Source organism: Novosphingobium gossypii, assembly GCF_050433305.1.
Lineage (GTDB): Bacteria > Pseudomonadota > Alphaproteobacteria > Sphingomonadales > Sphingomonadaceae > Novosphingobium > Novosphingobium gossypii.
In genome coordinates this window covers 166,739-224,409 of sequence record NZ_JBNPXM010000008.1, presented here as the reverse complement: position 1 = coordinate 224,409, position 57,671 = coordinate 166,739, and the positions used below count along the sequence as shown (strand labels likewise).

47 protein-coding genes (2 of these 47 running past the window's edge) are annotated in these 57,671 nt (G+C 64.7%); 17 read left to right on the top strand and 30 right to left on the bottom strand.

From position 1 onward, the window contains the following. Positions 1-341, bottom strand: partial view of a glycoside hydrolase family 3 N-terminal domain-containing protein gene (locus GGR40_RS15860; protein WP_429277211.1) — the start only. The gene continues 1,924 nt to the left of window position 1, outside the view; the window shows 341 of its 2,265 coding nt (coding positions 1-341); the start codon lies at positions 339-341; its stop codon lies off the left edge, out of view. A gap of 223 nt (positions 342-564) precedes the next feature. Between GGR40_RS15860 and GGR40_RS15855 the strand changes: the two genes are divergently transcribed. From GGR40_RS15855 to GGR40_RS15810, 10 genes are all read left to right on the top strand, one after another. Beyond that, a complete protein-coding gene (locus GGR40_RS15855; protein ID WP_429277210.1) occupies positions 565-999 on the top strand; it encodes a hypothetical protein in 435 nt (144 codons plus the stop codon). Between the two features lie 42 nt (positions 1,000-1,041). Further along, on the top strand, positions 1,042-1,911 hold the full coding sequence (locus GGR40_RS15850; RefSeq protein ID WP_429277209.1) for a ferredoxin--NADP reductase: 870 nt from the start codon (positions 1,042-1,044) through the stop codon (positions 1,909-1,911). Positions 1,912-2,481: 570 nt separating this feature from the next. Beyond that, positions 2,482-3,348: an OmpA family protein gene (locus GGR40_RS15845; protein ID WP_429277208.1), complete on the top strand. Its 867-nt coding sequence runs from the start codon at positions 2,482-2,484 to the stop codon at positions 3,346-3,348. Between the two features lie 242 nt (positions 3,349-3,590). After that, positions 3,591-5,648 carry a glycogen debranching protein GlgX gene (gene glgX / locus GGR40_RS15840; RefSeq protein WP_429277207.1) on the top strand — a complete coding sequence of 686 codons (2,058 nt, stop codon included), beginning with the start codon at positions 3,591-3,593 and terminating at the stop codon, positions 5,646-5,648. Then, positions 5,648-7,369 (top strand): malto-oligosyltrehalose trehalohydrolase, encoded by a 1,722-nt coding sequence (gene treZ / locus GGR40_RS15835; protein WP_429277206.1) that lies wholly within the window; start codon positions 5,648-5,650, stop codon positions 7,367-7,369. Before glgX ends, treZ begins: the two co-directional genes overlap by 1 nt. Positions 7,370-7,374: 5 nt before the next feature. Beyond that, on the top strand, positions 7,375-9,582 hold the full coding sequence (treY, locus tag GGR40_RS15830; RefSeq protein ID WP_429277205.1) for a malto-oligosyltrehalose synthase: 2,208 nt from the start codon (positions 7,375-7,377) through the stop codon (positions 9,580-9,582). Positions 9,583-9,723: 141 nt separating this feature from the next. Then, positions 9,724-10,029 carry a hypothetical protein gene (locus tag GGR40_RS15825; protein WP_429277204.1) on the top strand — a complete coding sequence of 102 codons (306 nt, stop codon included), beginning with the start codon at positions 9,724-9,726 and terminating at the stop codon, positions 10,027-10,029. Continuing rightward, positions 10,026-11,585: a PepSY-associated TM helix domain-containing protein gene (locus tag GGR40_RS15820; protein WP_429277203.1), complete on the top strand. Its 1,560-nt coding sequence runs from the start codon at positions 10,026-10,028 to the stop codon at positions 11,583-11,585. The genes GGR40_RS15825 and GGR40_RS15820 overlap by 4 nt, the downstream gene beginning before the upstream one ends. Further along, positions 11,582-11,860: a DUF3325 domain-containing protein gene (locus GGR40_RS15815; RefSeq protein WP_429277202.1), complete on the top strand. Its 279-nt coding sequence runs from the start codon at positions 11,582-11,584 to the stop codon at positions 11,858-11,860. The genes GGR40_RS15820 and GGR40_RS15815 overlap by 4 nt, the downstream gene beginning before the upstream one ends. Positions 11,861-11,934: 74 nt before the next feature. Next, a complete protein-coding gene (locus GGR40_RS15810; protein WP_429277201.1) occupies positions 11,935-13,773 on the top strand; it encodes a sensor domain-containing diguanylate cyclase in 1,839 nt (612 codons plus the stop codon). 5 nt (positions 13,774-13,778) lie between these two features. Here GGR40_RS15810 and GGR40_RS15805 read toward each other — a convergent pair whose 3' ends face one another. The 12 genes from GGR40_RS15805 to cpaB form a co-directional block, all read right to left on the bottom strand. After that, a complete protein-coding gene (locus GGR40_RS15805) occupies positions 13,779-14,720 on the bottom strand; it encodes a response regulator (RefSeq protein ID WP_429277200.1) in 942 nt (313 codons plus the stop codon). 135 nt (positions 14,721-14,855) lie between these two features. After that, complete coding sequence (locus GGR40_RS15800) at positions 14,856-15,317, bottom strand: hypothetical protein (RefSeq protein ID WP_429277199.1); 462 nt, start codon at positions 15,315-15,317, stop codon at positions 14,856-14,858. A 1-nt stretch (position 15,318) separates the two neighbouring features. After that, a complete protein-coding gene (locus GGR40_RS15795; protein ID WP_429277198.1) occupies positions 15,319-15,759 on the bottom strand; it encodes a TadE/TadG family type IV pilus assembly protein in 441 nt (146 codons plus the stop codon). Between the two features lie 15 nt (positions 15,760-15,774). Next, positions 15,775-15,954, bottom strand: a complete 180-nt coding sequence (locus GGR40_RS15790; RefSeq protein WP_429277197.1) for a Flp family type IVb pilin — start codon at positions 15,952-15,954, stop codon at positions 15,775-15,777. Between the two features lie 191 nt (positions 15,955-16,145). Then, positions 16,146-17,951, bottom strand: coding sequence for a pilus assembly protein TadG-related protein (locus GGR40_RS15785; RefSeq protein WP_429277196.1), 1,806 nt, complete (start codon positions 17,949-17,951; stop codon positions 16,146-16,148). Continuing rightward, the gene (locus tag GGR40_RS15780; protein ID WP_429277195.1) at positions 17,948-18,640 is read right to left on the bottom strand and encodes a tetratricopeptide repeat protein; all 693 of its coding nucleotides are present in this window, start codon (positions 18,638-18,640) and stop codon (positions 17,948-17,950) included. Before GGR40_RS15780 ends, GGR40_RS15785 begins: the two co-directional genes overlap by 4 nt. Next, positions 18,637-19,536 carry a type II secretion system F family protein gene (locus GGR40_RS15775; RefSeq protein WP_429277194.1) on the bottom strand — a complete coding sequence of 300 codons (900 nt, stop codon included), beginning with the start codon at positions 19,534-19,536 and terminating at the stop codon, positions 18,637-18,639. The genes GGR40_RS15780 and GGR40_RS15775 overlap by 4 nt, the downstream gene beginning before the upstream one ends. Continuing rightward, positions 19,536-20,438 (bottom strand): type II secretion system F family protein, encoded by a 903-nt coding sequence (locus tag GGR40_RS15770; protein ID WP_429277193.1) that lies wholly within the window; start codon positions 20,436-20,438, stop codon positions 19,536-19,538. The genes GGR40_RS15775 and GGR40_RS15770 overlap by 1 nt, the downstream gene beginning before the upstream one ends. Further along, positions 20,432-21,811: a CpaF family protein gene (locus GGR40_RS15765; RefSeq protein WP_429277192.1), complete on the bottom strand. Its 1,380-nt coding sequence runs from the start codon at positions 21,809-21,811 to the stop codon at positions 20,432-20,434. Before GGR40_RS15765 ends, GGR40_RS15770 begins: the two co-directional genes overlap by 7 nt. After that, entirely contained in the window at positions 21,808-22,974 is a 1,167-nt protein-coding gene (locus GGR40_RS15760) for an AAA family ATPase (protein WP_429277191.1), read from the bottom strand. Before GGR40_RS15760 ends, GGR40_RS15765 begins: the two co-directional genes overlap by 4 nt. Before the next feature lies 1 nt (position 22,975). Further along, entirely contained in the window at positions 22,976-24,166 is a 1,191-nt protein-coding gene (locus GGR40_RS15755) for a type II and III secretion system protein family protein (protein ID WP_429277190.1), read from the bottom strand. Next, positions 24,163-25,104: a Flp pilus assembly protein CpaB gene (cpaB, locus tag GGR40_RS15750; RefSeq protein WP_429277189.1), complete on the bottom strand. Its 942-nt coding sequence runs from the start codon at positions 25,102-25,104 to the stop codon at positions 24,163-24,165. Before cpaB ends, GGR40_RS15755 begins: the two co-directional genes overlap by 4 nt. A gap of 676 nt (positions 25,105-25,780) precedes the next feature. Here cpaB and GGR40_RS15745 point away from each other — a divergent pair. Continuing rightward, positions 25,781-26,905, top strand: coding sequence for a sensor histidine kinase (locus tag GGR40_RS15745; RefSeq protein WP_429277188.1), 1,125 nt, complete (start codon positions 25,781-25,783; stop codon positions 26,903-26,905). Positions 26,906-26,909: 4 nt separating this feature from the next. Here the strand turns inward: GGR40_RS15745 and GGR40_RS15740 are convergent, their stop codons facing one another. From GGR40_RS15740 to GGR40_RS15695, 10 genes are all read right to left on the bottom strand, one after another. Further along, positions 26,910-27,776, bottom strand: a complete 867-nt coding sequence (locus tag GGR40_RS15740; RefSeq protein ID WP_429277187.1) for a sensor histidine kinase — start codon at positions 27,774-27,776, stop codon at positions 26,910-26,912. After that, on the bottom strand, positions 27,773-28,180 hold the full coding sequence (locus GGR40_RS15735) for a response regulator (protein ID WP_429277186.1): 408 nt from the start codon (positions 28,178-28,180) through the stop codon (positions 27,773-27,775). The genes GGR40_RS15740 and GGR40_RS15735 overlap by 4 nt, the downstream gene beginning before the upstream one ends. Before the next feature lie 143 nt (positions 28,181-28,323). Further along, the gene (locus GGR40_RS15730; RefSeq protein ID WP_429277185.1) at positions 28,324-28,533 is read right to left on the bottom strand and encodes a hypothetical protein; all 210 of its coding nucleotides are present in this window, start codon (positions 28,531-28,533) and stop codon (positions 28,324-28,326) included. A gap of 158 nt (positions 28,534-28,691) precedes the next feature. Then, positions 28,692-29,927 (bottom strand): hypothetical protein, encoded by a 1,236-nt coding sequence (locus GGR40_RS15725; protein ID WP_429277222.1) that lies wholly within the window; start codon positions 29,925-29,927, stop codon positions 28,692-28,694. 955 nt (positions 29,928-30,882) lie between these two features. Beyond that, positions 30,883-31,917, bottom strand: coding sequence for a ParB/RepB/Spo0J family partition protein (locus tag GGR40_RS15720; protein WP_429277184.1), 1,035 nt, complete (start codon positions 31,915-31,917; stop codon positions 30,883-30,885). A 115-nt stretch (positions 31,918-32,032) separates the two neighbouring features. After that, positions 32,033-33,190: an autotransporter outer membrane beta-barrel domain-containing protein gene (locus tag GGR40_RS15715; RefSeq protein WP_429277183.1), complete on the bottom strand. Its 1,158-nt coding sequence runs from the start codon at positions 33,188-33,190 to the stop codon at positions 32,033-32,035. A 659-nt stretch (positions 33,191-33,849) separates the two neighbouring features. Further along, positions 33,850-34,410, bottom strand: coding sequence for a 2OG-Fe(II) oxygenase (locus tag GGR40_RS15710; protein WP_429277182.1), 561 nt, complete (start codon positions 34,408-34,410; stop codon positions 33,850-33,852). A gap of 42 nt (positions 34,411-34,452) precedes the next feature. Next, entirely contained in the window at positions 34,453-36,081 is a 1,629-nt protein-coding gene (locus GGR40_RS15705) for a ShlB/FhaC/HecB family hemolysin secretion/activation protein (protein ID WP_429277181.1), read from the bottom strand. A gap of 409 nt (positions 36,082-36,490) precedes the next feature. Then, entirely contained in the window at positions 36,491-37,330 is an 840-nt protein-coding gene (gene fghA / locus GGR40_RS15700; RefSeq protein WP_429277180.1) for an S-formylglutathione hydrolase, read from the bottom strand. Between the two features lie 15 nt (positions 37,331-37,345). Continuing rightward, complete coding sequence (locus GGR40_RS15695) at positions 37,346-38,458, bottom strand: S-(hydroxymethyl)glutathione dehydrogenase/class III alcohol dehydrogenase (protein ID WP_429277179.1); 1,113 nt, start codon at positions 38,456-38,458, stop codon at positions 37,346-37,348. 95 nt (positions 38,459-38,553) lie between these two features. Between GGR40_RS15695 and GGR40_RS15690 the strand changes: the two genes are divergently transcribed. Next, positions 38,554-39,441 (top strand): LysR family transcriptional regulator, encoded by an 888-nt coding sequence (locus GGR40_RS15690; RefSeq protein ID WP_429277221.1) that lies wholly within the window; start codon positions 38,554-38,556, stop codon positions 39,439-39,441. Between the two features lie 3 nt (positions 39,442-39,444). Here the strand turns inward: GGR40_RS15690 and GGR40_RS15685 are convergent, their stop codons facing one another. From GGR40_RS15685 to GGR40_RS15675, 3 genes are read right to left on the bottom strand one after another with little or no spacing between them, the layout of a single operon-like run. After that, positions 39,445-40,866 (bottom strand): efflux transporter outer membrane subunit, encoded by a 1,422-nt coding sequence (locus tag GGR40_RS15685; protein ID WP_429277178.1) that lies wholly within the window; start codon positions 40,864-40,866, stop codon positions 39,445-39,447. Continuing rightward, complete coding sequence (locus tag GGR40_RS15680; RefSeq protein ID WP_429277177.1) at positions 40,859-42,046, bottom strand: efflux RND transporter periplasmic adaptor subunit; 1,188 nt, start codon at positions 42,044-42,046, stop codon at positions 40,859-40,861. The genes GGR40_RS15685 and GGR40_RS15680 overlap by 8 nt, the downstream gene beginning before the upstream one ends. Beyond that, positions 42,039-45,239, bottom strand: a complete 3,201-nt coding sequence (locus GGR40_RS15675; protein WP_429277176.1) for an efflux RND transporter permease subunit — start codon at positions 45,237-45,239, stop codon at positions 42,039-42,041. Before GGR40_RS15675 ends, GGR40_RS15680 begins: the two co-directional genes overlap by 8 nt. Before the next feature lie 298 nt (positions 45,240-45,537). Between GGR40_RS15675 and GGR40_RS15670 the strand changes: the two genes are divergently transcribed. Beyond that, on the top strand, positions 45,538-46,428 hold the full coding sequence (locus tag GGR40_RS15670) for a LysR substrate-binding domain-containing protein (RefSeq protein WP_429277175.1): 891 nt from the start codon (positions 45,538-45,540) through the stop codon (positions 46,426-46,428). A gap of 31 nt (positions 46,429-46,459) precedes the next feature. Here GGR40_RS15670 and GGR40_RS15665 read toward each other — a convergent pair whose 3' ends face one another. After that, entirely contained in the window at positions 46,460-47,755 is a 1,296-nt protein-coding gene (locus GGR40_RS15665) for a replication protein RepA (RefSeq protein ID WP_429277174.1), read from the bottom strand. A gap of 553 nt (positions 47,756-48,308) precedes the next feature. Between GGR40_RS15665 and GGR40_RS15660 the strand changes: the two genes are divergently transcribed. Together GGR40_RS15660 and GGR40_RS15655 are read left to right on the top strand one after the other, a co-directional pair. Further along, positions 48,309-49,523: an AAA family ATPase gene (locus tag GGR40_RS15660; protein ID WP_429277220.1), complete on the top strand. Its 1,215-nt coding sequence runs from the start codon at positions 48,309-48,311 to the stop codon at positions 49,521-49,523. Positions 49,524-49,694: 171 nt separating this feature from the next. Further along, entirely contained in the window at positions 49,695-50,675 is a 981-nt protein-coding gene (locus tag GGR40_RS15655; protein WP_429277173.1) for a ParB/RepB/Spo0J family partition protein, read from the top strand. A gap of 239 nt (positions 50,676-50,914) precedes the next feature. On the opposite strand, the gene GGR40_RS15650 is transcribed toward GGR40_RS15655, so the two are convergent. Further along, entirely contained in the window at positions 50,915-51,982 is a 1,068-nt protein-coding gene (locus GGR40_RS15650; protein ID WP_429277172.1) for a hypothetical protein, read from the bottom strand. A 358-nt stretch (positions 51,983-52,340) separates the two neighbouring features. Here GGR40_RS15650 and GGR40_RS15645 point away from each other — a divergent pair, with 358 nt between their 5' ends. Together GGR40_RS15645 and GGR40_RS15640 are read left to right on the top strand one after the other, a co-directional pair. Next, positions 52,341-53,492, top strand: a complete 1,152-nt coding sequence (locus tag GGR40_RS15645; protein WP_429277171.1) for a mechanosensitive ion channel family protein — start codon at positions 52,341-52,343, stop codon at positions 53,490-53,492. 73 nt (positions 53,493-53,565) lie between these two features. Then, positions 53,566-55,704 (top strand): transglycosylase domain-containing protein, encoded by a 2,139-nt coding sequence (locus GGR40_RS15640; RefSeq protein WP_429277170.1) that lies wholly within the window; start codon positions 53,566-53,568, stop codon positions 55,702-55,704. Between the two features lie 2 nt (positions 55,705-55,706). Here GGR40_RS15640 and GGR40_RS15635 read toward each other — a convergent pair whose 3' ends face one another. Both GGR40_RS15635 and GGR40_RS15630 read right to left on the bottom strand, forming a co-directional pair. After that, positions 55,707-57,071, bottom strand: coding sequence for a sensor histidine kinase (locus tag GGR40_RS15635; protein ID WP_429277169.1), 1,365 nt, complete (start codon positions 57,069-57,071; stop codon positions 55,707-55,709). A 4-nt stretch (positions 57,072-57,075) separates the two neighbouring features. Beyond that, a protein-coding gene (locus tag GGR40_RS15630) for a winged helix-turn-helix domain-containing protein (RefSeq protein ID WP_429277168.1) crosses the window boundary here: on the bottom strand, positions 57,076-57,671 show its 3' portion. Its footprint extends 91 nt past the window's final position; the window shows 596 of its 687 coding nt (coding positions 92-687); its start codon lies off the right edge, out of view — the gene reads right to left on this strand; the stop codon is at positions 57,076-57,078.

The window sequence follows — 57,671 nt, the reverse complement described above, 5'->3', positions numbered from 1 at the left end:
AGCAGCGGGATGCCAAGGCGGCTCTGCCTGACGGCGATCTCCTGCGCCTTGCGCGCGCCCGCCACGCCGATGCCGTTGAACAGGCAGCCGACGCGCCCCTTGCGGATTTCCTCGGCCAGACGCTTCTCGTCCTGGATGCCGGCTGCCGGGTTGGGCGGGTTGAAGGGACGAAAACTGTCGGCAAGACAGGTCATCTGCCCGGCCTTCTCCTCGATCGTCATGCGCCTGATGAGATCGTCCACGCGCGCCACTTCTTCAGCGGCCAAGGCTCTGAGGGGCAGGCCCGATGCGATAGCGCTGGCGATGAGGCCGGAAAGAACGGTGCGGCGGTCTAGATCCATGAACTCGCAGATTGGCTGATGCGTCGACTTGTCTCGAAGAATGCGCGGTAAGGTATTTTGTTGCGGTGCGGCAAGGAAGTCGTGGTTCGGCCTGCCCTGACGGTCGGTCGGATCGTCGAGAGGACTGGTCGGGGGTTGACGCGGAGCCCTCCAAAGCGCAGATGGTTTATGCGACTAATTCGCAATAGCGGATTTCATTTGCCATTTTCGAGGGACAGGCGCGATGTACGATTTCCTGGACCGCCCGGTCACCGAACTCGACGGCGATGGGCGCTTTCTCCTGTGGGCCATGCGGGGATGGGCTCATGCCTCAGCGCAGGGCAACTGTCCGCCGCAGTCGCTTGGCCGCGCATTCGCGGGGCACAATGCCACCGCTGTGCTTCCCGACTTCCACCTTGCGATGGCGCTGATCGCCTGCCGCGCTGCAGAGCGGGTGATGCTGGCACCGATGGGCCACCCCCGCATCTGCGAGCACGAGGCCTTGCTCCTTGCACTTTGGCGCGATGTCGGTATAGGCCGCCGCGAAAACGTGCGCGCGACTCTGGCGCATGTCGTGCCATGCGATACGGTCGCCGCGGTCGCTCAGGCGATGAGCCGCGCCAGCGCCGCAATGACCATCGCGGGCTTCGGCATTGCACTGATAAACCCGCATGCGTGACCATTCGATGAACCCGACGCGATGAACCAAGGACTGACGTTGATGAGCGATAGCAAGGCAGAAGCCGCCACCCTGGACACTTCGGCGGTTGCCGGGGCGACTCCTGCGGCTGCTTCCGCGCCCGTCCTGGAACCCACCGGCGCGCTGAGCGTGGAGACGGTGCTTTCGGTCCAGCACTGGAACGAACACCTGTTCAGCTTCAAGATCACGCGCCCGGCATCGTTCCGCTTCCGCTCGGGCGAGTTCATCATGATCGGCCTTCAGGGTGACAACGGCAAGCCGCTGCTGCGCGCCTATTCCATCGCCAGTCCTTCGTGGGCCGAAGAGATCGAATTCCTGTCGATCAAGGTGGAGGACGGCCCGCTGACCTCCAAGCTGCAGCTGATCCAGCCGGGCGACCAGATCTATCTGGGCCGCAAGCCCACCGGCACACTCGTCACCGATGCTCTGACGCCGGGCAAGCGGTTGTTCCTGTTCGGATCGGGCACGGGCCTTGCGCCGTTCCTGTCGCTGATCCGCGACCCTGACGTCTACGAGATGTTCGAGCAGGTGATCGTGGTCCACTCGGTCCGCCGCGTCTCGGACCTGGCCTTCCGCGAAGAGCTGGAAAGCCAGCTGGCGGGCGATCCGCTGGTGGAGGATCAGGCGCTGGTGCAGCTGACCTACGTGCCGACCGTCACCCGCGAGGAATTCCACACCACCGGCCGCATCAACACCCTGATGGAGAACGGCCGCCTGTTCCAGGGCCTGAAGGGCGAGCCGCGCATGGATCCTGAGACGGACCGCGTCATGCTGTGCGGTTCGATGGCCATGAACAAGGACATCGCCGCGATCCTCGAAGGGATGGGCTTCACCGAAGGGTCGAACAACAAGCCTGCCGATTTCGTGATCGAACGCGCGTTTGTGGGATAATCGGCGTAGGGTGATCCACCTGCCCTGAATGCAACACGGCGCAAATGAAGAGCGGCCTGCCCAAAAGGGCGGGCCGTTTTCATTTGTGCGGTCTAAGCTGGAACCACCCGCGCCGGAAAGCTGTTCCTGCGGGGCTGCGCGAAAGCGCATGACAGGCAATCCGCAGGTGCCGTCCTGCCAACCGTATGCCCAAAATAGCCCGAGAACTCTTCCGGGCATGCTGCGAAAATATCGCCGCCAATAAAGATGACCGCCACTGAATCTCCGACGTCGGCAGGCGCGTGTTTGCCGTCGCGCAGTAGTGTGCGTACAGCTTCAACAATCGGTTCGCCGCACGATTTGCTCCTACCAACGGCACAACCACCTTTGCGACGAACCGTGTTCATGTGTCTGAAAGGTTACTCTGAACAGGCAGAAGGTCCATGGCGTTCAGGTGCAGTGTTCTGCTGCATGTCTTACGAAGCTGAATGGAGGGGTTCCGATATCCGAATGCGCCATTGCGCAGTCGGAAAACGGACGAGAAGCTGCGGCAACGCAGGCCCGATTGGTCGAGTTTGAAGGAGTAGCGCAATGACTGTCATTTCCAAAACCCCCCGCATTCTTCTCATGGCTGCCCTGATCGGCAGCACCGCGTCGGTCGCCGTGACCGCGCAAGCGCAGGGCGAAGACGGCCTGGCCGTACAGGTCACCGACGACCGTTCGCACATGGCCGAAGGGCCCGACGTCGAAGGCATCATCTCGGCCCGCAGCGGTGCCCGGATGCAAGTGACCAGCGCCGACGGCAACAAGTCCGTCGTCACCATCGACGATGCCACCAAGATCAAGGCCAGCAAGGGCCTGTTCGGACTGGGCAGCCAGAAGCTGATCCCGACCCAGCTGATCAACGGCATCCCCGTCAAGGTGAAGACGCTGCAGGCCGGCGGCGGCGAACTGCTGGCCAGCCAGATCACCATGACCGCCCGTGATGTGAAGACCGCGTCGATGATCCACAACGGCACCGACCAGCGCTTTGCCTCCAACGAAGCCGCGACCGAGGGCCTGAAGGCACGCATGGGCGACATCGACAAGTACAACATCAAGGGCACCACCAACGTCAACTTCGACACCGGCAAGTACGCGCTTTCGCCCGAAGCGAAGCAAAACCTGTGCCAGGCTGCGACGCAGGCCGAGGGTCAGGAAAATGCGCTGTTGCTGGTCGTCGGCTACACCGACTCGACCGGTTCGGAAGAAGTGAACCAGCGCCTCAGCGAAAAGCGCGCGAGCGCCGTGGTGAACTATCTGCAGCAGGCCTGCCACTGGAAGCCCTACCGCATGCTGACGCCGACCGGCATGGCCATGGCCGACCCGGTTGCCGACAACAGCACCGAGGAAGGCAAGGCGCAGAACCGCCGCGTGGCCGTGAACATCATGGTCAGCAAGGCCGTCGACGGCATCTGAGCCGCCGCGCTGCACAACGCAAAGGGGGCGGGCCTTGCCTGCCCCCTTTTTCGTGTCTGCGCCTCCTGCCTTGTCCCAGATGAGCCTGCGGGAACGCGCCGCCCATCCGCGTGTTAGCCGATGCAGCATCATGCAGGAGGCAGCAGACCGTGACGCAGGGGTCCATTCCGTCCGAACAGGGTATTTCGTCTCAGCAATCCGGCGACCATTCCGCCGACGTTTCCTTTTCCCGTCCCGAACGGATGATCCACGAACTCGGCGCCGAATATACCGGTGAAGGGACGCACTTCGGGGTCTTTTCCGAGAATGCCGAAGCGATCGAACTGTGCCTGTTCTCGGAGGACGGCAGCGAGGAGACGGCGCGCCTTGAACTGCCCTCGCGCGAAGGTTCGGTATTTTCCGGCTACCTCCCCGGCGTGAAGCCCGGCCAGCTTTACGGCCTGCGCGCCCACGGTCCCTACGACCCGGCGCAGGGGCACCGGTTCAACCCCAACAAGCTGCTGCTCGATCCCTATGCCCGCGAAGTGTCGGGCGCGATCACCTGGGACGATGCGCTGTGGGGTTATGACCTGACCACCGGCGACGACACCACCTTCGACACCCGCGATTCCGCGCCGTTCATGGTCAAAAGCGTGGTGCAGGATCCGGACTTCGACTGGGAGGGCGACAAGGCCCTGTCGCGCCCCTGGACCGAGACGGTGATCTACGAAGCGCACGTCCGCGGCCTGACCATGACGCATCCCGACGTGCCCGAAGCGCTTCGCGGCACTTACGAAGGCATGGCCAGCGAACCGATCCTGGACCACTTGCGCAAGCTGGGCGTCAGCGCCATCGAACTGCTGCCCAGCCAGTTCTTCCTCGACGACCGGATGCTGCTGGACAAGGGGCTGTCGAACTACTGGGGGTACCAGACGCTGGGCTTCTTCGCCCCCGAACCGCGCTTCCTGCGCGGCGGTGACGTTGCGCCCCGCGCCATCCGCCAGTTCAAGGACATGGTGAAGCGGTTCCACAAGGCCGGCATCGAAGTCATCATGGACGTGGTCTACAACCACACCGCCGAAGGGTCTGAAAAGGGCCCGACGCTCAGCTTCCGCGGCCTCGACAACGCGGCCTACTACATGCTGTCGCCGGAAAACCCGCGTTTCAGCTTCGACAACACCGGCACCGGCAACACGCTGGCGGTGGCGCATCCCATGGTGATGCGCATGGTGCTCGATTCGCTGCGGTACTGGGTGCAGGTGATGCACGTCGACGGGTTCCGCTTCGACCTTGCATCTACCCTGGGGCGAGAGGAAACCGGCTTCGACCGCGAAGGCGGCTTCTTCGACGCCATCCGGCAGGATCCGATCCTGGCGGGCGTCAAGCTGATCGCAGAGCCGTGGGACATCGGCATGGGCGGCTATCAGGTCGGCGGCTTCCCCCATCCTTTCCGCGAATGGAACGACAAGTTCCGCGACGACGTGCGCGCCTTCTGGCGCGGCGACGAGGGGCTGGTGGGCGACATGGCGCAGCGCCTGATCGGCTCTCCGGTGCAGTTCAACCATTCGGACCGGGGCGCGACCAGTTCGATCAACTTCCTTGCCGCGCATGACGGCTTCACGCTGATGGACACCGTCTCGTTCAACGACCGCCATAACGAAGCCAACGGCGAAGGCGGCGCGGACGGGCATGACAACAACATCTCGGACAACATGGGGGCCGAAGGGGCCACGGACGACGACGCCATCGTCGCCGCCCGCGCCCGCCGCCGCCGCGCCATGGTGGCGACGCTGATGGTCAGCCAGGGCGTGCCGATGCTGCTGTCCGGGGACGAGATCGGCAACAGCCAGCAGGGCAACAACAACGTCTATTGCCAGGACAACGAACTCAGCTGGCTGGACTGGCAGGCGAAGGACGACGATTTCCTCGATTTCTGCAGCCGGATGATCGCGCTGCGCCGCCAGTACCCGGTGCTGGCGCAGGAAAACTTCCTGCTGGGCGATACCGGCGACAACGAACGGGTGGAGATCGCGTGGTTCCAGCCCGACGGGCGCGCCATGGACGATGAACTGTGGAGTCAGCAGGGCCTGCGCGTGCTGGGCATGTTGCTGGACTATTCCACGCGTGAGGTGTTCCTGGACGGCGGGCGCCCGCTGTTCGCGGTCATCAACGCGGGTGACGGGCTGGACTTCGCGCTGCCTGAAGGGGACTGGGTGCGGATCCTCGACACCGCGCGGGACGATCCGTTCACCGAGGAAGCCGTTGCGCGCGAAGCGGCGGCGGTTTCCCCCGCCAGCCTCTGCCTGTTCCGTCCCGCCTGATGGCCACGCAATGGGGAGCCCGCCCGATCGGTGGCGGCCAGTGGCGCTTCGGCCTGTGGGCGCCCGACGCCGAAGAGACGCGGGTGGAGATCGGCGGCGTGGCGCTGCCCGCGCTTGCCGCCGGTGACGGCTGGTGGCTGTTCGAGGGGGAGGCGCAGGCCGGCGATGCCTATCGCTGGCTGCTGGAAGGCACGCCTTACCCGGACCCGGCGGCCCGCGCGCAGGTGGGCGACGTCCACGGTCCTTCCATGCTGGTCGATCCGGGCAGCTATGCCTGGCGCAGCGACTGGAAGGGGCGCCCGTGGCATGAAGCGGTGATCTACGAACTGCACGTCGGCACCTTTACCGACGCAGGCACGTTCGCCGCCGCCATCGAACGCCTGCCGGACATCGCGGCGCTGGGCGCGACGATGGTGGAGATCATGCCCGTCGCCCAGTTCGAAGGCGCACGCGGATGGGGCTACGACGGCGTCCTGCCTTACGCCCCGCACCCCGCCTACGGCAGCCCGGACGATCTGCGCGCGCTGGTCGATGCGGCACACGGGCTGGGTCTCGGCGTGATGATGGACGTGGTCTACAACCACTTCGGGCCATCGGGGAACTACCTTGGCGCGTGGTGTCCCTCGTTCTTCCACCCGGAACGCGCCTCTCCCTGGGGCGCAGGCATCGCGTTCGAGACGGCGGCGGTGCGCGAATACTTCATCGCCAATGCGCTCCACTGGCTGGACGAATACCGCCTCGACGGTCTTCGTTTCGATGCGGTGCACGCGATAGAGGACCACTCCGCAACGCACTTCCTCGACGAACTGGGCCAGCGCATCCGCGCCACCGACCGGGGCCGCCCGATCCACCTCGTCACCGAGGACGAACGCAACCTCGCCCGCTATTTCACCCCCGATGCGCCCTACGACGGCACATGGAACGACGACTGGCATCACGCCGCCCACTGCCTGCTGACCGGCGAGGACGAAAGCTACTACGCCCCCTTCGCGGTCGACCCCGTGGCCGACCTCGCCACCGCCCTCGCCGACGGCTACGTCGAACAGGGCCAGCCGCGCGCAAATGGCGACGAGCAGCCCCGGGGCGAACCTTCGGCAACCCTCCCCCGCACGTGTTTCATCAACTTCCTGGGCAATCACGACCAGGTCGGCAACCGAGCGCAAGGCGAACGCCTGCACCATCTCGCCACCGACCGCCACGCTTACCGCGTCCTTACCGCAATGACCCTGCTGGCCCCGTTCACGCCGATGCTGTTCATGGGCGACGAATTCCTGACCGACGCACCCTTCCAGTTCTTCGTCGATTTCGACGGCGAACTGGGCGAAGCCGTGCGCAAGGGCCGCGCAAAGGAATTCGCCCGCTTCAGCAGCTTCGGCGGCACGGTCCCCGATCCGGTGGCGCAGGCGACCTTCGACGTATCGAAGATCGGCTTCCCCGACCGGGCAGACCAGCGTGAACACGAACCCTTCGTCCGCGAACTGCTGGCTTTGCGACGCGATCATATCTGGCCGCTGCTTGCCCAGACCGCCCTTCCCCAGGCCGACGTCACGCGCGACGGAGCCCATATCACCGCCCGCTGGCGCTTCCCCATGGCCACTCTGGAGATGCAGGCGCAGCTGGGGCCGGCTGCCAGTACGTTCCGCCCCCACCCCGCCCCGATTTTCCAGCTGACCGACCGGGAAAGCCCCTTCGCCCTGTCGCTGACCATCATTCAGGAGTGACCTTCATGCCCGATACCACTCCGCCCCTGATCGCCACGTACCGGCTGCAACTGCGCGAGGGCACAGACCTTGCCGCAGCGCAGGCCCTGCTGCCCCGTCTGGTCGATCTGGGGATCAGCCACCTTTACCTCTCCCCCCCGTTCGAGGCCGCGCCCGGATCGACGCACGGGTACGACGTGACCGACCCCACCCGCATCGATCCTGCGCTGGGCGGCGACGCCGCGTTCGAAGCGCTGGCCGACGCCGCGCAGGAGGCCGGCATCGGCATCGTCGTCGATATCGTGCCCAACCACATGGCGTTCGTGCCCGAGAACCCCTTCCTTGCCGACGTCATGCGCCATGGCCGCGAAAGCGTTCATGCGCCCGTCTTCGACATCGACTGGGATGCCGGGCCGCTGCACTTCCCGGTGCTGGATGGAGAGCCGGACGACCTGCTGGCAGCGGGCCAGATCGCCATCGCGGGCAGCGCCGAAGACCCCTGCCTTTCAGTGTATGGCCGCAGGTATCCCCTGAGGCAGACCGAACTGTCCAGCGCCCTTGCGGACGGCGATAAGCCGCTGGACCGGGAAGCGCTGACGGCATTACTGGCCGAACAGCACTGGTCGCTGGGGCACTGGCAGTCCAGCGCAGACCGCATCGTCCACCGCCGCTTCTTCAACATCACCGACCTGATCGGCGTGCGGCAGGAAGACCCTGCGGTCTTCGCACTGACGCACGGCTGGATTCTGGCGCAAGTGGAGGCAGGCCGCATCCAGGGCCTGCGCGTCGATCATGTCGATGGACTGGCGCGGCCCGGCAGCTACCTCAACCGCCTGCGCGGCGCCGTGGGGGATACGCCAATCTGGGTGGAAAAGATCGTCAAGGCCGATGAGGCGCTCCCCGCCGCGTGGCCGGTGGAAGGCATGAGCGGCTACGAGTTCATGACCCCGGTGACGCGCCTCATGACTCATGAAGAAGGCCTTGCCGCATTGCGCGAAGCAGCGGAAGGCGCGGTGCCGCGCGACTATGCGCAGGAAGTGCGCAAAGTCCGCCGCGAACTGCTGGACCAGGTGTTCGTCCCCGAACTGCGCCGCGTCGCCAATGCGGCCATGGTCGCGCTGGCCGCGAAGGAAGAGGCACTTGGCGACGTGCACGAGGCGGTCTGCGTCATGGCCACCGCCTGGCCGGTCTACCGCAGCTACGCCGCCGACCTGCTGCCGCCCGCGACAGTGCCGACGCTGGGCGACACCCCCTATGTCTCGGACCTGCTCGCCCTGCTGCGCGCGCCGGACGATCCAGCCGCCCGCGCCTTTGCCGCCCGGTTCGAGCAGCTGACCGGCGCCCTCACCGCCAAGTCCGAAGAGGACACGGTGTTCTTCCGCAGCTTCGCCTATCCGCCACTGTGCGAAGTGGGCGCGGAACCCGACCTCGGCGTCATCGACGCCGAAGCCTTTTTATCGGCCATGGCGGCACGGGCGGCTCAGACTCCGATGGCGCTTAATGCCCTGTCCACTCACGATACCAAGCGGTCCGCAGACGCACGCGCGGTGCTCATCGCGCTCACCCACTTTCCCGATCTGTGCCGTAGCGTCTACGCCGAGGCGCGCCGCCGTGCGATCGAAGAGGGCTTAGCGGAAGGTTGGGGCATCTACGCCCTGCAGACGGCGCTGATGCTGCAGGGGCAGCCCGATGCGGAGGCCCGCATCGAGGACCATGTCGCCAAGGCGATGCGTGAAGGGAAGGAATATTCGCGCCACGAAGAGCCCGATGAACAGGCCGAGGCCGCCGTCGCACGGCTGTCGCAGGCGCTGCATCATCAGCTTTCCATCGGTGGTCTGCTGCCGAGAAATCGCCGCCAGGCCTTCACGGACGCGGTCGAGACGATCGTGCTGGCGCAGGCCACGCTGCAACTGACCGCCCCTGGTCTTCCCGACATCTATCAGGGCACGGAAAAGCTGGCCGTAGGGCTGACCGACCCGGACAATCGCCGCCCCGTCGATCACAGCGACACGACCGCTGGCTCAGGTACGACGTCGCTGTCGTCGCGCAAGCTGGCACTCACCCGCTCGCTGCTGGCACGGCGGCGCGAAAATCCCGACCTGTTTACGCGCGGCGAGTATGTGCTGTCGCAGGACGAAGACGCCTGGACCGTGCATAGAAGCTGGCAGGGACAGACGTTCAACCTGCGCATTCCCCGCGTGTCGGTAATGGAGCCTGTTCCTCAGCAGCATTGACATGAGCTTGCCCGCCGCCTAGCGAAATTTGCGAGTGCGTCGCAATACTACTCGCGGAATCAGGCGGCAGAGGGCTTCTCGTGACTACGTTCAACATCCGGAACCGTCAGCGCCGCACCGGCGCCGCTCACCGGTGGCAACATGGCTGCGCGTAGTACGGGACGGGGCGAAGTCATCGCCCGCCTGTTTGCGGCCATTCCGGCCAACTACCTGCTGACCTCGCTCGTCACTGCGGGTCTGGCGCGTCTGCTCTGGCTGGGGTTCGGCGTGGATGCCGCAAACGCATCCGCCACTGCCACGCTGGCCTCTTTCGCGCTGTTCGCAGTCCTGGCGCTGACGGCCTTCGGAATGCGCTCGGTCGGCAGGGTCTGGCTGGGGATGAGCGTGGCCGCGATCGTCATCGGCGCTGCACTCTGGCTGTCGTTCATGACAGGAGGCCGTCTGTGAAGGACGGTCTGCGCCAATCGATGGCCCTGTTCCACACCTGGAGCGGCCTGCTGCTGGGCTGGCTGCTGTTCGCCATGTTCGCGACCGGCACCGCAGCCTATTTCCAGGACGAGATTACCCGGTGGATGCAGCCGGAGATCACCGGCAAGGCAGACCCGTCCGCGGCGGCCCAGGGCGCGGTGCGCTATCTCGACACCGTCGCGCCGGATGCCGCCAGCTGGTACATATCCCTGCCCAACAGCCGCAGCGCGACGACGCAGGTCTACTGGCAACCTGCCGAAGGCCGCCCCGCCAGGCGCGGCGAAACCAGCGCCCTGCTGGACAGCGATGGCCACGAAGTGAAACTGCGCGAAACGCGCGGCGGCTTCTTCCTCTATCGCTTCCATTTCGACCTCCACTACATGCCGGTGCTGTGGGCGCGTTATCTGGTCGGTATCGCGGCGATGTTAATGCTGACCGCGATCCTCTCGGGCGTCATCACGCACAAGAAGATATTTGCCGACTTCTTCATGCTCCGCTTCGGCAAGGGGCAGCGTAGCTGGCTGGACGCGCACAACGTGACGGCGGTGCTGGCGCTGCCGTTTCATCTGATGATCACCTTCACCGGGCTGGTGACGCTGGCGGTCATGTACATGCCATGGGGTATCGCTGCGAACTATGCCGGGCAGGACAAGTTCTACGAAGCCGTCTTCGGCAGGACCGCCCCCGTAGCGGCAACCGGCAAGACCGTACCGCTTGCCGATCTGGGTTCGCTGGTCAACCAGGCATCGGCAAGCTGGGGCGGCCGCGGCGTCGGCTACATCAGCATCGCCAATCCAAACGACGCTGCAGCCCGGATCGACATGACTCGCTCACCCGAAGCGGCTTTCGGATCGCGCGGTGAAACGATCACGTTCGATGGCGCCACCGGGCGCATCCTTGCGCGTCACGACGCCAAGGGGGCCGCGCTGGCTACCGAAAGCGTGATGATCGGGCTGCACACCGGGCGTTTCGCGCAATGGGGCCTGCGCTGGCTCTATTTCCTGAGCGGCGTTGGCGGCACCATCATGGTCGGAACCGGTCTCGTGCTGTGGACGGTCAAGCGCCGGACCCGCCTGCCCGACCCCGCCCGGCCCCATATCGGTTTCCTCCTGGTCGAGCGGCTGAACATTGCCGCCATCGCAGGGTTGGCGACCGGCATCGCCGTCTATTTCCTCGCCAACCGTTTGCTCCCGCTAGCTATGGCCGATCGCGCCGAGCGCGAGATCGACTGCATGTTCCTGGCCTGGCTGGGTGTGGGGCTGTGGGGCATGATAAGGCCATCCAGCCGCGCCTGGAAGGAGGCGCTGGCACTGGCGGGCGCCTGTTTCGCCGCCGTGCCCGTGGTCAATGCGGTGACGACCCCGCGCGGGCTGCTGACCAGCCTGCTGGCAGGAGACTGGACTTTCGCCGGCTTCGATCTTGTCATGCTGCTGCTTGCCGCCGGGTTCATCCTGGCATCCGCAAAGGCCGGCAAGGCGCGGGCGAAATCCCGGACCCCCGCACGGGGAGCCGTCCGGCCGGTGGCGCAGTCGTGATCCATCTTCTTTCAGTCGCGATCGCGTTCGCTGCATTCCTGGCACTGGCCGTGTCGATGAAGCGCCATCAGCGCGATCTGGCCGGGCGCACGGTACCGCCTGCACAAGCGCGCACGGCAAGGATCACCGGATGGCTGCTGCTGGCGTTGGCGTGGATCATCGAAGCGATGCTGATCGGCCCGGCGATGGGCACGATCGTGTGGCTGGGCGAATTGAGCCTTGCCGCCGCGCTGACCGTCTGCACGATCAACTGGCAGACGCGCGCCGCGCGGTGACAATCCTGTAATTTATGTTGCAACGCCGGGGCATTTGATCAAGGGCTACGACTTTCCGCACTACGGAGATTCCCTTGGTCGGATCCTTGTCGCGTCGCATCGTCATCCTGTGCGCTCTGCTGTGCCTGCTGCTGGCGTTGCTGGCGGGTCTTTTGCTGGAAGGGTCGGCACAGACCCGCGCCAGCCTCGCGTGGGTGACGCACTCTGCCCAGGTCTTGAAAACTGCCAACCGCGCGATCGGCCACCTGCAACGGGCGGAATCCGGCGAACGTGGCTTTGCGCTGACTCACCAGCCTGAATTCGGCGAAACGGTCGAGAGCGCGATCGGCGATGCGCGATCCGCCGCTGCAGAACTGGTGGTACTGACCAAGGACAACCCCGTCCAGAACGAACGCGCAGCGCAGATCCGCGCCTTGATAACCCAGCGCGCAGACCTGCTGGAGCAGATTTCACGCCAGACCCGCGCCGGTGATTTCGGCGGCGCGCAAAAGGCGGTGGCTTCCGGGCAGGGGCGCTACCTCATGCAGATCGTCGATGCGCGCGTGAGCGATCTGGTGAACGAAGAGCGCGCTTTGTCCAAGGAGCGGACCGAGACTGTGGAACGCAGGCTGGGCTACATCACCTGGCTCGTGCTGGCAGGGGTGCCGCTGACGATGGCGGCCATCGCCTATACCGCCGGCTCCCTGATTCGCCGCATTCGCCGTCCGGTGGACGAGATGATGACCGTGATGGGCCTGCTGGGAGCCGGCGACCGCAGCGCGCGCGTTGCCACCCGCATGGAATCCAGCGAGTTCGAGCGGCTTGCCAACGGCTACAACGCCATGGCCGACGAGCTGGAAACCGCCGTCGCCGACCAGCACGAAAGCCAGAAGCGCCTGCACGGCGCCAACGCCGAACTCAGCCGCAACACCGAAATCCTGCGGGAGCGTGGCGAGGTCATCGAACTGCTCGGCGGCATGGCGCATCGCATGCAGGCGGCCCGCACGGACGAGGAACTGGCCGCGATCATCCGCGTCTTCGTCCCGCGCGTCCTGCCCGAGATCCCCGGCGCGCTTTATGCCCACAACAATTCGCGCAACCTGCTGGTGCCGATCGCCGCGTGGGGTGGCCTGGACGTATCCGCTGCCGGATTCGCCCCGGACCAGTGCTGGGCGCTTCGACGTGGCCAGAGCCACTTCGTTATCGAGGCCGATTCCGACATAGTCTGCACCCATGTCGGCGAACAGACCGACCACTACCATTGCGAACCGCTGCTGGCGGGCGGGGAGGTGATCGGCGTACTCTACCTCAAGGGAGTGGTCGGAACAGAGAACCGCTTCCGCCTGACGGTGCTGACCGAAAATATCGCCTCTGCGCTGGTCAATCACCGGCTGCAACGCGGCTTGCGCGAACAGACCATTCGCGACCCGCTCACCAGCCTGTTCAACCGGCGCTACATGGAAGAGACGCTGGCGCTGGAAATCGCGCGCGCGTCGCGCTCGGCCAGCCCGCTCAGCCTGGTCATGTGCGACGTCGATCACTTCAAGCGGTTCAACGACGAATTCGGCCACGATGCCGGAGACGCGGTGTTGCAGGCCGTGGCTGCCGAGATGCGCGCGCGGTTCCGCGATGGTGACGTGGTATGCCGGTTTGGCGGAGAGGAGTTCACGATCATCGCGCCCGGCACTTCTGCCGCGACCCTTGCAGCGCGCGTCGATGCGGTCCGTCGGGCGATCAGCGAGCTGACCGTCAACCAGGGCGGCCGCACCCTGGGGTCGATGACGATGTCGTTCGGCATCGCCACCTGGGAAGAAAGCATGGAACGCGACGGCTCCACCTTGATCAAGGCTGCGGATGCCGCGCTTTATCGCTCCAAGCGCGAAGGCCGCAATCGGGTGACCGTGGACGCCAGATCCGAAGCGCTTGCCGCCTGAGGAGCCTACAGGCCCTGCTGCCGCAACTGGTCGGTCAGGTAATCCATGAGCGGCTGTTCGAACTTGGGATTGATCGCCAGGAAGTGCCGGCGGCGATCCTGTTCGTCCGGCAGGCGGCGCAGCACACCTTCATCCACCAGCCGCCGTACCAGCCGCAGCGCGGTGCTCATCGGTGCGCCCGACGCGATGCAGGCGCTGGATACGGAAACCCGGCGACCCTCGATCTTGGCGAGCAGCAAGTCCAGCAGCATGGCCCAGGTGGGATCGCCGAACAGTTCGCCGCCGCCGATCGCCCGGCGCTTCATTTCGCGTCTGAGCAGGTCGCGGATGAGCGACGTCAACTGCATTGTGCCGATCGGCTCGCGCTCGGCGGACGGGATTGGAGCCGCTATGACAGGTTCCGGTTCGGACGTCGGCAGAGACGTCACCGAAGCGGCCCCCGGTTCGTCGATCAGGTGCGCCAGCCGCTGCAGTTCGGTGCTGAGCGTGGACATCCGGTCAAGCAGCACCCTGCGCGGCCCCGTGGCCTCGGGCAGCCCCTGAACACGCTGAAGGGCACGGCGCAGATCGGCCTGGCTGATCGGCTTTTCGAGGAAATCCACCGCCGAGGCGCGCATGGCATCGATGGCGACATCCTTCGTGGCATGCCCCGTCGCCATGATGAAGCGTAACTGGCGCCCCATCTCATCGGCGTGCCGCGCCATTTCGCCCACAAGGGTGATGCCGTGCAAGCCGGGCAGGTTGTAATCGACGATCGCGATCGAGATGGCGTGCGCCCGAAAGAGTTCCAGCGCTTCTTCTCCGCTGGCGGCCACAAAGGGCTCGTAACCCATTTGCCGCAGCGCGAAAGCGCATTCCATGCCCCAGTCCGTGTCGTCATCGACGACCAGCACCGGCTCCACCTGCCTGAAAAGGCCAGCCTCCATCGCTTTTGGTATTTCCGCCATCCGCGCTCTCTCCTCCGCGCTTGTTGCAGTGAGGTCTTCGGATTCGATAGGCTGTGGGCCAAGTAGAGAGCCCAGGCGTGTTCGCCAACTTTTAGGCATCGCATCTTCCCATCGTATCTTGTGCGAATGCCTTTATCACATTCCCGGCAGATGTTGTTGCACGGCGACTGACAGAATAGCCACTGCCAGCACCGCCGATGCGTCCGGGCGCCGTCGGACCGCCCCGGCGCGCTGGATCGCCACAAGGATGACGAGGACGACAGCGGCCACCACTACCATCGCCAGCGCTCCGTGGATGCCAAGCCATGTAGCGCCCGCGCCGATGAGCTTGATCTGGCCGCCAGTCAAAATGCGCGTGCGGGTCCTTTTCCGCAGCGCCGTAACCGCCAGGCTGGCCAGTCCCAGGAAGCCCAGTCCCGCTGCACAGGACAGCATCAGGCCTGAAACACCACCCACGACCGTCGCTCCGGCAAGGCCGGATCCGGCGAGCAGCATGTAAAGCCAGTCCGGTGTGGACTTTCCTTCCCACGGCAGGATCACAATCGGAATTAGAACGAGTATCAGAAGGGCAAGATAAAAGTATCCTGCAGCTTCCATGTCAATATCCCCCGTTGGTGACCGTTACACTTGCCTGGATATTACTGTTAGGCAACGGGACGAACGACCCGTATCGCATGATTGCGCTGCCACTCATGTCATAGCTGACTTGGACCCGAAAGGTGCCGGAAACAAGTCCCGGTCCTGCAGTGATCTGTGGCACTGCCCGACCGCCCAGAAGTGACCCGTAGTTGTCGATGACCGTTTGTGCACGGCTGCGAGCCAGTGTCACGCGCTCGGCGCTGGACAGGCCCGCAACCGCCGCCCTCGCCCCCTCTGCCGCTGCCTGCCTCACGCCGATTACGGCCGTGAAGTAGATGGAGTAGACGATGATCGAGAACGCAAGGGCAAGCAGCGCCGGAGCCAGCAAGGCAAACTCCAGCGCCGCAATACCTTTTTCGCATTTCAGCAATCGGACCACTGGCCCCGCTGTCCTGCGCATGGTGCCGGACTCCTCTTAGCCGGGGGTCCGGTCAAACAGGCTGGTGAATGCGCCCGAGAGGTCGCTCTGGAAGGTGCTGCCGATCGCCACGATGGCTGCAACGACGATCCCGCCAAGTACTGCATACTCCACGGCGGTCAGGCCGCGTTCATCGCTCCGGACACGCGAGACGAAATTGCGAATGGAATGCATCATGATAACTTCCCCATCTAGCTCCCATTAAATACACGACCCCGTCGGGAGACCGAAGCCGTCGCAGAAAGCCAATCATAATCCCGCATTTTGCGGAGATTTTATCTTTCTAATATCCGAATCATATAGAGTGTACTTGGTGTGAATTTCGTTAACTTGAGTATATATACTTATTAGGTTCGACAAACTTGTCATTATATCAGCACCGGAGCGCCGCAGCGCACACCAGTCGTCCATACTGTCGCATGGCCCAACTGTACGCCGAGAGCAGCCAGAAGGTTGTCCAGCAGTGGGTCCGTCGTTGATCCCAGGAGGCCGCCCACTGCGCCAACCACGCCCAGCACGGTCGATCCTACAGGCGAACTGTTGTCGACAGGGAGGCAAAGCAAACCTGCTGCACAGGTCTGCACCTTCACATTGCTGGCCAACCCCTGCAGGGTAGCGCCAACTTGAAGACGATTGCCGACCACGACCCCCTGCCCCTGAGAAGCAGCGTTCCCGATCGTTCCGGCGCCGCCCGGTCCGAACACAACCGAAGCGCTTCGCCTTCCGAGGACCGGCTTGACGATCGCCTTGCCGTGCACGCTCACCACGCTCAGCCCGCCCAACAGATCCAGCACCCGGAGATCGAGAATCTTGCCGTATTCAAAGTCGCTGTCGCTGAGCGGCGGCACCGGCTTGGTCATCGCACTGGCTTTGACCAGCCTGCCCAGATAGACGTTCACCAGCCCCGAATTGACGGTGGTGGTCACACGGGTGCGGCTGCTCTGCTCGGTCTCTCCGGCACAGTCGATCGCGGATACCGTGGCGTCCGCCGCATCGACGTCGACGACCAGCGGCACCGTGGCCTCGCTGCCCACCAGGTTGAGCACGTTGAGGTTGACCAACCGCACATCGACCTGCAGCCGCAGCATCGATGTGCCCACCATCGTCTCGCCCGCAGGTCCGAAGGCGAAGCGCGGGCGGTCCATCAGACCCGTGCCCACGGCCTTCACCACGACCGTGCTGTTGGGCACCACAAGGCTGACCAGATGCGATGCGTCGATCACGCCAGGCCCTGACTGGACCGCATAGGACACAAGCTGATAGGCGTTAAGGCCCGCACGAAGCGCCGGCTGCACGTCTGCCTCGCCTACGGGCATGTTCTTCCAAACGCCCAGCCCGAACAGGCCTCCCATCGGCACGCGATAACCGTTGCCTGCCGCCGCTGCGAAGGTGCGCAAGGCCGTGGCGGTAGCCGGGCTGTAGGCGGCATCTGCAGCGGCATTGGCGATGTCGCTGATGCCGTAAGTACCCTGCACCAGTTGCTGGTACGTTCCGGATTGGCCCGTCCGCCGTGCCAGAGCATCGAAGAATCGCCCGGCATCGACGTTGCCGCCCATCAGCGCCTCGATGTCGGCGCTGGTCAGACGCAGCTGGATTCCCAGCAGCGTGCCAAGCAGGTTGTTGACCGACAGCACCAGCGTGTTGGTCACGGTCAGCAGCCCGGTCGTCACCGACACGCCCGCCTCGTCGATGCGCGCCGCAGCAGCGGTGTCGGCAAGGTCGGGGATCGGACTGAGGTTGCCCAGGGTGCCGGTCAGGAAGCGCTTGCTGGGCCGGCCTGTGGTCAGCCGCACGGCATTGACCACCGAACTGCCCGGACAGCTCGCACTGTCCGGCGTCAGCGAAAAACGCGATCCCGAGGCGCGACCGACATCGGCACAGTAATAGCCCACCTCGACACGCTTCAGGACGGACGCATCCGAATATCCGTTCGCAGCGAGATAGCTGCGCGCGCGCGCTTCGGCCTGAGCGGGATTCATGGCCGCTGCCAGCGCAGCGGCTTCGGTCGCCACCCGCAGTTCGCGGTTGCCACTGTAATAGAGCGCTACGTCCAGCGCCAACCCGGCGGACAGCAGCAGCGGCACGCCCAGCACGGCCACGGCGGGCGCGATCGCGCCGCGCTCGTTGCGCCGCAGCCGGCGGGCCTGCCGCATGACTGCCGCCACGACGGTCATGATCCGGCACGCATCATGGCGCCTCCTGCAGCGGCAATGCGCGCCGCTTCCCGTGCGATCTGTCCGCGAAGCCGGGCCTTGGCCTTGGCGTCGGGAATGCGGGCGAGCAGGGCGTCCGCCTCTCCCAGTCGACCGTTCAGCGTCAGCGCCAGAATCAGGTTGTTGCGCACTGTCCCGTCATCCGGCACAAGGTCGTGCGCAGAACGCAGCGTCTCGACAGCCTGCGCCGTCAGGCCGGAGCGCAGGCGGGCATAGCCCAGCGCGTTGGCGATGAAAGGATCGGCAGGGCTGGCCTGAAGCGCCGCCGCGTATTGCACCGCCGCCTGCGGCCACTGCTCCTCTGCCGCCAGCACATGGCCGCGCACTGCCAGGGCCGCACCGCTGCGGTCGTTCGCGGCGATCCGACCCAGCGCTGTGCGCGCGGCCTCGACTTGGCCGAGGTCCAGGAGGCAGTTGACCCGCAGCACCCGCGCGTCACGGTCATCCGGATGCTGGCGGTCGAAATCGTCGAGATAGGCCAGCGCCGCCCGCGCCCGGCCATCGTCGCGTGCCTGCCGGATCAGTGTGAGGTAAAGCGTGCGCGTGGAGTTCTCTTCCTGCACCGCAGCCGTGCGATCGACGGCGAATGCAGGAACTGCGGCGACGCTCGCCAGAAGCAGGACGCCGAGGGGCAGAAGGTGTCGCGTCACTTTCCGGTACTCCGCAGGGAATCGAGGATCGCGGCCACCGGCGGACCGGCCAGCACGATGAACAGAGCGGGCATGAAGAACACCAGCATCAGCACCACCATCCGCACGGTGATCTTGCCGATCGCCTCACGCGCGCGGGCGACGCGGCGCTGGGAAAATTCGCGGATGAACTCACGCAGGGCGGGCACCAGTTCCATGCCCTGAAACAGCGACTGGCGGAGCAGCGCGGCCAATTCGCGCGATCCCTGCACGTTCACGCGGGTTGCCCAGCGATCGAAGGCGACCTGATAGTCCTGCCCGCGATCCAGATCCTCCACCAGCATCGCCACCAGCCGGGCGTGGTTGGGCACGGCCACCCGCTCGTCGCGCGCGATGCCGCGAAAGCACTGATCCAGCGACACGCCGCTTTCCAGCATCATCAGCATCAGATCGAGGAGGAAGGGAAACTCTGCCGTCAGCACCCGCTCGCGAGAGGCAGCGCGCATCTGCAGGACGTACTTCGCGCCGATGTAGGTCAGCCCTGTCAGCGCAAAGGTCGGGAAGATCGGGCGCAGCGGATTGCCGGTGACGAGGAAGCAGGTGACCAGCGAGGCGACCATCACCGCCAGTGTCGCGGCCAGCCGCAGGGCGACGAAGACGTCCATCGCGCCGGGTTCGAAGTACCCGGCGGCACGAAGGCGCTTCTCGATCTCGTCCCGGTCCCGCCCTCGCGCCAGCAGCGCGCGCGGCGCGCGCAGATTCTTCCAGCCGCGTGGCGCACCCGTTCCGATCGCCGCCTGCCCGTCGATCCGCGCGCCCAGTCGCGCGTCTACCTGCAGCCAGCGCAGCCCCACCAGCGCGACCGCGATTCCCGCGAGCGCGGCCATGAACGAAAGGAGGGCGAGCAAGCCGGACATCAGAACGCCAGCCTCAGCATGCGGCGGATGATCGCGATGCCCAGCACTTCCATGACGATCGCCACCAGCGCCATCGTGCGTCCGCGCGGATCGTCGAAGAAGAACTCGATATAGGCGCGGTTCATTGCGACCAGCAGGGTCATCGCCAGCAGCGGCATGGCGATCAGCACGCGGGCGCTGACCTTGGCCTCGGACGTTGCGGCCTGCAATTCGCGCCGGATCCGCACGCGTTCGCGCAGGATGTTGGCAAGGTTGCTGAAAACTGTCGCGATCGACCCGCCATAACGCAGGTTGGTGCGGATGGCGGCGGCGATCATGGATACCTCGGGCACCTGCAGCCGGTCCGCCAACTGCTGCAGCGTTTCCGCAACCGGCGCACCCATCGCCAGGCGGCGGCCGACCGGCGCAAAGTAGCTGCGCACGGCGTCAGGCGCATCGGCCAGCGCGCGTGTCAGCGCCTGCGACAGCGAATTGCCCACCGCCTGGAGCTGGCGCACACCGTCGAGATAGAGCGGCAACGCCTCGGTCAGGGCATCGATCCGCTTGCGCGCGCGACCCTGCAACCACGACAGCGCTGCCAGCGGCAGCCCGACGACCAGCACCAGCGCAGCGGCGGGGCCGAACAGCAGCAGCACCGCCAGCGTCGCCAGCAGCATCACGCCGATCAGTGTCTGGAGAGCGGAGACGGTCAGTTCGACCTGCGCCTGCGCCAGCAGCGGTGCCATGCGTTCCGGCACGGTGACGGCGATGATCGGGCGCACCGGCGCGGCATCGGGCGCGGCGATCGCCTCCAGCCGCCGGTCCAGCACCACCCGGTCGCGCTTGCGTTCCGAAAGCCAGTGCCATGCCATGGCGCCGATGATGAGCAGCGCCAGCAGAAGGTAGGCGCCCCCTTTCACCATCCCGTGGCCTCCCCGGAACCGGCAACGCTGCCGGATGCCTCGTCCAGCACCGGCATCACGTAATCCTTGAGCCGGGCAGCGTGATAGGGCCGCGGCGACATGGTTCGATGCAGCCCTTCGCCCGACATCGGCGGATGTTCCTCGAAGTGGAACAGTTCGTTCAGCGTATAGGCCTCGCCCTCCACCCCCGTCACTTCCGCGACGGACGTGATGCGGCGGGCGCCGTTGGCCAGTCGCTGGATGTTGACGATGACGTGGATCGAATTTGCCACAAAGCGGCGCACCGCGCGCACGTCGTTCTGCTGCCCGGCAAAGCCCAGCAGCATCTCTATGCGCGACAGGGCATCGCGCGGAGTGTTGGCGTGCAACGTCGCCATGGAACCGTCGTGGCCGGTGGACATGGCCTGAAGCATCTCCACCGCCTCCACGCCGCGAACTTCGCCCAGGATGATCCGGTCGGGCCGCATGCGCAGGGCGTTGCGCACGAGATCGCGGGCGCTGACTTCGCGGCTGCCGTCGACATTGGGCGGGCGCGTTTCAAGGCGAACGACGTGCTCCTGCCGCAGTTGCAGTTCGGCGGCGTCCTCGATCGTGACGAGGCGTTCCTTGTTGCTGATGCAGCTGGAAAGCACGTTGAGCAGCGTGGACTTGCCCGCCCCGGTGCCGCCGCAGATCAGGATGTTCAGGCGCGAGCGCACCGCGCTGGTCAGGTAGGCGGCCATCGCCTGGCTCATGACACCGCCGGCCACGCAGTCCTCGACGCTCAGCGCCTGAAGGCGGAACTTGCGGATCGACACCAGCGGCCCGTCCAGCGCGATGGGCGGGATGACGATGTTGACGCGCGATCCGTCAGGCAGGCGGGCATCGACGTAAGGCGTAGCCTCGTCCACGCGGCGGCCGATGGGGCCGACGATGCGCTGAATGATGTTCATCAGGTGCGCGTCGTCGCGAAAGCGCATCTCCACCCGTTCCAGCAGCCCGCCGCGCTCTGCGTAGATGGTGCCGGGGCCGTTGACGATGATGTCGTCGATGGTCCCGTCGCGCAGCAGCGGCGCCAGCGGGCCAAGGCCGACGACCTCGTCCTCCACATCCTCGATCAGCAGCAGCCGTTCCGCGCTGTTGAGCGCCAGCTGTCCGCGGCGGCTGCGGCTGTTGATGACCTGCTCGATCTCGTTGCGCAGCGCGCGACGGTCCAGCGCCTCAGCCGTGGCGCCCTGCGCCTCAAGCTGCTCAATCACCTGTGCGCAGGTGATCGCCTTGACCGCCTGGTAGCTGTCGCTCATCCGCTGGGCGGCGGGCTGGGCGATGGCGGCCTTGCGCCGGGGTTCAGGGCCGCCTTCGCCGGGAATGAAATCGTTGGTGAGCAGGCTCATGCAGTGCGCTCCACGGAACGCAGGATCGCACGGCGCATCTTGTCGATGCCGAAGGTCGATGGCTTGGCCTGCGCGGAAATCCCGCACGCGCGGCGGATGGCCTGTGCATAGGCCCCGCCATCGCGCTCGATCATCATCGGTCGCCCGGCGTTCAGCGCATTGCGTTGGCGCACGCGGTCGACGGGGATGCCCAGCAGCGTGTCGATGTCCAGTGCATCGGCCATGCGCCGCCCGTCGAGCAGGATGCGCGGATCGTGTTCCCACACCAGCAGCCGCAGGCGCTGGGCGCTGGCAGTATCCAGCGTCACCCGGTCAAGCAGGCGGCGGGTGGCATCCAGTTCGCGGATAGACTGGCTGCAGACCACTTCGACGCTCTGCGCCTGCGATGCCAGTTCGCGCAGCAGACCGCCGTTGCGCAACGACCCGCCGCACAGCACGACATGGCTGCAGCTTGCGCGCAGGAGCTGGATCAGGCCGACGATATCGGCGGGCCCGATCCCCACCGGCTCGGCCCCGGTGCCGCCGTCCAGCGTTAGCAGCGACAGGCCCGTCCGTTCGTGGCGCACCAACGCGTCGGCAAGCAGGCTGGCGTCCATGCGATCGATGTCGGAAATCGCCGAGGCGACGCCGTAATCCACCTTGAGGTCGAGGTAAGCCTCCGCGGTGCTGCTGGGCAGGGTGCAGTCGATCAGCAGCGTGGCCGCTCCATCGATGCTGTGCGCCAGCGCCATGTCGGTCGCCAGCACGGCGGTGGCATCCCGATCCGTCCCCAGCACCAGCGTGAAGCGTCCTAGCCGCCCCTGGCTTGCCAGAGAGGAGTTGAGCACGCGCGAGAGAATCTCGTGCATTTCCGTGGCCACCGCGCCGCGCGGTAGCACATCCGTCGCGCCGGAGCGGATCGCCTGCAGGACGTGACCTGCGTACATGTCCTCCGTCGCCAGCACCACCGCGCGCCCGGGCGCCACTTGCGCGACTTCGGCGATGACTGAGGCCATGGCGCGTTCCGCCGGGATGGACGCGTGGTCGATGACGACGATGCCCGGCCCGTCGAACTCGGCATCGTCCAGCGACTGCGCCATTTCCACCGTGACATGGGCACCCATGGCGTCGGTGATGCGCTGGGCCAGCGCGCGGTCGATCGAAAGAAGGTGGATACGTGCCATATCAGCGCCTCACCACGCCGAAAGTTTTGATGCTCTGTTCGACGCCGTCGTTGCCGACGATCATCTTGCCGATGCCGGGATCCATCGCCGTGTTGACCGTCGCCAGCGTCGGCTTGCCCGCTTCCGGCTCAACCAGCCGCGGCGTGGCGACGATGATGAGTTCCTGGCGTTCTTTCTGGTTCTGCTGCCGCTTGAAGAAGGCGCCCAGCACCGGAATGTCGCCCAGGAACGGCACCTTGTCCTTGGTGACGGAGCTGTTGGAATAGTTCAGCCCGGCGATCACGAAACTCTGGCCGCTGCCAAGCTCCACCGTCGTTTCGGTGGACCGACGGCGGATGCCGGGAACGGTGTAGCCCTGCAGCTGAACGCCGTTGTTGTAATCCAGTTCGCTGACTTCGGGCGCCAGCTTCAGCACGATGTTGCTGTCGCTCAGCACATAGGGCGTCACCGAAAGACGCACGCCGAATTCCTTGTACTGGATCGAGATGGTGTTGCCGTTGCCGCCGGTGTTCTGCGGCACGGGCACCGGAAACTCGCCGCCGGCTAGGAAGCTCGCCTGCTCGCCCGAGCGAACCAGCAGGGTGGGCTGAGCCAGCAGTTCGGACAGACCGTTGGAAGACAGTGCGCTCAATACCGCCCCGATGCCCCGGTTGCGGCTGGACAGGAACAGGTTGAAGGCGCTCTGGATCGGTGCAGAGGCATCGACGCTGAGGCCCGTTCCGCCGAACGAATAGTTGCTGAGCGTGCTGGACGGGATCAGCGCGCCCTGTATGTCGCCCGAAAGCTTGGCAAAGCTGAACCCCAGCGCCTTCAGCGTTGAAGAAGAGACGGCAGCGAACTGCACATCGACTGCCACCACCTTTTCCCCCGCGCGCAGCGGCCCGGACGCAGTGGAATACGCGGTCGGCGGCGGATCGACATGGAACAGCGTCTGCCCGATCATCGACCCGTCGGACGCATAGACGTTGAGCGCCGCGTCGCCCGCGCCTTTCCCCGAAACGCGCAGCGACTGCGCGGTTGGGGCCGAAACCGCGATCACGTTGTCGCGGCTGACTTCGATGCGGGCGATGGAGCGGGTGAAGTTCAGGGTCCGCGCCTCGTCCACCTGCAGGGTCCGCTGGTCCTGTGCCGCAGCGGCGACGGACGTCAGCGCCGAGCAGGCGAAAAGCCCGGTTGCGATCAGCGCCTTCATTGCCCGCCACTCCCCGAATAGATGGTTTCGCTGTTGCCGCCCACGACCAGTTCGATGGCGTGCGGCGCGGGCGCCGTCCTGCGCGGCCTGGGTGCCGGCGGCGGGGCCGCCATGCGCGGCGGCGGCGCTGCGGCGACGGCCATGGGGGCGGGCCGTGCCGCTGCCGACGGCGCTTCAAGCACGGACGCCACCTGCGCGGTCGCCACTTCCTGCTTGTCTTCGGGATTGCGCAGCGACAGGTAGAGCGCCCCGGTGCTCTTGGCGAGGGAGAGTTCGGAAACCTGCTGCGGGGTGAGCGCCAGCGTGAGATTACGCGCAGGAGGGGGCGGAGCCGAAACCGCGCCGGTGACGCCATCCTTGACCGCTTCGCCGACCACCACTTCACCTACCGCAAGGACAGGCACAAGCTGCAGCAGCGTGCTGGAGCGGCTGCGACCGCTGCCCCGTGCGCCGCCGATGGCGTCTTCTCCGGGGTAGACGACCTGAACATCCACGCGGTCTCCGGGGCGTACCTGTCCGGCGACGGCGATTTCCGCCGTCGTGTCGATGCTGATCGCGCGCATTCCTACCGGAACGCGGATGGCCAGCTTGCCTTCCTGCTGCAACGCTTCACGCGGGATCAGCAGATTGGCGCCGATGTCGCGCGTCGCCACCCGACCGATGACTTCGGCAGGTGTAGCCGCGCCAGGAAACCTGGCTGCATCATAAGGGGCATTACGTATCATGTCGGCAGTGATCGTCTCGCCGATCCGGACAGCGCGCGTCGTCGTGGCGAGCACGATGCCAGTCGGCTGCGACGCCCCCGCAGGCATACCCTGCACCGGTGCTGCGCGCGGTGTAGCGGATCGTCCAAGTTCGCGAATGCCGAGCACGCCGAACGTCGTGGCCGCAACCAGCCCCGCGGCTATCGTCAGCTTCGCCTTCGAACCCAGGCGCATGCAATTCCCCTCTTGCCATTGCGCTTACGCAACGGAGCACAGCCCAGAGTGCCCCCAAAAAGCCGAACCGTGCCTTGCCGGGACAGGATCGCCTTCATTCCTGAATGATAGCGCGGTGTGGATTCAGCCGTTCATGGAGAAAAAGCCGAAGCGAAGGGATCATCCGGCGGGCGGCGGTTGTGTTTTGGCACGCAGAACTCCGCACATTAACCTATGTATGTAATTGCCCCGGAATGCAGGTTTCTGCCCGCAAGTTCATGTATTCAAGTAACCTTCGCTTTGGTTCTTTTCCTCATTTGCGAACTGAAGCCCGGCATTAAAAATAATAACTTTCAAAATGCGCGCATGGGTTGTCGACTTGCGCGCGTCGATGGCTCATATCCCGCAGATTCGCAGAGACATTTCGCGATGGCAGCAAGGACTTGCGCGCTTCATGTGGGAGCAACGCCCCTGCTGGCTGCTTATGCAACCATCGGCGCAACGATGGTCTGGAGATGGTGATTAGGATGGCAACGACACGCTCGTACAGGAGGCTGCTGCTTGCTGGGCATATCACCGGCAGCAGGATCGATATCAGCCGGGCCGGCCGTGCCTGGAGTGCCCGCTCATAACCCGTTCTGTTGGTTCTCTGGGCCTGCGAGGGGGGAACGATGCCGTTAAGCTCTATCCTGCCGTCATGGCGCTTTGCGCGACCGTCCTGGGGCTCACTGCCACCGAGACGTCTGGCGCCGGAGCTATTGCGGCGTCCTCGGCAGGGGCGCTGCTGATCCTGCGTCACCCCGCGCTTACGATCGGCGCAATCGTGGTCCTGCTGTCCGGGCTGCTGTGGAGCCCCGGCATCGGCAGCTCAGCGTTTTATTGGACGGACGTGGCGCTGCTGTGTCTGGCGGCGCTGCTGCCACGTCGGATGGTGCCTGCCCTGCTGAATGCTCCACGCTGGTCCTGGCCAATGGCGATGGCGTTGGGCGCGCTGTGCCTGGCCGCCAGCTTCCACGCTCCCGCTCCTGTCCATGTACCGCTGGCCATCATGGCTTCGTTATGTGCCGCGTTCATAGGGGCCGGTATCGCGCGCCATCTGGCAGTGGTGGACGCAAGGCTGCTGGCCTGGGGGGAAGGCGGCATGGTCGAAGTCACGCGTGATCTGCTGCTTGGTCGCATCACCAGCGGGATGCTGCATGATCTGGCGCAACCGCTGAATGTGATCTCGATGGCGAACGCCAACATGGATTATATCGTCGGTCGGCTTGAGATCGACGAGGAAAGCCGCCGCCAGATTCAGGAACGCGTGGCCCGCATCGCAAGCCATACCGAAGGAGCGGCCCATATCCTCAGCCTGTTTCGCTGGTTTGGGCGCGACGGGCGTGAAGGCGACCGGCCGCTGACCGTGCGCAGCGCGCTTGACTGCGCGATCGCCACCACCCGATCAAACGTCCGCCATTACGGCGTCACCGTGAACATGCGCGGCAACGCCCTGGATGAACTGGTACCTGCCCAGTACGGCGCGCTGCAGATGATGGCCGTGGCCGCGCTGCTGAGTGCCTTCGGCAGCTTCCTGGGCCCGAACGGCGCCAAGCAGCGGGGCGAAGTGCTGCTCCACGCCAAGACCACGCCCGCACATGTCGTGCTGACCGTGGAATGCATCGATGATGAGGGGCAGCCGATCCCGGCCCGCCGGATCGACGAAGCCACTCTATGGCTGGTGCAGCAGGTTGCCCGGGATACCCTGGGCGATTTTCGCTGCGTAGTGCGCAGCCGTCAACCGGTGCGGTTCGTCATCCGTCTTGGACGGCAGGATCTCTGACGGCTTATCCGGTCTGGCCCAGCAGCGGCAGGTCGATCGTTACGCAGGCACCCTCCGCTTCGCCGGGATCCAGACTGACCCGCCCATCGATCTTCCCCAGAACCTGCCTGCAGATGTGCAGGCCCAGCCCCGTTCCCACGCGCGGCTTGGTGGTGAAGAACGGCTCGAACGCCGAGCCCGCAAGATCCTTCGACAGGCCACCGCCATTATCGCTGATCCGGCACAGCACCCGGCCGTTCCCCACGTCACAGCGGATGACGATGCGCCCCGTACCGGCCCAGCCGCCTTCCTGACGTGCCTCGATACTCTCCACTGCATTGCGCAGGATGTTCACGAAAACCTGCTCCGCCTCTATCTGGCAAACGCCCACTTCGGCGCGCACACGGGCATCGCGATCGTCGATCTCTATGCCGCTGGCGTCGAACAGCGGCCGCAGGAACCGAACGGCGTTCCCTACCGTCAGGCCCAGATCCGAACTGACCTTGCCCAGGCTGTTCCCCGAAGCGTAGGCCAGCGTGTGGTCGATGATGGTCTGTGCGCGTTGAACCTGCTCGGCAATGCGTTCAACGGCCTTGGCCATCTGCGCCTGCTTTCCGGTTCCCAGCGCCAGCATCATGCGCAGATTTTCGTTGGCTATAGCGATCGAGAACAGCGGCTGACGCAATTCGTGCGCCAGCGCAGAGCTTTGTTCCCCCAGATCCGCGAGCCGGGCCCTGGCGGCGATGGTGTCGAACTGTCGCCAAGCCTCGGCACGGTCGCTGTCCGTGTCGGCGTGGAAAGCGTCGCGCTCGGTCGGTTGGCACATCGCGCTGTCAGGCCCGCCGCGGGTCCATTTGTCGATGTCCCGCTGGGTGATTTCGTTGGGCTTCACTGGACGCCCCCTTCCTCTACGGCAGCTTCGCCCAGCATCTGGAGAAGCGTGCCGATCAGCAGTTGTGGCTGCACCGGCTTGGTCAGAACCAGATAATCGGGCGTGGCTGCGTCCATGTCTGCCGTGATCTGGTCCCCGGTCATGAAGAGAAAGCGAAAGTCCCGTCTGCCAAGCTGCGCATGTTCCCGCACGCGAGAGACAATCGACAGGCCGGATTCATGTCCCAGTCGCACGTCGCAGGCCAGAACCCTGATGGCGGGATGCGCCTCGAGCGCGGCAATCGCCTGGTCGAGGTTGGACACCCCGACCGCGGGGATTCCGTGAAGTTCCATGAAGGTCAGCAGCTCTTCGACGATCGCACTGACATCGTCGATCAGCAGCACCACGGCCTCATTGTTGCTCATGCAACGTCTCTCTTCTTTCCCCCTCCAAGCCTGGACTTCTTCAATCCGGACTTAATTGATACCACTTAGGTTGTTTCCAGTTTCCAAATCAATAACGGCTGAGAATAATCCCCCGTAAGCAGCAATACGTAACCGTGCAGCAGTCAAGCGCAGCTGCGATAGTCCCTCACTGCCAGACGCGGCAGGGTCAACGGACGAAAATCGGCCTTCGATCTTGCGCCCGATCCTGCACCTGCGTCCAGAACGCTGATCGCGCCCGAGATCATTGCTGCGGCCACCAGAGCCTCATCATCCTGCAGCAATTCCAAAGCGATACGAAGGAGGTCGCGTGCACGGCTGGTATCTTCGGTCATGACATTCCCCTGCTACAGAAAAGCCCTCAATCAGATCGGAAAAGGGGGTGGCCCACGGCAGGGCCGCCCCCTTCCCACCCGCCTCGTCGTTCGAGGTCGGGCTGCAGCGTGTCCGCCCAGGGAGAGGGCAACGTTCGGCGGACACGCCCGCTATCGGTTCAGCGTCCCGAGACGCCCCCCAGCAGCCCCCCGACCAGTCCGGTCACGGGAGCAAGGGCCGTACCCGCGCCACCTGATCCGGCACCCGTGCCGGTGCCGCCCAGAAGGCCCGACACCGCGCCCGTGACGGGAGCAAGAAGGCCCCCAGCCCCGGAGCCGCCAGTGCCACCTCCTGTCGCGCCAAGCAGTCCGCCGACTACGCCCGTGACCGGTGCAAGCACCGATCCCGCGCCCGCCTCACTGCCTGCCCCGGTCACGAGGCTGCCCACTACGGTGGTGACGGGAGCTAGGATGCTTCCCGCACCGCTTTGGCCGCCGCCGCCCAGAAGGCCGCCGACTACGCCGGTCACCGGGGCAAGCACGTCGCCCGTACCGGTGCCGCCCGTAACACCGCCAAGCAGACTGCCGACGACGCCGGTCACCGGCGCCAGGACGGATCCTCCGGCCTCGCCCGATCCGACCCCGCCGACCGCCTGGCCCAACGTACCGTTCAGCGTGCCAAGCACAGGGGACACGACCGCATCGACGGCGCTTGTAACCGGTGCCAGCACCGGAGACACGCCCTCGGTCAGTTGCGTGACGCCAGCGCCCACCTGTGCGCCCAGTGCCGCGCCAACGAGGTTGCCGACAGGGGCAAGCCCCTGCGCGACGCCTGCTGCCGTAGTTGGCAGGGTGACGTCCAGAACGTTTCCGTTGGCAAGGACGTCCGCCGTCACCAGTTGTCCGGAGACGAGGCCGGGATTATCCGACAGGACGTTGACGCCTGCCAGCGTGCCGCTGGTGCTCGGCCCGGTCAGGACCGTGTTGCCCAGATCGACGCCGAGCAGCGGCCCGGTATAGGACGGTGCTGCGGCACCGCCGTTTCCGGGAAGGCTTCCGGTGATGCCGTCGATCAGGCCGCCCAGTTGCCCGGTGACGGGGGCAAGCAGACCGTTGTTCCCGACGACCGGCGCCAGCACCGCATCCACTGTGCCCAGTATCGGCGTGGTCACCTGACTAACGGTGGAAGTCACGCCGGCAACCGTCGGCGCAAGGCCGTTCGTCACTTGCGTAACTGCCGAGCCGACCTGATCCCCCAGCAGAGCGCCGGTGAGCGAACCAACAGGCGCCAGCGCGTTCTGGGCCTGCTGCGTGGTGGTCGGCAGCGCGACGCTGACCACGTTGCCGCTACCCGTCAGAACATCGACCGCAAGCGATCCACCGTTCGGCGTGGCGGTGTCCGGGTTCACATTCACGTCGATCAACGTACCCGACCCACTGGGACCAAGAATGGGTGTGCCGCCAACGCTCACGCCCGCTGCCGGGCCGGTATAGCTGGTGGTCGGGCCGGTTGGGCCCGTCGGGCCTCCAGGACCAGTCGGGCCTCCAGGACCAGTCGGGCCTCCGGGACCAGTCGGGCCTCCGGGACCAGTCGGACCTCCGGGACCGGTTGGACCTCCAGGACCGGTCGGACCTCCGGGACCGGTCGGACCTCCGGGACCAGTCGGACCTCCGGGACCGGTCGGACCTCCGGGACCGGTCGGACCTCCGGGACCAGTCGGACCTCCGGGACCGGTCGGACCTCCGGGACCAGTCGGACCTCCGGGACCAGTCGGACCTCCGGGACCAGTCGGACCTCCGGGACCAGTCGGACCTCCGGGGCCAGTCGGACCTCCAGGGCCGCTCGGATCAGTCGGGCCGTTAGGCCCGGAAGGACCGCTCGGCCCCGATGGCCCCGAGGGACCGGACGGAGAGCCGCCGCCGCCCGCGCCTACGCGAAAGCCTACGCCGTCGGCGCAGGCTCCAAGCAGCAGCAGCGGGATGGCCGTCGCACATAGCAGGATATGCCTTGTCGACCGGCGCGGGAGTTTACGTTGCATCGTGTTGTCCTCCATGAATTGCCCAGTAAGCACAGGCTTAGGCACATGCCGGAGAGCACATCGCGCGCAGAAGCAGCCGTCCCGGCGGCAGGCTTGCGGTGGAATGGAGCAATGAAGTTGGCGGCTCTGGAAACCTCCCGGTGGAGCAAGCAAAACACCTCTGGAAAGCCGTTTCAGCCGGCATCAGGCCCGGCAGCTCCGCGTCAGGATGTGAAAAGGCCCCCTCCAGCATGCAAACGGGGTTTGCGCCTGGAAGAGGGCCATGGAACCGGAGTGAAGGTGATTTATAGCCGCAATCGCGTCGACCGGCCTTGGACGCGAGCCCTGTGCGTCAATCCTCGGCGCGTTCTTCAACCGTATCGTCTGCAGGCTCGACGAGTCGCGCGCGGCCATCCATCACCGCCGCCCGCAGCGCTGTGAGAACCTGCTCTAGATCCGCATCATTGGCGATCGTCAGTTCCACCGACAAGCCGTCCTTGATGGGGCGCAACCTGCCCAGCCGGGAATCTCCCAGAATGACCGCCATATCGTTGCCCCGGCCCGGGGCGCCTTCGGCAGCGGCCTGCTTCAGCCGGGTCAGCACGGTTGCCGCAGGGATCATGCGTTCGTTGGCGGCGGCAAGGCGCTGTTGTTCCTGCCCGATGGCAGCAGCAGCCACAAGCAGCCGTTCGCGCTGCTCAGGGCGGCGCAGAAGTGGCGTCAGGACTTCGGAATGGCGCACGCGCAGTTCTTCTCGCGTGGCGAATGCATCGACCACGGTGTCAGGCATCTGCGCCAGAGACAGCAGGCGGCTGAGCTGGCTGTTCGACAGGTTGAGCGCCTCAGCCATGCGCGACTGCACGCCGCCATAGAACCGATCGACGGCGCTTTGATAACTGCGCGCGCGATCAAGCTCGGTGATGTCCTGCCGCTCGCGGTTTTCGATGTCGGCAAGCCTGAACGCCTCCTCGTCGCTGAGGTCCACGATCATGGCGCTGAGGCGGATTTCAGGCCTTCCGTTGTGGTTGAGCCAATCGACCGCGAAACGCCGGCGGCTGCCGACCAGCAGCTGATACGGCAGGTCCGAACCGGGCGGGTTGTGGCGGATCAGCACCGGAATGCGGTTGCCGTCTTCCTGCGCTATGGATTCGATCAGCGAGCGGCAGCTTTCGGGTGAAAGCCCAGGCTGGTCGCGCGGATTGCCATCCCAGACGGAACAGTCCGCAGGCCGGATGGATACCGCAGTGCGTCCCCGGCCCCCCCCTTGCGCAAAGCCAGCCAGCCGCTGATCCAGGCGCGACAGCTCTTCCCCTTCGACGCGCAAGGCCTCGGCCGGATCCGGCTCGTAAGACAGCGTCGTCAGAATGTCGCGAACAAAGCTACCCATCGCATGTCCCCTGCTGCCATGACCCGTGGACCCGTCATAGCGGAAGGTAATCCGGGCCGCCCCGCCGAACTATGTTCAGATCGGCTCTATCGCGATACGTTCGGACGCCGACGCTTCAGAAGCGATGGTTCGCCGTGACTGCAAAGGCATGGATGCGGCGGTCATTCGCGAACTCGCCCGAGTAGGAAAGACGCAGCGCGGTACGTTCGCCATGCACTGCACTGATCCCTGCCCCCACGACCGCACCATCGCGGTCGTAATGGGTCGATGGGATCGTGAAGATCGGTATCCCGCCCGAGAGGAACACTGCCTCGATCCGGCTTTCCGGGCGCGACCGCAGTTCCCGTTGCCATTGCGCCTCCACGCTGGGCCGAAGCTTCCATGCGCCCTGACCCAAAGTGGCCGAGGCTCGAAGACCCAGGCTGCTGCGCACGGATTCGGTCTTGAACCTGGCGACGGCCAGCGCCGCCGTACCGCCGCTTTCGACAAGGCCGCCAAGATCGGCATAACGGTAATGAAGCCCGGCGAAAGGTTGCGCCCGAAGGACGCCGAGCTTGATGATGCCACCGGCCTCCGCCGTTGCCGCGGCGTTATCGCCGTTCGGCCCGGACTGCAGCCGGTCGCCGAAACCGGTGAAACTGACCTGACGACGCAGCTTGTACCAGCTGCGCGTGTATCCTGCCGTCGCATCGACGTAGAACCTGCCGTTGGTGTAACTGGCGTAAGGCGTGATGTTGGCATTGAACAGCGTGCTTCGCGGCTGCTGGCCGCGATCCAGGTTGGCATCGATCCCGTCGATGCCGATGGACGTGCCCACGATCAGGCCGGGAACCAGCGAGACATCGAACCCGGCGCGGATGGATCGGCTGTCGAAATTGGCGCGGGGACGATCCAGCCTCGCCTTGTAGTTCCCCTGCTTCAGACCATAGCTGACCATGGCGTTGATCGTGCGGTCGCCGCTTGTCGGCACATTTGCGGACGCGTCCAGCGCCAGTTCGCGGCGCTGCGCCAGGTAGCCGCGAATGTCGCGGTCGGTGGCATCCATCGACTGCACCGACAGACGCGGCATCAGGCGGTAGGCCGCCGGGGTCAATTGCCCCAGCGCATTTGCACGCGCCGCGGCATCCGGCAGCGCATCGAGGCTGTTTAGGAGCGGCCGATAGACACCGCCCGCAGGTTCTCTCACCGTGTCGAGCGCTGCGCCTATGGCTGCCTGCCCGGCGGAACGCGCATCTGCCTCATAGGTCTGCGCCGAGGCTGGGGACGCTAACACTCCTAATGCAGCGCCAACTGTCATGACTGCCAGAATGGCGCGGGTCATCGGGTCCGAAATGGCATGCCGCAAGATAGTCCTCCACATGTCGCGGGGCCTTGTTGCATGGCCCGATGCCCTTGATCGTGGCGGCGGCGGCGGCACGATGCCAGCCGAACTGGCATCAAAGCGGGCTTAAGTTCATTTACGTAACCTTGCGGCGCATCCCACCTCACCACCAGCATTTTCAGCGCCTTTTTTCATTCCTGCCTGCCTCCTACCGCCGCTTTGCGCGGAGCAGCGCTGGTGTTGCGCAAGGTGAGATATGACGAAGAGCGAAGCAGCCAACACGGACATGATCGCTGATGGGAAGATTGCCCCGGGGCTGGAGAAGTGTACCGGCCGCAGTAGGGCCGCCAAACCGCGTCCTGCCTCGGGCAACTCGCGCGCTGCTCGACACGGACCAGTAAGGCATGGGCGGGCGGTACAGAGATGTTCGGTGTCACGCAGTCTGCATTTGTTTTGCGGGTTGCGGGCGCTGGGTATCGTAAGCCGCGCTCCACTTACGCGGACGTTGCGCAAGACCAACCCGGCGAACGGTCCGCTCTGAAACTACGGCGTTTGGGTGAAATGGATAGGCGGCTGGGCGGCCTGTTAGCCTTGGCCCAGACTACCTCTGCCTAGCGCCAGTTCGGCCCCTCGACCCACGTCACCAGGCTGCGGCGAAGGCCTCCTGTTACAGGCAAAACCCGGTGCTGCAGGAACGATGGAAAAACGAGGAGGCTTCCTCTGGCCGCGAACGTGGCACCCGGACTTTGAATGCCGAAGAACTCGAAATCGCCGCCTTCGTAGTCACTGGGCTCTGAGAGCTGGACGACCACCGACAGCTTGCGGGCGAAAGGCCGGGGCGATTCCAGCCACACATCTTGGTGCCAGTCATAGTGACCTTTGTTGGTCGCACGATATTCAGTGAACTGGATTTCATAGGGCGCTACAATATCGACGCCGAAGTTGGTGCGATTGGATGCAGTTACAAAGCTGAGAATGCGCGAAACCAGATCAACTTCTCGCGCCGCGTCCAACCAGCGGATCGTGGATGTTCGATAAGCCAGATCACTGCGCAGCGATTCCGAGAATCCAACAGTAGCTTCGGCCTCCGAGTATTTCCGCGCGCGATCGACGATCGTGTCGCATTCCTCGCTGGTTAACGCTTGCGGCCAGACTTCCCAGACATTGCGCATATGACAGCCCTTCGCCCGCGGTTTTGCGTTTACGCAAAACGATTATAGCGTTCGTGCAACACTAAAGAAAAATCGCGCCTTTCGGCTCATTCTATCGAATGGTGACTTGACTGGAACTGCCAACTGTGCCGTCGCGGTCCATCCTCTGAGCGGCGTGATTCTTGCGCCTCCGCCGGCAGATGCTAGCGAAAAATCCTGCGCAACAATTCCATATACTGGTCGCGCCCGCGAATTGGCGAGAGCACCATCGACATAGGCGAACAGGGTCAGCCCTCTGCTAGCGTTCTTCGGTCCCAATACCCGCAGCGACAGTTCTGCCGCGCCAGCCACCGCCTTGTCCGCAGTCAGGAAGCCATCGCGGAATGCGAGACCAGCGCCCTCGCCACCGAGCACGAAGCGTTCGGTCGTGGGAAGTCTGTCAGGGCTATACTGCCCCCTGACCGTGACTTTGCCCGCTAGCCGCGCTCCCAGTTCCTTGACGAAAGTACCTTGTACGTTGGCCTTACGGAACGCGGGCCGGGAATAGCCTTGGATGGGCCGAGCCCCTAGCCCATCGAAGCCGTGGCTGAGCGAAAGGGACACGCCGTAGCCACCGGTTTTTCCGATCGCGGACCAGCTTGCCCCAAGGCGCGCGGCGCGGGTTCGGAAACCTCCGAAGGCGGTGTCCAGGTAATAGTTGTCGCTGTTGGTCGCATCGACCGATGCGGTCAGCGTCAGGTTGCGCTTGTAGCTGCGGATAAGCGGATGGGCGATGACGATGCCCGCCTGTTTCGCTTCGCCCAGAATGCCGAGGTCGCGGGTCCGGGTCCGGACATAGGCCCCCGTCACACCGATGGTGGTTCCGCTGGACCCGATCGGGGTCTGATGGCTGGCGGTGTAGAATTGGTAGCGGCTGGGCTGCAGGGGCAAATAGCCCGAAAGCCGCGTCGTGTCGCCTTCCCGCAGCAATCCGTTGATGGCCACAGCCACTTGCGCCTGTGCGCCAGTCGTCACGTTGAACACGCCGCGATTGTTGACGTTCAGCGCGATCTCCACCTGCTTGCGCTTTACTTCGAGATCAAGCGCCAGTTCGCCGGTTCTTGCAGTGCCGCGCAGCTTCGCCTGCACCGTTTGTCCGGGGATGTCGCGTAGCAGCGACAGGGTCCGTTCGATGGTGGACTTGTGCGTCGGCGTTTCGCGCATCAGCCGCTGCGCATGCGCATCGATCAGGCGCTTGGGCATGCTGGGGCTTTCACCCGATAACGCGTACTGAACGATGCGCCCTTCGACGACGCGGATCGTCAGGACGCCGCCCGCCCCCGACTGTGCGGGAATGCTGACGGCATAGAATGCGATGTCGCTTCTGGCGTAAGCGGCGCTCACTGCGTCCGCGAGTTTCTGCAGCATGGTCCGGTCCAACACCGCCCCGATGAACGGGGCTGTCGCCGCGTCGAGGGTAGCCTGCTTCAGCGTGGCCCCTTCATAGCGTACCTGCGTAAGCCGCACCTGCACCGCCGACGATACGTCTACACTGACAGGCGCTGCCGGAAGGTGTGCGGGCGCGGCGGGACGCAGGATCGTGGGATCCTGTCTGTCCAGCCGATCGCGGTCGATCGTCGTTCCGTCGCTGATCGGAGGCACGGCCCCCTGCGCCAGCGCCGGAACCGCCGCGAACATCGCGACGACGCCCATGCCGAGAAGCCCGTATCTGAACCGGGCTCCCTTTGAAAAAGCGTGCACTGTGCCGCAGTGCCGCCTGCTGTCGTTTGCTGCCCTCGTCACGTTGCTCTGCCTTCGTCCCTGGCCTCGGTGTCGAGGCGGGATACCCCTGCGTGAAGATTACGAAGCGCAGGGCGGCATTCACGCGCAATCGCAACCGCTCCGAGTGCATCGGATGCGGACGACGCGCGGGAAATGGGGGTCAGAACACGAAAACGAGGGCCGGAACGCCGAAAACAGGGCGTCACAGGCACGCAACGTTCGGATTTCGGCGCAGCGGACGTGGATGAACCGGGCGATGGCGAGCAATCGGCGTCCGCCCGGTCGCCTTCGGATCGGCTGCAATAGCGGGCAGCCCTGCCTTTTCAGGGCTGCCCGCAGGTCAGGCGGTCAGCCGGCCGGCATGCCATGCGATGTGGTCGGCCATGAACGTGGAAATGAAGTAGTACGAATGATCGTAGCCTTCCTGCATCCGGATCGTTGCCGGCTGCCCCGCCGTTTCGCAGGTTTGCGCCAGAAGATGCGTCTTCAGTTGCTCGTCGAGGAAGCCGTCCGCCGTGCCCTGATCCACCAGCAGGTCGGGCACGCGGGCGCCATCCTCTATCAGCGCACAGGCATCGTAAGCCCGCCACAAGGTGCGGTCAGCGCCCAAATAGCCCGTCAGCGCCTTGTCCCCCCACGGACACGCCAGCGGGGATACGATCGGCGAAAAGGCGCTGACCGAGCGAAACCGCCCGGGGTTGCGCAAGGCGATAGTGAGCGCGCCGTGCCCGCCCATCGAATGGCCGGTAATGCCCTGCCGCGCCATGTCGGCGGGAAAGTGCTGGGCCAGCAGTGCAGGCAATTCGCTTTCGACGTAGGAGCGCATGCGGAAATTCGCCACCCACGGTTCCTGCGTCGCATCGACGTAGAACCCCGCCCCCTTGCCGAAGTCGTAGCCTTCGTCATCCGGCACGTCGTCTCCGCGCGGCGACGTGTCGGGTGCCACGAAGATCATGCCGTGACGGGCGCAGTGTTCGCGAAACTCGCCCTTTTCGGTCACGTTGGCGTGGGTGCAGGTCAGGCCGGAAAGGAACCACAGCACCGGCAGCTTCGCGCCCGGCGCATGATCGGGCACGAACACTGAAAAGGTCATTGGCGTCCCTGTTTCCGCGCTCTGGTGGCGGTACACGCCCTGGACGCCGCCGTGGCTGCGGTTGCTGGATACCGTCTCCAAAGTCATCGCCGCGCCCCCCGATCAGAAGACCACGACCGAACGGATCGACTTGCCTTCGTGCATCAGGTCGAAGGCGGTATTGATTTCCTCCAGACCCATGACGTGGGTGATCATCGGGTCGATCTCGATCCTGCCGGTCATATACATGTCGACGATCTTGGGCACGTCGGTGCGGCCCTTTGCGCCGCCGAACGCGGTGCCGCGCCAGTTGCGCCCGGTCACCAGCTGGAAAGGTCGCGTTTCAATCGTCTTGCCCGCTTCGGCCACACCGATGATGATGCTGGTGCCCCAGCCGCGATGGCATGCTTCCAGAGCGGTGCGCATCACTTCGGTGTTGCCGGTGGCGTCGAAGGTATAATCGGCGCCGCCATCAGTCATCAGCACGATCTTCGCCACGATATCCTCGCGGCTCATGCCCTTGGTGTTGAGGAAGTCGGTCATGCCGAACTTGCGGCCCCACTCCTCACGGTCGGGGTTGATGTCGACGCCGATGATCTTGTCCGCGCCTGCCAGCCGCGCGCCCTGGATGACGTTGAGGCCGATGCCGCCGAGGCCGAACACCACCACGTTGTCGCCGACCTGGACCTTGGCCGTGTTGATGACCGCGCCCACGCCGGTGGTGACGCCGCAGCCGATGTAGCACGACGACTGGAACGGCGCGTCCTCCCGGATCTTGGCAACGGCGATTTCGGGTAGGACGGTGAAGTTCGAGAACGTCGAGCAGCCCATGTAGTGGTAGATCGACTGCCCCTTGTAGCTGAAGCGGCTGGTGCCGTCCGGCATCAGGCCCTTGCCCTGCGTGGCGCGGATCGCGGTGCACAGGTTGGTCTTGCCCGACAGGCACGACTTACACTGGCGGCATTCGGGCGTGTAGAGCGGAATGACGTGGTCGTCCTGCTTCACGCTGGTCACGCCGGGGCCGACGGCGCGTACGATGCCTGCGCCTTCGTGACCGAGGATCGAAGGGAAGATGCCTTCGCTGTCGAACCCGTCCAGCGTGTAGGCGTCGGTGTGGCAGATGCCGGTCGCCATGATCTCGACCAGCACTTCGCCTTCCTTCGGGCCTTCGAGATCGACTTCGACGATCTCAAGCGGCTTCTTCGCCTCGAAGGCTACGGCGGCGCGGGTCTTCATGCGGGCATCTCCATATGTGCTGCAGACCTTCTAGCGTCTTGCCTTATTGTCGTTAATGGGCTTGTTGAGAAAAGCATTATAACAGGGTGGAAAAGATGATCGGCGCCTGGGACGGAATCGAGGAGTTCGTGACCGTGGCGCGCAGCGGCAGCTTCACCGCCGCCGCCCGCGTGTTCGGGGCTTCGGTAACCCACATGAGCCGCGCGGTCAGCCGGCTTGAGGCGCGCCTGGGCAGCCAACTGATCCACCGCACGACGCGATCCGTCAGCCTGACCGAGGCAGGCCGCATCCTCTATGATACCGGCAGCCGCCTGATTTCCGAACGCGAGGATGCGATTGCCGCAGTCACCGCGCAGGGGGCCCCGCGCGGGAACCTGCGCATCACCTGCTCCTATACGCTGGGAGAGCGCTTCATCGGCCCGGTCCTGCGTGAATATGCGACGCAGCATCCTGCCCTGTCGATTTCCTGCGACCTCGACAACGACGTGGTGGACCTGATCGGACAGGGCTACGATCTGGCTATCCGCACCGGGCTGCTGGAAGATTCGCGCCTTGTCGCGACGCGGGTGGCATCGCGGGCTATGGTCACCGTCGGGGCGCCGGAGTACCTTGCACGCAAGGGACGCCCGAACAGGCTTGCCGATCTGAAGGAGCACGACTGCCTCGTCGGGTCGGCTTCGCTCTGGCATTTCCAGCGGGGCGAGACGTTCCGCCCCGAAGGGCGCTGGCGCTGCAACAGCGGCACCATGGTGCTGGAAGCGGCGCTGGCGGGCATGGGGCTGTGCCAGCTGCCCGCGTTCTACGCCGCCGCCGCCATCGCGCAAGGCACGCTGGAGGAAGTCCTTGGCGAGGAGTGCCCCGACAACGAGCCGATCTGGGCGGTCTATCCCCGCCCCAAGCACCTCTCCCCGAAGGTGAGCATGCTGGTCGATCTGCTGCGTCGCCGGTTGCCGTCGCTGCTGGCAAGCGGGCTCGCGCGATAGGGACTACTGCGCAGCGGCAGGACCGCCCCCCAGTGCCTTCACGAAGGCCACGCTCGCCTGCATTCGCTGTGTCTGCACGGTGATGTAGGCCCGTTCCGCCGCAAGGGCATCGGTCTGGGCGGTCACCACGTCCAGATAGTCCGATGCACCGTCGCGATAGCGCGACATGGCGATGTCGCTGGTGCGCTGGGCGGCGTCTGCGGCGTCCTTCTGCGCCACGGACGCGTCGGACAGGTGGTGCATGGCTGCCAGTGCATCCTCCACTTGTCGGAATGCAGTGAGAACGGTTTGGCGATAGTCCGCCGCCGTCTCGTCATACTCCGCGCGCGAGATGCGGACCTGTGCCGAACGGCGGCCACCGTCGAACACGTTGAGCAGCGCCGAAAGCGGCCCCAGCGACCAGAAAGTGTTGGGCGTGGTCAGCAGCGAGCCGTTGGTCGTCTGCCATCCTCCGGTCGCGCCCAGCGACAGGCTGGGGAAGAACGCCGCCTTAGCCACCCCGATCCGCGCGTTAGCGGCGAAAACCCGGCGTTCGGCGGCGGCAATGTCGGGCCGGCGCTGAAGCAGTTCGGACGGCGTCGCCGAAGGCGGCGCGGGTGGAGCAGGCATGACCTGGGCTACGGGCACGCCAAAGGCCGACGCCACTTCGCCGACCAGCGCGGCGATCTCGTGCTCGGTCGCCGCGCGCTGGTTGGCGATGGTCGCCTCCTGCGCGCGCGCATTGCCCAGCACCGTGCCTGCACGGTTGACGTCGATCCCGGAGGCAACACCGCCGGCATGGCGCTTGGCGGTAAGATCGTAAGCGCGGGTGAAGGCTTTTACCGACTCGTCGAGGACACGCGCCTGCGCATCCAGTCCGCGCAGCCGGAAATAGGCGTCCGCCACCGCCGCCTGCAGGCTGAGTTGAGCCGAGGCGAGGTCGGCAACGCTGGCGGCAGCTTCTGCCCCGGCGGCCTTCACCTGGTTGCGGATACGGCCCCAGAGGTCGAGTTCGTAGTCGATCGACCCCCCGGAGACATAGTTGTCATATTCGCGCGCCGAACCGGTGCTGAGCGGTCGGTTGGCGGACACGCGATCGCGCGAAGCCTGCCCGTTGACGCCGATCTGCGGGAAGAGCGCCGAGGCATCGACCCGCGCCGTCGCGCGCGCCGCGTCGTAGCGCGCCAGCGCGGCGGCCAGCGTCGGGCTGGCCTTGGCCGCCCGGTCTTCCAGATCGGCAAGAACGGGATCGTCGTAGACGCTCCACCACAGTCCCCTGCCCTCTTCGTCACGGGGCTGCGCGGCGGTCCATCCGGCCACTTCTTTGAACTGCGCTGGCGCGGCGGTTTCGGGCGCGTGATACTCGGGTGCCATCGAGCAGGCGGACAGCAGCGCCGCCAATGCCAGCGCCGCAGCGCCGGTCCTGCCGGGCCGACGGTCAGCCATTGGCCTTGGCTCCCTTCGCATCGGGCGCAGCCACCCGCACCTGATCGCCGGTGCGGATCGAGTCCGGCGGGGAATCGACGACCTTGTCGCCGCGGCGCAGGCCGACCGAGATCAGCACGGTCTTGCCTTCGTCACGTGCGATCGTCACCGGCTTCACCGTTACACGGCCATCCTTGCCCAGAAGGACGACGCTGGGGCCGTTCTCCGTCGTCAGGATGGCACTGCCCGGCACGCGCAAATCGGTACTCTGGCCCTGAATGTCGAAGTGCACATGCGCGAACGCTCCCGGCTTCAGAGCGCCGTCGGCATTGTCCGCCTGCAGTTCCACCAGCATCGCGCCCGACTGTGCGTCGACCGAGTTGGCGCTGCGGGTCAGCGTTGCCTCGATCTTGCGGTCGGCGAATTCGGGCAGGCTGAGGTCCGCCTTCATCCCGGCGTGCATCTGCGAAGAATAGACCTGCGGAACGCGGACGTAGATGCGCATCCGGTGCACGTCGGACACGGTGAACAGCGGCTGCGACGCCGCGTTGCCAGCCACAACCAGCGCGCCGATCTGGGCCGAACGGCTTGTCACCACGCCGCTGAACGGTGCAGAGAGCTGCGTGAACCCGTGCAGCGCGTTCAGTTCGCGCACACTGGCGAGCGCAGCATTGGCAAGCGCGGTCTTGGCCGCCAGATCGCCTGCCTTCTCGTCCGCTTCCTGCTGCGAAACCGCGTCCTGCGCCAGCATCGCGTGCCAGCGTTTGGATGTGGTCGCGGCAAGGCGCTGGTTGGCCAGCGCGGTCTGGTAGTCGGCCTTGGCCTGCGCCAGCCGCTGGTCGATCTCGGGCGCGTCGAGCACGGCCAGGGTCTGGCCGGCCTGCACGCGATCGCCGATGTCGGCCAGCCAGCGGCGGACATAGCCGTTGGTCCGCGCGTTGATCGCCGCGCTGTTATAGGCCTGCACCGTTCCCGGCAGCACCAGCCCGTCGCCGCTGCCCGCCTGCGCAGGCGAAATCACGCTGACCGTCGGCACGGACGCATCGGCGGCAACCGCCTCAAGGTCGTTGGTGGCGCTGATGCGCGACGCGATGCCGAAGCCGACGATGGCGATCGCGATGACGGCGGCGCCGATGCCGACCTTCCTGAGCGTAACGCTCGACGGTCCGGTTTCGGCGACTGTGGTTTCAGGATCAAGCATGGCTGGGCTGCATTTCCATCGAACGGGTCTGCTCGTCGCCATGGCGGCGGCGGTGGACGAAGCTGAACACTGTGGGGACGAAGAACAAGGTGGCGATCGTGGCGCAGATCAGGCCGCCGATGACGGCGCGGCCCAGCGGGGCGTTCTGCTCGCCGCCCTCTCCCAGCCCGAAAGCCATCGGCGCCATGCCGATGATCATGGCAAGCGCGGTCATCAGCACCGGGCGGAAGCGCACCAGCCCCGCTTCGATCGCTGCCTCCGTGGCGTCGCCCAGCTCGGCCAGCTTTTCGCGGGCGAAACTGACGACCAGGATCGAGTTGGCGGTGGCCACGCCCATGCACATGATCGCGCCGGTAAGCGCCGGGACGGACAGCGTGGTGCCGGTGGCGAACAGCATCCACACGATGCCGGCAAGGGCCGCGGGCAGCGCGGTGATGATCACGAAGGGATCGACCCAGCTCTGGAAGTTCACCACGATCAGCAGGTAGATCAGGAAGATCGCGCCCAGCAGCCCGAAACCAAGGCCGGAAAAGGCCGTGTTCATCGTCTGGTACTGGCCACGGATCGTCACCGTCGCGCCCTTGGGCTGCTCCTTTTCGAGCGAGGCGATCGCCTTCTGGACCTCTGCCGCCACCGCGCCCAGATCGCGGCCCTGCGTGGTGGCGTAGACGTCGAGCACGGGCTGGATGTTGTAGTGCGAAACGACCGGCGTGGTGCTGGAACGCGTGAGTTGCGCCAGCGCCCCGAGCGGCTGCGTCGGAATGCCCGCCGCGCCGGAGACCGGAATGTCGGCCAGCGCGTTGATGGAGCCCACCTGATATTCGGGCGCCTGCGCCACCACCGGGTAGGACACCCCGTTGTCCGGATTGACGAAGAACACCGGCGCGGTCTGCGATGTGCCTGCAAGCGAACTGGCAAGGCTGGTGGTGACGTCACGCTCGCTCAGGCCGTACTGGCCGATGCGTGACCGGTCTACGTCCACATCAAGCTGTGGCGCGCGTTCGGGCTGCTGCAGGCGCAGGTCGGCAAGGCCGGGGATGCGGGCCAGCTTTGCCATCAGCTTGTGCGCATATTCGCGCGAAGCGGCGGCGTTCTTGCCGGCGATCTGCACGTCGATCGGCGATGGCGAGCCGAAATTCAGAATCTGGCTGGTGATGTCGGCGGGCAGGAATGCGAACGTCACGCCCGGAAACGCGCGCGGCAGCTTTTTGCGCAGTTCGTCCACGTACCGGTCGGTGAGCGCGTGGCCTTCCTTCAGCGTGATGAGCATGTCGCCGTCCTGCGGCCCGATCGTGCCGGAATTCGAATAGATCGTGTTGATGGCGCTGAGCGGAAGGCCGATGTTGTCGGTGACGGTGCCCAGCTGATCTGCCGGGATGATGCCGCGCACTTCGCGGGTGATCCGTTCGAAATCGGCGGCGGCGGTTTCGATGCGGGTGCCCGACGGCAGGCGCACGTGCATTGCGATCTGGCCGGAATCGACGCTGGGAAAGAAGTTGCTGCCCAGGAACGGCAGCAGCCCGAACGATACCACGACAACCGCCAGGAACCCGGTCATGAACCCCTTGCGTGCGCGCAAGGCACCCTTGAGCAGGCCGATGTAGGTGGCCCGCACCTTCTCGAACCGCGCCTCGAAACCGCGCTGGAACCTCACGAAGACGTTGCGCGACTGCGGCGTCCCGGCGTTATGGTGGTTTTCCCCTGCCGGCTCATGCGGCTTGAGCAGGTACATCGCCAGCGTCGGCACCAGCGTACGCGACAGGATGAAAGAGGCGATCATCGCGAAGACGACCGAAAGCGCCATCGGCACGAAGAGATAGCCCGCCACGCCGGGCAGGAAGAACATCGGCACGAAGACGATGCAGATGCACAGCAGCGACACGAAAGCCGGCGTGACGATCTGGGCAGCGCCGTCGAGGATGGATTCGACCACGCCCTTGCCCTGCTCCAGATGCCAGTTGATGTTCTCGATGGTGACGGTGGCGTCGTCGACCAGGATGCCGACCGCCAGCGCCAGGCCGCCCAGCGTCATGACGTTGAGCGTCTGCCCGAACATCGCCAGTGCGATGATCGCCGCCAGCACCGCCAGCGGGATCGACAGCGCGATGATGACGGTGGAGCGCCACGAACCCAGGAACAGCAGGATCATCAACGACGTCAGCGCCGCAGCGATCGCGCCTTCGTGGATGACACCGCTGACCGCCGCCTTCACGAACAGCGACTGGTCGCCCACGGTCAGCACCTTCAGCGTGTCCGGCAGGGTCTGCTGGATGTCCGGCAGCTTGTCCTTGACGCCGTTGACGATCGCCAGCGTGGACGCCGCGCCGTTCTTCAGCACGGTCAGCAGCACCGAGCGGCTGCCGTTGACGTGCACGACGTTCTGCTGCTGCGCACTGCCATCCCGCACGAAGGCAACATCGCGCATGTAGATGGTGGCGCCGTTCACCACGCGCACGGGAATGTCGTTGAGCGCCTCGATCGAGCTGGGTGAGTTGTTCAGGCGCACACTGTATTGCGTGGCGCCGATCTTCACGAAGCCGGCAGGATTGATCTGGTTCTGCGCAGCGATCGCGTTCCCCACGTCCTGCGCCGAAAGCCCCCTCGCCTGCAGCGCCTGCGGGTTGAGGTCGATCTGCACCTGCCGCTGGCGTCCTCCCGACGGAAACGGCATGGCAAGGCCAGGCACGGTGACCAGATTGGGCCGGACTTGGTTCTGGCCGATATCGAACAGCTGCTGCTCGGACAGTCCCTTGCCGGACAGCGCCAGCTGCAGGATCGGAACGGTGGAGGCGGAATAATTGACGATCAGCGGCGGCGTCGAGCCGGGCGGCAGTTGGCGCAGGATCGTCTGCGAGATCGACGTCACCTGCGCCGTGGCCGTGCGAATATCGACGCCGGGCTGGAAGTAGACCTTGACGATGCCGATGCCCTGATAGGACTGGCTTTCGATATGCTCGATATCGTTCACCGTCGTCGTCAGCACACGCTCGAACGGAGTCACCATGCGATCGGTGACGTCCTGCGGCGGCAGGCCGGAATACTGCCAGGCAATCGCGATCACCGGCACCTTGATCTCGGGAAAGATGTCGACCGGGGTCCGCCATGCAGCCAGAATGCCGCCCACCGCTATCAGAATGGCCATGACGATGAACGTCAGCGGGCGGGACAGGGCAACTTTGACGATACCGATCATCGACTTCTCCATGCGTCGCGAGCACGGTCGATCCGGGCCTCACGACCCTGTCAGCGTCATCCTCTGCCTTGACCCGTCACACGGCGATCCGCGAATGTACCTGCCCCGTACATGATTGCGCGGTTCCGGTGGCCGGAACAGGAAACACGGACAATAACCCGCCCTTTTGACTGGGATCGGTGTTTGTCGGCCGCACGCAGGGAACACCCTGCCCCGCGCCGATGCGCGCTTGGATATTTTCTGTCCAATATATATACGCGCTCGATTGATATGCCGTGCATATTGATCGGAGCAAATTTTGGAACTGAGGCATTTGCGCTATTTCGTGTGCGTCGCCGAAGAGCTGCATTTCGGAAATGCGGCGCAGCGGCTTGGCATTTCGCAGCCGCCGCTCAGCCAGCAGATCCGCGCGCTTGAAGAACAGCTCTCCGTTCCCCTGTTCGAGCGCACCAGCCGCAGCGTCCGGCTGACCGAAGCGGGTGTCCACTTTCTCCCCCAGGCGCGCGAAACACTGGCGCAGGCGGACCGGGCAGCCCGGATAGCGCGACTGGCCCAAGCGGGCGAAGTCGGGCGGCTAAGCCTAGGTTTTTCCCCGTCCGTGCCCTTTACGCCTTATGTCGTCGATGCACTGGCGCGGTTCCGCGTGGACTACCCAGCCGTGGGCATCGAACTCAACGAATTGCCCGCAGAAGAGCAACTGGCCGGAGTGGAACGCGGCACCATCGACATCGGCATCCTGCGCGCCTTTTCACCGCTGATCCTGCCTCCTCGTCTGGAGGCCGTGGCCTTGCAGTGCGAGGGCATGATGGTCGCCATGCGACACGACCACAGCCTTGCTGCTGCTGGACGCCCTCTTTCGCTGTCCGACATTCGCGACGAGCAACTGGTTCTGTTCGGTTCGATGAACGGGGCGGGCTTCAACGAAATCCTTGCCGATCACTGCGCCCGGCTGGGGTTCCGCCCCCAAGTGGCGTTGGAGGCAGGCAGTTTCGGAACCTTGGTGGGGCTGACCGCCGCGGGCCTCGGCATCACCATCCTGTCCCGCTCGCTTGCGCGGATGAATGTCGACACGCTGGTGTTCCGCCCCATCGAAATGCCGTTCTCCAGCCATCTGGTGATGCTGCTGCGCCAGGAAGCCTCGCCGGCAACGCGCAATTTCCGTAAGCTGGTTGAGCTGCACAACGCCTGATGTCAGGCCGCAACGGCACCGAGATCATCGGTCACTCGCCTTCGGTATTGCTCCGCCGACGGGCATAACTGACCACGAAGGCATCCCAGACGCGCAGCCATTCGGTTTCCTTGCGACGGCGCGCAATACCGGGGAACCCTGCGCGGAATGCATCGGCCATCTGGTCCACCGCCCAGGGATGGCCCTTCTCCAGACCGATCTTGCGAAATGCCGCTTCGCGGTCGCCAAAACTCATGCTGCCACTGGGGAATGCCAGCAGTGGGGCCTCTTCCTCATCGGTTTTAGCAGGCTTGGGAAGCACCGATGATCTCGGTGCCTTTTCCGCGACCGGCGCCCCCAGCAAGCGAAGATGCGCTCCTACCAACTTGCGCTCAAGCGGCGCCGGCGACGGATGAAGCACCACCTTGCGCCCCGACAGATCGACGTTGGCATTGGGATAGACCGCCGACACCAGCTGCATAGTCTCCCGCACGGTCTGGCGAAAACGCTTGCTGTCGGCGTCGTTGCCCAGATGCCGCGCCAGCTGGTCCCACGAGATCGTCTGCCCCTTGTCGCTGACGATGCGTGGCAGGCGGTAGGCCAGATAGGTGTAAAGATCGAGCGCAGTGGGTGTGCCCTTGAGTTCGCGAATCGCGACTTCGTTGAGCGGCACTGCGTGGTCGATCAGGTGCGCATAGAAACCCTCGGACATGCGAATTTCGCGCGCAAAAGCCCCGTTCTTTTCCAGCGATCCGGCGTATTCGTTGGAGATCTTGACGTCGCGCACGGCAAAGGCGTTGTCGCCCGCATCCGTACCATCCCAGCGGATCTGCCATTCGCAGGCCAGCAGGCGGTCGACCTGCTCGCGCATCCTGTTCGCCGTGCCGCGAGGCCCGTAGGACACCGTCTGATAACCTAGGCGCCGCATCCATTCGGTGAAGTTCCGCCCAAGGTAGACGTCCCGCGATCGCTTGGTCACTGCCTGAGACAGCAGATAGATCAACGCGACGCGGGGATAGGCGCCATAAGGCACACCCAGGCTGCGCAGGACGGGCTTGCCATCCACGGTCTGAAGGACTGGGCGCGGATTGATCGCCAGCGCATACTTGCCGTCTTCACGCAGGATCGGCTGCGTCTCGTCCTTGGGCCGCTTGGTCGGCAGCGACATGGCACACAGGGCAGAGTGCAGGAATGCCGGTACCGGCTCCTCATCATGGACGCGCAGAAAAGCGTCCATGGTGATCTGCGTGCCTGCTTCCCGAGCCAGCGACCGGACCCGCGCTTCTCCTCCATCAAGCATGGCGAGTGCGTACTGATGTCCGATCGGTTTGATACTATCCCCGTTCATTTCGCCCTGACCTGCTCCGAATCGGGAAGCGCTTCCGTCCCATTTAGACAACAGGTTCCGCGCCCTTTGGCAAGTCCATTGGCAGTTTCGACGGGTTTGAGTGGTTGAAACCTACAATCGGACCGATGATCTCGGTGCGCCATGCGGCGAGCACGGAAATTTCATAGCTTTTTCAATTTCAACCGATTCGCGAATCGGATTTTGATTAGGGATTCTTGTAATAGGTACGCGCTCCGAGATCATCGGTGCTTTCGGCTCCGAGATCATCGGCATAATGCACCGCATTCATCGGTCGGCACCGAGATCATCTGTGAAGCCTTTTCCAACGCCGCCCGCTTGTGGAAAACCGCCACTGGCCCCGGCCCGCGAGCTTGGTTCGGCGACATTTGGCACCGAGATCATCGGTCATCTTCGTGCAGCGCACCAGTCTGATCATGGCCTGCTCGCGAATCGGCTCGGAGATCATCGGCCATTTTGTAAGACTGATGGACGATCGTTGCTCGAAACTTCCAACGCGGGTATCGTGGTGGCTCAAACCCACAAGACGGTAGATATGGCCACTCATCCTCGCGAACCTTCCGCAGACGCAAATGGCGAAGAACTGCTCGACGATAGCCTGGGGCTTCTTCATCGCAAGGCGCTTACCATCCTCAAGCGTATTCGCGACGGGGCCCTTGATCCCGAGACCGGCCACAAGGTTGGCCCGTCCTTCGCGATATCAAAGGCGGCGTCGCTGGTAGGGCGCACCGCTTCTGCGATTCGCGAGGCGGAACGCGACGGGCGCCTGCCGGAACGCGACCGCACTGCGTCGGGCCACCGGGTTCAATATAGCCTGGAAGAACTCGATCATATGCGCGCCGTCTTCGGCACCCGTCCCTGGCGGGCGCCTGACGATACTCCGGCGATCATCTCAGTTTCCAATTTCAAGGGCGGCGTCGGCAAATCCACCTTGGCGCTGCACCTTGCACAGCATTTCGCGATCCGCGGCTACCGGGTGCTGTTCATCGACTGCGACAGCCAGGCCAGTTCGACGATGATGTTCGGTTACCGCCCCGATGTCGACCTCGGAGAGGACGACACGCTTTATGGACACTTCCACAACCCGGAACTGCTGGGTGTGCGTTCCATCATCCGCAAGACTCACTTCTTCGGGCTCGATCTGATCCCTGCCAATCTCAAGCTCTACAATCTGGAGTATGAGATCGCCGGTTATCTTGCGCAGAACCAGAGCTTCGACATCATCGACATCATCGCCCAGGCAATCGACGAAGTGGTCGACGATTACGATATCGTCATCATGGACCCTCCGCCGGCCCTCGGCATGGTGTCGATGGCGGTGCTTCAGGCGGCGAATGCGATGGTCATTCCGGCACCGCCCAGCGTGATCGATTTCGCCTCCACCGTCTCCTTCATCGACATGGCGCGGACGACGATGAAGCAGCTTGAACAGCTGGGCGGCCGATTAAAGCCGGCGTACAATTTCATTCGTTTGGTCGCCAGCAGGGTGGACGATAGCAAATCGATGCATCGAGAAATTCTGTCCATGATGCGGCAGGTCTTCGGCGGCTCGATGATAGGGTCAGTGCTTAAGGTGAGTGCGGAAATCGACAATGCCAGCTCCCGCATGAAGACCGTTTACGAACTGGATCGCCCGGTCACTTCCCATGAGGTCCACAACCGCTGCGTCCGCTTTCTCAACGATGTCTGTCACGACATTGAGCAGGACGTGCTGAGGTCGTGGGACAGCCGATCGAAGGACTTGGATTGAAGCGTTGCCACGTGGCAACGGACATGAGAATCGTTTTTGATCAAGATGTAACGCGAATTCAGTCTGCGTTGCGAACGTACGTACGAAATGCCCGGCGGGCGCTTGCATCGACCATGGTTGCCACGTGGCAACAGCGGGTAGAGCGGCTTTCGGGCGAAAGGATATCGGGAAATGAGCAAGGGTAATCGCGGCTTTGGAAGCAGCCTGACCGAGGGCTTGGATAGCGAGGAGCTCGACACCTCCGCGCCGTCTGAAAGCATCATGGCTAGCCGCAGCCAGACTTTGGCGAGGCTCGCTTCGGGCAAGGTCGTCACGGATCGGACTGAGTGGGTCGACCCCAAAAGGTGCCGCCCCTGGCGCCTGCACAATCGCGATCTGGATCACCTGAACGAAGAGACGTGTCGCGACCTGATCGATGCATTCCTGTCAGCGAAGAAGCAGCGTATTCCGGCGATCGTTCGCCGCCTGCAGAATGACCCGGATTATGACTTCGAGATCATCGCCGGCGTTCGCCGCTGGTGGACGGTGCAGTGGCTGCGCGACCATCATTACCCCGAGTACGAATACCTCGTCACAATTCAGCATGTGTCGGATGAGGAGGCGTTCCGGGTCTCCGACATTGAGAACCGATCGCGCAAGGACATCTCCGATTGGGAGCGCGCTAACGAGTATCTGCGCGCGCTTGATGAGTTCTACGACGGGTCGCAAAGCGAAATGGCGGAGCACCTGAAGATTTCCCGGTCATGGCTTAGCCGCCTGCTAGACGTGGCGCGTCTGCCCAACGACATCGTGGCGATCTTTGCCGACACTCATGACATCACTGTGCGCGTGGCCCGCGACCTGAAGCCGCTGTCAGGCGATCCGCGCGCGTTGGCGTTGATGGTGGGTGAGGGGAGGGGGATCGTTTCGCAGAGAGATGATTTGGGGGTTCGTCTTTCCGGCCCGGAAGTGGCCAAGCGTCTCGTTGCCGCAACCGTGTCAAAGCCCAAGGGCAGCAGTGCGGGCGAACTTATCGTCAATGCCGGGAACGGCAAGCCGATGTTACGCTACACGCGTTCGCCTCGTAGCGGTCTAAGTTTCAAGGTCGTACAGCGGTCGGGTGCGACGGTAGACGAAATACTTGAAGCCGTGCGCAAGCTCCTGACGGACTGACCTCAAGCGCGGTCGCTCCTTTTTGGGAAAGAAGGGCGACTGCCGATTCCATCGTTTTCATACGCCTGAGACGCTAAAGTCGCGTCAGGGCCGCAGAGAGCGTCAATCGCCTTCTTGGGCACTCAAGGTCACAAGGTGACCTTATTGGCGCTGGAGGGGGCGTTTCCGGGATCCTTTTCTCAGCCCTCCATTCCGCAAATGCAGTGAAAGGACGATCCTTGGTCGCATCGCAGTCTAGCCTATAAATCGAGCAGGCGGTCTATGGCGGATAAAGATGCTTCATATTCATCAAGTGCAGCGGACGAAAAGGCGGGTGAACTTGACGTTGATGGGCGCTCGCACACGTTCGATCCGGCAGCGACGGCGTTGAAAAGGATCGCTCCACCGACCTTGGTTCGTCCCACAAGTCCTGCGTTTGCCAACGATGCGATCATCCCGCGCACGCCCAAACGAGAGGCGCCGAGCATGGTTTCGATCTGAACCGAGCGTAGGGGCCCGAACCCGGCCAGCAGCGCGAACAATTCAGGGGCGCGAGACGTGCTGCGCCCTTGGAACGCGATCGCACACTGACGGTGTCGTTGCCGTGCGTCGATTAGCCCGTCGAACAGGGCCTGCCCGACATCGGCCAGTGCATCTGCCCGCGCACTCGGTGCCGCATCCCACCGCACCAGCATCGGCATCGGCATCGGCAGGCACAACGCACCTTGCTGGTGCAGAGCTTCTGCGAAAAGCATGTCTACCGCCCACAGCGGTGCCGGAGCGGGCTGGATAGTAGAGGAGGCAGGCGAGGGCTCTGTCGGTGCCAGGTCGATGCTCTCGCCGATCAAGGTATAGAGCCGGTCCAGCGTCTCCAGGACCGATGAACTCCGATCCGATTGGCACTGGGCCACAAGCGTCCGGGCGGCCGAGACGATGGCTAGAGCGTTGCGGTGCGCATCTTCGCCTCCATGATCGAGCGGAGCGAGCAACGCTGTACGCAGGCGCCGTGCAGCGTCCGCCAGCGCAGGCCACGCACTATGAGCCATCTCCACCAGGATCGCGCCGCACATGGCGCGGGGCGCGCGTGCGTTTCGTGGTGGCAAGTCGGACAACGTAGCAAGGCCAGCAAACCACGCATGAAAGCGCATGTCGGTAAATTCATGCCCTTCCCGGCGCAGGGCACCCACCAGCATCTGCCTTAAGGTCCATGCTGCGAAAATCGGCGCGGCGTTATCCAGACCGCAGCGAAGGGCACCATCAAGTCGACCCAGCACAAGCAAGGCTGCGTCATGATGCCCGGCCTTTTCCGGAAGTGCAGTCTGCGACATAAACCGTTCCATAACAACTGCTTACCGAGATGTGGAGTATCTAAAAGCGTTTAGCTATACATCTGCTGGTACGCACGACGCTGGAATTGGTTTGAGAGGTGGAATCGTAACTGGTCTCACTCACGGTCCAGTCGAGCATATCGTCCATTAGACCGCCAACCCCTAAGCGGAATTGCGAATGCGCAACAGTGGCTAACTGCCATACGAAGCGAGCGGGAACAATTTTCAGGCAGGTTGATTGCATAATTCCGCGACTATGCCCTTTGGCGCGCCGCCGCGCGCCTTGGGCAAACTTCATCGGTCGGCATGACGGATCTGCTTCGCTGCTGGCCCTTCGACGCAGGATGACAACCACGCGATGAGCGCAAGCAAGACTATTCCCGCCGCCGCGCCACCACGCGCCCCGATCGACGCCGCGACTCAGCTACGTGACCTTGCGAACTCCACGGTACTGTGGTTCCAGACGTACTGGCTGCAGATCATCATCGCGATTGCGATCGCAACGGCCATTGTTACCGGTCTTTATGCTTTGCGCCGGCTTGGCGCGCGCCTGTGCCGGAACGATGGGACGCGGCGTGACTGGCTGACCATCCTGGGCAGGGTGGTGACCAAAACCACGAACTACTTCATCATCATGGTCGCGATCCGGGCGGTGGACGGTTACGCGCAAACGCCGCCCATGCTAGACCGGCTGGTGACGTTCTTCTTCACGCTGGCCGCAGTGATGCAGGGGGCCATCTGGGCTCGCGAATTCATTCTGGGCGCTATCGAGCACCGTACTTCAGCCGAGCACTTCAAGGGCGAAGCGATCATCAACGCGATGGGCCTGATCCGCCTTCTCGTGAGCGTCGTGGTCTTTGCGGTTGCGGCGGTGGTGCTGCTGGACAACCTGGGCGTGAACGTCACGGGTCTGGTCGCGGGCCTTGGTGTCGGCGGCATTGCCATCGGCCTAGCCGCGCAGGGCATTTTCGCCGACCTGTTCGCAGCACTGGCGATCATCTTCGACCGGCCGTTTTCCAAGGGCGACCAGATCAGCTTCGGCACCAGTTCAGGCGTGATCGAGGCAATCGGCCTGAAATCCACGCGCATCCGTGCCTATACCGGGGAACTGCGGATCATCGCCAACAAGAACCTGCTGGACAAGGAAATCCTGAATGTCAGCGGGCGCGATCATATCCGGCTGCCATTCACCATCGGCGTCGCATATGAAACCCCGCCCGAAACGCTGGAGCGCATTCCCGGCATTCTCAAGGAACTGGTCGAGGCTGAAGGCGGCAAGGCAGCCCGCGCGGGGTTCGAGACGTTCAACGCCAGCTCGCTCGACTTCGCGCTGCTGGTGGACGTGCCGGGCAACGACTGGGGCATCGCGCATCCCTTGCGCGACCGTCTGGTCGCATCGATCATGCGGCGGTTCGCTCAGGAAGGTATCTCCATCCCCTATCCGACGCAGACGACCTTCACGGCGGCGCCCGATGGTAAGCTGGTCATGCCTTACCCGACTGGACACTGACGCAGCGACGGGGGGCGGCCTTTGAACGGCATTCGTCGATTGCCTTGATGTGTTTCTTCGACGAATCGGGTAGATGCAGGCGGCAATGGAGCTGTCCCGCCACGTATCCGCCGACCCCGGCGAACCCGAACTCGACAACGTGCTGATCGAAACCCCCGTGACCGGTGGTCGGGGGTTTTTTCGATGGCTGGGCCGTCTGTTGGGGAGGATATGCGCGTGGCTATGGCGCAGCCTGCCCTGGCATCGCTGGACATGGAAGCAGCGGATCGGTCGCAGTCTGGCCTGGCTGCTCGCGTTGCTCGTCCTGACGGTGGGCTATCTCGCGGTGACCGCGCCGCTGTCGAAGTCGCTGCAGCCGATGGCGCCGCCTGAAATCACCCTGTTGGCAGCGGACGGTACGCCCATTGCCCGCAACGGTGCGCTTACCGATCGGCCCGTGAAGGTCGCCGATCTGCCGCCGCACGTCGTCGAGGCGTTTCTGGCCATTGAGGACCGACGGTTCTATTCGCACTGGGGCATCGACCCGCGCGGCATCGCGCGGGCCGCCTTGAGCAACCTTACTGGCGGCAGCACACAGGGCGGCTCAACCATCACCCAGCAGCTGGCCAAGTTCACTTTCCTCAGTTCGGAACGCAGCCTGACGCGCAAGGGCCGCGAGATGCTGATCGCATTCTGGCTGGAGGCGTGGCTGACCAAGGACCAAATTCTGGAGCGCTACCTTTCCAACGCCTACTTCGGCGATAACACATACGGCATCCGCGCTGCGTCGATGCACTATTTCCACCGTCAGCCGGAGAAGCTGACCGTGGGACAGTCTGCCTTGCTGGCGGGTTTGATGAAGGCGCCTTCGCGGTTGGCACCTACCAACAACTTTGCGCTTTCGCAAAAACGCATGCAGGTGGTTCTGGGTGCGATGGCGGACGCCGGTTACCTGACGGCGCAGGATGCCAGGGCCGTGGCAACGCCCAGGCTGGACGTGCGCAACCGGTCGGAATTGCCGACGGGGACATACTTCGCGGACTGGGCGCTGCCGCAGGCACGTCAGATCGAGGCGGCGGGCTACGCCGGGCAGACGTATCGCACCACGCTCGATTCTCGTCTGCAGGCCGCCGCGCACCGGGCCACCCGGCAGGTGCCGCCGGGCACACAGGTGGCGCTGGTGGCTATGCGCCGCAACGGCGAGGTCGTGGCGATGGTGGGGGGGCGCGATTACACGCAAAGCCCGTTCAACCGCGCCACGCAGGCACGGCGCCAGCCCGGTTCGACCTTCAAGCTGTTCGTCTATCTGGCTGCGCTCAAGTCGGGGATGACGCCGCAGGACACCATCGCCAACACGCCGATCGAGACGGGCACGTACCGGCCCCAGAATGCCGGGGGCCGCTACTCGCCCACGATCACGCTGGAGGACGCTTTCGCCCGGTCCAGCAATGTTGCCGCAGTCCGGTTGTTCCAGCAGGTCGGCGACGAAGCGGTGATCGAAACGGCGCGGCAACTGGGTGTAAGCTCACCGCTGCCGACCGGCGACCCCAGTCTGGCGCTGGGCACGGCGAGCATGTCGCTGATGGAACTGACGGCGGCTTATGCAGGGGTAGCCGCTAACAGCTTCCCGGTGGCACCGCGCGCTTTCCCCGCGCCGGAAGCAGGATGGTTCGACTGGCTTCTGGACGGCAAACGCTCGCTGTCGACGCGCAACCACGAAGCGATGGAAGAGATGCTGCGTGCCACTGTCAATCGCGGCACCGGGCGCGCGGCCATGCTGCGCGCGCCCAACTTCGGCAAGACCGGCACTAGCCAGGAGAACCGCGATGCGCTGTTCGTGGGCTATTCGGGTGACCTTGTCGTCGGCGTCTGGGTGGGGCGGGACGACAATACGCCGTTGAACGGGGTGTCCGGCGGCACCGTGCCCGCACGGATCTGGCGCGACTTCATGCGGCAGGCCCTGGGCGAGAAGGCATTGCCCGCCGCACCGCGTGCAGTCGATCCCGATGGCCCGGTGCAGCCGCTGGACGTGCCCGACCTTGGCGACATTCCGGTTGGGGACGACAACCGGATTCGTATAGAGAACGGGCAGGCCGTGCTCAGCACGAAGGTCGACGGGGTGCCGCTTGATCTGACGCTGGACGGGCAGGGGCTGCATGTTCAGCCAAGCGGCGCCGCAGCTCAAACCGCACCGAGATCATCGGTCCCGCCGGACGATGACTCGGCGCCCTGACCTCAGCCCGGCTCGGGGATTGGCGGGGCCAGTAGCCGCACCCGCACGGCAAGACCGGGTGCAGCGTCCTCAAGTTCCACCGTGCCGCCGTGCAGGTGCGCCACCGCCTGCACCAGCGACAGGCCAAGCCCTGCGCCCCAGCCGCCGCGCGCTTCGTCCAGACGGCTGAACCGGCGCAGCGCCTGCTCACGGCGTTCTGCCTCAATGCCAGGGCCTTCGTCGGCAACGATGATGGTGGCACCTTGCGCTTTGGGTTCGAGCGAGAGGGTAATGGTACCGGCCCCATACTTCAGCGTATTATCGATGAGGTTGCCCAGCGCCTGATCAAGCAGCTGGCGGTGCACCCGCAGATGCAGGGCAGGGGGGGCTTTGACGACGATCGCGCGGCCATGATCCTCCGCCAGTGGCTCATAGATTTCCGCCACTGTCGCCAGCAGTTCGGACAGATCGCTGTCGGCGAAGCTCTCGCGGCCCATGCCTGCTTCTGCCCGCGTGATGGAGAGTGCCGTCTCCACGATGGCCATCAGCCGCTCGCTTTCGGTCAGGGCCTGATCGACGAACGACTGCGCCTGCGGGTCTGCCACCGCCTGCGCCGCCCGATCCAGCGCTGCGCGCATGCGGGTGAGGGGGGATTTCAGATCGTGCGCCAGTGCGTCGGTGGCGATCTTCAGCTCGTGGTTGAGGGCGGCCATCCGGTCCAGCGCCTGGTTCACCTCGCTTCCCAACCGCGCAAAGGCGTCGCCTGTGTCGTCGGCAGGGACGCGGCGAGACAACCGGCCTTCGCGGACATCGCGCAACGTGGCGACGCTCGCCTGCAGGCGGTTGAGGATCAGGCGCGTGGCGAGAAACGCCGCGAAGGCCGCGAACACCACCGATAGGCCGAGCGCGATCATCGATGTGCGCTCCAGCAGGGCCATGATCTGCCGCTCCGTCTCGACAACGGTGCCGGTGACGAGAACCGAGCCGTCGGCCAGCCGCACCGCCTGGACCAGCATGGCTTCCGGCACCGAATGGCCGCTACGCGTAAGGTTTTCCAGCGTATAAGGTCCGCCGAGGGTAAGCCCTTGCGGCAGGCGGTCGATGTTGCCGGCTACCGGCGTACCGTCCGCTCGTGCCAGAAGCAGCACGTTCGTCCTTTCGGCCCGGCGTGCGATGCGAAAATGGACGGCGCCCGCAAGCGCGGCGTAATTGCCATTGCCGTATGTCGCCAGCAGGTCGTCGCGCACTGCCTCCGCTACGGCGACGGCATTGGTGCGGCTTTGCGAACGCAGCAGCAGCGCTGGCCCAAGCAGCAGGATCGCGGCGGCGACGATCTGGAAAAGAAAGACCAGCGCTGCCAGCCGAAAGGTGGTGGATCGGCGCACCACCGCGTCAGGCCTCCGCGCCGATCCGATACCCGGCCCCGCGCACGGTATGCAGCAGACGACGCGGCTCGCCTTCGTCGACCTTCTTGCGCAGACGGCTGAGGTGGACGTCGACCACGTTGGTGCCAGGGTCGAAATGGTAGTCCCAAACGCCTTCCAGCAGCATCGTTCGCGTCACCACCTGATCGACATGGCGCAGCAGGAATTCCAGCAGGCGAAATTCGCGTGGCTGCAGTTCGATGATCCGGTTCCCCCGGCGCACGCGGCGGGCCAGCAGGTCCATCTCCAGATCGTCGCAGGTCAACACGGTGTCGGGTGCGGACGTCGTAGTCCCCCGCCGGATGAGCAGCCTGATCCGGGCCAGCAGTTCGGCAAAGGCGAACGGCTTGACCAGATAATCGTCGCAGCCGTTGGTCAGCCCCCTGATCCGGTCTTCGGGGGAACCAAGCGCGGAAAGGATGATGACCGGCGTTTCCAGCCCTGCGCCGCGCAGGGCGGCCAATACCGCCATGCCGTCAAGGCCCGGCAACATGCGGTCCAGCACGACGCAGGCATATCCCCCGTCAGTAGCCAGGAACAGCCCATCGCGCCCGTTTTCGGCGC

Excerpts from the sequence above, each read along its gene's own strand:
- GGR40_RS15775 (WP_429277194.1), bottom strand. The coding sequence starts at position 19,536 with ATGTCCGGCTTGCTCGCCCTCCTTTCGTTCATGGCCGCGCTCGCGGGA.
- GGR40_RS15730 (WP_429277185.1), bottom strand. The coding sequence starts at position 28,533 with ATGACCGAAGATACCAGCCGTGCACGCGACCTCCTTCGTATCGCTTTG.
- GGR40_RS15825 (WP_429277204.1), top strand. The coding sequence starts at position 9,724 with ATGGCTGCGCGTAGTACGGGACGGGGCGAAGTCATCGCCCGCCTGTTT.
- GGR40_RS15845 (WP_429277208.1), top strand. The coding sequence starts at position 2,482 with ATGACTGTCATTTCCAAAACCCCCCGCATTCTTCTCATGGCTGCCCTG.
- GGR40_RS15770 (WP_429277193.1), bottom strand. The coding sequence starts at position 20,438 with ATGGTGAAAGGGGGCGCCTACCTTCTGCTGGCGCTGCTCATCATCGGC.
- GGR40_RS15855 (WP_429277210.1), top strand. The coding sequence starts at position 565 with ATGTACGATTTCCTGGACCGCCCGGTCACCGAACTCGACGGCGATGGG.
- GGR40_RS15695 (WP_429277179.1), bottom strand. The coding sequence starts at position 38,458 with ATGAAGACCCGCGCCGCCGTAGCCTTCGAGGCGAAGAAGCCGCTTGAG.
- GGR40_RS15660 (WP_429277220.1), top strand. The coding sequence starts at position 48,309 with ATGGCCACTCATCCTCGCGAACCTTCCGCAGACGCAAATGGCGAAGAA.
- GGR40_RS15735 (WP_429277186.1), bottom strand. The coding sequence starts at position 28,180 with ATGAGCAACAATGAGGCCGTGGTGCTGCTGATCGACGATGTCAGTGCG.
- GGR40_RS15745 (WP_429277188.1), top strand. The coding sequence starts at position 25,781 with ATGGCGCTTTGCGCGACCGTCCTGGGGCTCACTGCCACCGAGACGTCT.
- GGR40_RS15710 (WP_429277182.1), bottom strand. The coding sequence starts at position 34,410 with ATGCGCAATGTCTGGGAAGTCTGGCCGCAAGCGTTAACCAGCGAGGAA.
- GGR40_RS15785 (WP_429277196.1), bottom strand. The coding sequence starts at position 17,951 with ATGACCGTCGTGGCGGCAGTCATGCGGCAGGCCCGCCGGCTGCGGCGC.
- treY (WP_429277205.1), top strand. The coding sequence starts at position 7,375 with ATGCCCGATACCACTCCGCCCCTGATCGCCACGTACCGGCTGCAACTG.
- GGR40_RS15760 (WP_429277191.1), bottom strand. The coding sequence starts at position 22,974 with ATGGCACGTATCCACCTTCTTTCGATCGACCGCGCGCTGGCCCAGCGC.
- GGR40_RS15800 (WP_429277199.1), bottom strand. The coding sequence starts at position 15,317 with ATGGAAGCTGCAGGATACTTTTATCTTGCCCTTCTGATACTCGTTCTA.
- fghA (WP_429277180.1), bottom strand. The coding sequence starts at position 37,330 with ATGACTTTGGAGACGGTATCCAGCAACCGCAGCCACGGCGGCGTCCAG.
- GGR40_RS15640 (WP_429277170.1), top strand. The coding sequence starts at position 53,566 with ATGCAGGCGGCAATGGAGCTGTCCCGCCACGTATCCGCCGACCCCGGC.
- GGR40_RS15680 (WP_429277177.1), bottom strand. The coding sequence starts at position 42,046 with ATGCTTGATCCTGAAACCACAGTCGCCGAAACCGGACCGTCGAGCGTT.
- GGR40_RS15765 (WP_429277192.1), bottom strand. The coding sequence starts at position 21,811 with ATGAGCCTGCTCACCAACGATTTCATTCCCGGCGAAGGCGGCCCTGAA.
- GGR40_RS15705 (WP_429277181.1), bottom strand. The coding sequence starts at position 36,081 with ATGGGCGTCGTCGCGATGTTCGCGGCGGTTCCGGCGCTGGCGCAGGGG.
- GGR40_RS15805 (WP_429277200.1), bottom strand. The coding sequence starts at position 14,720 with ATGGCGGAAATACCAAAAGCGATGGAGGCTGGCCTTTTCAGGCAGGTG.
- treZ (WP_429277206.1), top strand. The coding sequence starts at position 5,648 with ATGGCCACGCAATGGGGAGCCCGCCCGATCGGTGGCGGCCAGTGGCGC.
- GGR40_RS15790 (WP_429277197.1), bottom strand. The coding sequence starts at position 15,954 with ATGATGCATTCCATTCGCAATTTCGTCTCGCGTGTCCGGAGCGATGAA.
- glgX (WP_429277207.1), top strand. The coding sequence starts at position 3,591 with ATGATCCACGAACTCGGCGCCGAATATACCGGTGAAGGGACGCACTTC.
- GGR40_RS15645 (WP_429277171.1), top strand. The coding sequence starts at position 52,341 with ATGAGCGCAAGCAAGACTATTCCCGCCGCCGCGCCACCACGCGCCCCG.
- GGR40_RS15795 (WP_429277198.1), bottom strand. The coding sequence starts at position 15,759 with ATGCGCAGGACAGCGGGGCCAGTGGTCCGATTGCTGAAATGCGAAAAA.
- GGR40_RS15720 (WP_429277184.1), bottom strand. The coding sequence starts at position 31,917 with ATGGGTAGCTTTGTTCGCGACATTCTGACGACGCTGTCTTACGAGCCG.
- cpaB (WP_429277189.1), bottom strand. The coding sequence starts at position 25,104 with ATGCGCCTGGGTTCGAAGGCGAAGCTGACGATAGCCGCGGGGCTGGTT.
- GGR40_RS15690 (WP_429277221.1), top strand. The coding sequence starts at position 38,554 with ATGATCGGCGCCTGGGACGGAATCGAGGAGTTCGTGACCGTGGCGCGC.
- GGR40_RS15755 (WP_429277190.1), bottom strand. The coding sequence starts at position 24,166 with ATGAAGGCGCTGATCGCAACCGGGCTTTTCGCCTGCTCGGCGCTGACG.
- GGR40_RS15685 (WP_429277178.1), bottom strand. The coding sequence starts at position 40,866 with ATGGCTGACCGTCGGCCCGGCAGGACCGGCGCTGCGGCGCTGGCATTG.
- GGR40_RS15655 (WP_429277173.1), top strand. The coding sequence starts at position 49,695 with ATGAGCAAGGGTAATCGCGGCTTTGGAAGCAGCCTGACCGAGGGCTTG.
- GGR40_RS15665 (WP_429277174.1), bottom strand. The coding sequence starts at position 47,755 with ATGAACGGGGATAGTATCAAACCGATCGGACATCAGTACGCACTCGCC.
- GGR40_RS15850 (WP_429277209.1), top strand. The coding sequence starts at position 1,042 with ATGAGCGATAGCAAGGCAGAAGCCGCCACCCTGGACACTTCGGCGGTT.
- GGR40_RS15650 (WP_429277172.1), bottom strand. The coding sequence starts at position 51,982 with ATGTCGCAGACTGCACTTCCGGAAAAGGCCGGGCATCATGACGCAGCC.
- GGR40_RS15675 (WP_429277176.1), bottom strand. The coding sequence starts at position 45,239 with ATGATCGGTATCGTCAAAGTTGCCCTGTCCCGCCCGCTGACGTTCATC.